Here is a 41987-nt window from a genome sequence, read left to right as displayed (position 1 = left end):
ACGCGCCTGCCCCGCCCCCAGCGCCCCCCGGGTGCTCGACATCTTCACCAGCGTCGCCCGCCACCACCTCATCGACCACGGACGCGTCGCCCAGACCTTCGAACCCACCCTCACACCCCTACAACACCAAGTCCTCGACCTGCTCGGCATCCCCGCCGACACCTACACCAACGCCACCACCGGAACCACGACCGGTGGGGGTCGATAACGCCCCCGAGAAGTGCGGAACGTCAGCTTCACGGGTTGCTGCGAGCGCAATCCGAGGCTGCCTTGCGGGCCCTGCTGATCTGGATTCCGTCGTCGATGTGAAGGGGGGGGCCGCAAGAGACGGGCTCGGCTCCATCAGCAGATGCTGACAAGGGCCCCTGTCGTCAGCGTATACTGATGCGATGGCTGACCGTCACAAGCATGCCGCGCTGGCCGGCATCGCCGGGCGCACCGCCACAATTGCGACGGCGGAGGCCGACCGGGAACGGGAGATCGCCCGGGCGTTGCACCACGGGGCGCCGTGGTCGGAGATCGCCGGTGCGCTTGGGGTGACCGCCCAGTCCGCGCACCGGCGGTTCCGGTGGCTGCGCTACGACCCGGTCACAAGGCGATCTTGGCAGGAACGCCCGCTGCCTCTTCGTTGAGCAGCCCCTCGGCCCAGGCGGCCTCGAACTCCGCCGGCGGGACATCGCCCAGAGCGCCGTGGAGCCGTTCGGTGTTGAACCAGTGCACCCAGCCCAAGGTGCCCAGCTCAACGGCGTCGAGGTCGCGCCACGGGCCCCTACGGTGGATCAGCTCGGCCTTGTAGAGGCCGTTGATCGTCTCGGCCAGCGCGTTGTCATAGGATTATCCGGCCAATCTGGGCCTGGGCTGAAGCAGGCTCAGGAGGTGCGGCGGGCTGAGTCAGTTGGCCTTGCGGCGAGGCTGGCGGGATTCGATTCGTCGGAGTCGTTCTTCGTGGTGGCGGACTCGGTCGGCGACGGCTTCGAGGGCGGTTCGGAGGTGGCCGATCTCGGCGCTGAGGCCGGTGAGGGTGCGCCGGTCGTGGGTGTGGCTGCGGTGTTCTTCGACGATCGCGTGGAGCTGTGGGTTGCGGTAGAGGGTGGTGCGGCTGATGCCTGCGTGGTCGGCGACGGCGGTGAAGGTGATGGCCTTGTCACGTCCGGCGAGTTCGGTGCAGGCGGCTTCGACGAGGTTGACGTTGTCGGTCATCCCGCGGTCTGTTCGATGAGGGAGTCGAGGCGGGCGAGGAGCTTGCGGTGACGGTCGGCTTCGTGGATCCAGCCCCGTGCTTCGGCGTCGACGACGAGGGCTTCGGTGTCGACACGTTGGGCCGAGAGCACGGCGATCGAGGCGGTGTCGGTCCGGAAGCTGGGGCAGTGTTCGCAGATGTTGGCGTAGGGGCAGGCACCTTGGGCGGGGGCGCGTAGGCAGTGGCCGCCGGCGAGGCGTGACTTGATCGCCGGGGCGTCACGCCACTCGTCGCTCCCGCTGCTGGTCGTGGCGGTGACGGGGATGAGTGGTCGGCCGTTGGGTGCGGGCATGGTTCCGATGCGGGTCTTGGCCAGGTCGAGGGCGCGCTCGAACTCGGCGCGGACGGTGCTGTCGAAGAGGTGCGCGTAGCGCAGGCTCATCTCGGCTGAGACGTGACCGAGTAGGGCCATCAACGCTTGGAGCGACACGCCGGCGTTGACCAACGCTGTGGCGTAGGTGTGACGCAGTTGATGGGGGGTGACGTGGCCGATCCCGGCTGCTTGAGCGCTGCGGGTCAACTCCTTGCGCACCGCGGACTGGGAGAGGCGGCGGCCGTGGTGGGTGAAGAGGAACTGGGTCGGCCGTCCCGAGCGAGGATGTCGGAGTGGCCGGCCCGGGGTGCGGGTGGCGGCGATGCGTTCAACCAGGGTGACGGTCTCGTCGTCGAGGGGGACCATGCGTTCGGTGTCGAGCTTGCCGAGCGGGACCTTCAACCACGATCCGTGCCCGGCGATCTCGTGGACGCGCTGACCCCGAGGGGTGTGGCGCAGTGGCTCCGGGCCCGCAACCGGCTCCTGGACCGGGAGCGCCCCATCGACGTCCTCGCCGCCGGAGAGGTCGAGAAGGTCCGCGGCGCGGCCGAGGCGTTCGTCGAGGGCGCCTACGTGTGAGCCGTGCCGACGACATCGCGGCGCACAGTTGTCGGCGTCTTCTGGCACCAGGGACCCACGCCACGCGACCTCGTGTCGTGCGCGCACCCCGCCGGCCGCTACTCGATGCGGAGGCCGCTGATGGCGCGGGCGATGACGAGCTGCTGGATCTGCTCGGTGCCCTCGAAGATGTCGAAGATCTTGGCGTCGCGATGCCAGCGCTCGACGGGGTACTCACGGGTGTAGCCGTAGCCGCCGAGGATCTGGATGGCCCGCTCGGTGACCCACACCGCGGTGCGACCGGCCTTGAGCTTCGACTGGCTGCCCTCGGCGTTGACGTACTTGCCGTTGCGTGAGAGCCAGGCGGCGCGGTGCACGAGCAGCCGGGAGGCGTCGATCTCGGTGATCATGTCGGCGAGCATGAACGCGATCGACTGGTGCATGATGATCGGCTTGCCGAACGCCTTGCGCTCCTGGGCGTACTCGAGCGAGTACTCATAGGCCGCCCGGGCGATGCCGATGGCCTGGGCCCCGACGGCGGGACGGGTGGCCTCGAAGGTGGCCATGGCCGGCTGCTTGCCGCTGCCCCCGGTCTTGGGCTTGGTGAGCGCCTCGCGGGCTCGCGCCAGCTTCTCGTCGAGCTTGTCCTTGCCGCCCAAGAGGCACGAGCCCGGGATGCGCACGTCGTCGAGGACGACTTCGGCGGTGTGCGACGCCTTGATGCCGTGCTTCTTGTACTTCTGGCCCTGGGAGAGGCCGGGCGTGGCGGGCGGGATGACGAAGCTGGCCTGGCCGCGACCCCGCAGCTCGGGGTCGACCGCGGCCACCACCACGTGGATGTCCGCGATGCCGCCGTTGGTGGCCCACGCCTTGGTGCCGTTGAGCACCCACTCGTCGCTGGCCTCGTCGTACACGGCGCGGGTGCGCAGCGACGAGACGTCGGAGCCGGCATCGGGCTCCGAGACGCAGAAGGCGCCGAGGGCGACCTTCTCGGGCGTGCCGTAGCACTGCGGAACCCACTCCCCCACCTGCTCGGGGGTGCCGTTGCCGGCGATCCCCGCGGCCGCCAGGCCGGAGCCGAAGATCGACAGGCCGATGCCTGCGTCACCCCAGAAGAGCTCCTCGATGGCCAGCGGCAGGGTCAGCCCGGTCGGGTCGCCCAGCATGGCCTGGGCCATGAAGTCGAAGCCGTACAGGCCGATCTTGGCCGCCTCCTCGACGATGGGCCACGGGAACTCCTCCCGCTCGTCCCACTCCTCGGCGGCGGGGCGGACGACGTTGGCGGCGAAGTCGTGCACCCACTTCTGCAGCTGGAGCTGATCCTCGTTGAGAGCAAGAGAGAAGTCGGACATGGGGTGACTCCCGGGGTCGGGTGCTGGTCGGCCGCTGGAGGTTACCGGCCGGTAACCAACGGTAGGCCCGTCGCTGACCGATGTGCCACTTCACGTGTCGGTCACGAGCGGGAAGAGATGACGAGCGGTCGAGTCAGCGACGACGCCAGGTGGCGCCGTCGGCGGTGTCGACGACGTCGACGCCCTCGGCCGCCAGCGCGTCGCGGATGCGGTCCGAGGTGCCGAAGTCCCGCGCGGCGCGGGCCGCGGCGCGCTCGGCCACGAGGGCGTCGATGCGGGGGTCGGACCCGGAGGCATCGGCATCGGGTGCCTCGGCTTCGGCCAGTCCGAACCCGAGGGCCCGATCGGCGTCGACCAGGAAGGCCCAGACCTCGGCCGGGCTGAGGTCGTCGGCCCGGACCACGTCCCACACCACGGCCAGGGCCCGGGGGGCGTTGAGATCGTCGGCCAGGAACCTCCAGAAGCGCCGCAGGTGGGGCTCGACTCGGGCCGGGTCGGCCGCGCCGTCGGCGTCGCGAGCCGCCACGGCGTGGCCGATGAGACGGCGCAGGGCGGTGCCGGCCGCATCCACCGCGTCGAAGGAGAAGTCCTGCTTCTGGCGGTAGTGGGCCTGGAGGAAGAAGTACCGGTAGGCCATCGGCTCGATGCCGAGCTCGACCAGCGAGTCGACGACGAGCACGTGACCGGCGGACTTGGAGACCTTCTCCCCGCCGAGGTCGAGGAACTCGTTGTGCAGCCAGATCGACACCCAGGGGTGGACACCGAGGGCGCACTCGCTCTGGGCCACCTCGTTGGTGTGGTGCACCCGGACGTGGTCGATGCCCCCGGTGTGGATGTCGAAGGTGGTGCCCAGGTATCGAGTGGCCATGGCCGAGCACTCGATGTGCCACCCGGGGAAGCCCCGACCCCACGGCGAGTCCCACTCCTGCTGGCGTCGCACGCCGGGCGGCGTGAGCTTCCACAGGGCGAAGTCGGCCGGGTGGCGCTTGGCTTCGATGGCGTCGACCCGCCCGGTGGCCTCCAGGTCGTCGAGGCGGAGACGGGCGAACTCCGCGTAGCGATCGAAGGTGGACGTGTCGAAGTAGACGCCGTCGTCGATCACGTAGGTGTGGCCCTGGGTCTCCAGGGTGCGGACCATGGCGATCTGGTCGTCGACGTGGTCGGCGGCCCGGGGGACGATGTGGGGCTCCAGGCAGCCGAGGCGGCGACGGTCGGTGGCCCACTGCTCGGTGTAGGTGGCGGCGATCTCGGTCGCGGTCCGCCCCGAGGTGGCCGCCGCCGTCTCCAGCTTGTCGTCACCCTCATCGGCGTCGGAGACGAGGTGGCCCACATCGGTGATGTTGGTGACGTACGTGACCTCGTAGCCCGCCGCCATCAGCACCCGGCGGAGCAGGTCCGGGTACAGCTGCGGACGCATGTTGCCCAGGGTCTGCGGGGCGTAGACGGTGGGTCCGCACGTGTAGATCCCCGCCCGGCCGGGCTCCAGGGGCTCGAAGGCCACGACGGCGCGGCGACGGGTGTCGTACAGCCGGATCTCCTCCAGCCCCGGTGTCGGTGTCCGCTCGGCCACGCCCCGATCATGGCCGATGTCTGGCCCCTCCCCCGCCGAACATCGACCCGATGCCGTCGACCCAGTCCTCGTCTCGCCGTGGCCGCCGGATTCGTCCCCGCCCCCGACGATGTCGTCGGGATCGACGGCGGCGGTCGGGGCAAGGGCCCGACAGAACGGCGCCAACCGGTTCGGAGGCGCTCGACGGGGGTCGGTACTCTCGGCCCATGACCGAGCCCGGAACGCCGTCGCCGCGCGCCGAGCGCACCGTCCCCGACAAGCCTGCGCTCGAAGGGCTCGAGGCCCGCTGGGTCGAGCGCTGGGAGACGAACGGCACCTACCGGTTCGCCGGCGACCGGACGCGCGCCGAGGTGTACTCGATCGACACGCCGCCGCCGACGGCGTCGGGATCGCTGCACGTCGGGCACATCTTCAGCTACACCCACACCGACACCATCGCCCGCTACCAGCGCATGCGGGGCAAGGACGTCTTCTACCCGATGGGATGGGACGACAACGGCCTGCCCACCGAGCGCCGGGTCGAGAACTACTACGGCGTCACCTGCGATCCGACGGTGCCCCACGACCCGGACTTCAGCCCGCCGGCCGACGTCGCCACCAAGCGCCAGGACTTCGTCCCGATCAGCCGCCGCAACTTCATCGACCTCTGCGAGGAGCTCACGGCCAGCGACGAGAAGGTCTTCGAGGACCTCTTCCGCCTCGTCGGGCTGTCGGTCGACTGGACCCTGCAGTACACGACGGTCAGCCAGCGCACCCAGCGCACGAGCCAGCGGGCGTTCCTCCGCAACCTGGCCCGGGGCGAGGCCTACTCGCAGGAGGCACCCAGCCTCTGGGACACGACCTACCAGACCGCGGTGGCCCAGGCCGAGCTCGAGGACCGCGTCCGCCCCGCCGCCTACCACGACATCGCGTTCCACCGCACCGACGGCGCCGGCGACCTCACCATCTCCACGACCCGGCCCGAGCTGCTGGTGTCCTGCGTCGGGCTCGTCGCCCACCCCGACGACGAGCGCTACCAGGGCCTCTTCGGCACCACGGCCACCACGCCGGTCTTCGGTGTCGAGGTGCCGATCCGGGCCCACCCCCTGGCCCAGCCGGACAAGGGCACCGGCATGGCGATGATCTGCACCTTCGGCGACACCACCGACGTCATCTGGTGGCGCGAGCTCGACCTCGACACCCGGCCCGTCATCGGCAAGGACGGTCGCTTCGCTTTCGATCCGCCGCCCTGGCTGACCACCGACCGCGCGCGCCACGCCTACGGGCGCATCGCCGGCAAGGGCGCGGGCGGCGCCCAGCAGGTGATGGTCGAGCTGCTGCGCGAGGGCGGCGAGCTGCTCGGCGAGCCGGAGAAGATCACCCACCCGGTGAAGTTCTACGAGCGGGGCGAGAAGCCGCTCGAGATCATCACCACCCGCCAGTGGTACATCCGCAACGGCGGCCGCTCGGCCGACCTGCGCGAGGCGCTCGTCGACCGAGGGCGTGAGCTCGACTGGCACCCCGAGTTCATGCGCCACCGCTACGAGAACTGGGTCGAGGGCCTCAACGGCGACTGGCTGGTCTCCCGCCAGCGCTTCTTCGGCGTGCCGGTCCCCCTCTGGTACCGCCTCGACGCCGAGGGCCGGCCCGACCACGACGATCCGATCGTCCCCGACGAGGCGGACCTGCCCGTCGACCCTCAATCCCACGTCCCGCCCGACTTCACCGACGACCAGCGTGGCCAGCCCGGCGGCTTCGTCGGCGACCCCGACGTGCTCGACACGTGGGCGACCTCGTCGCTCACGCCGTTGCTCGCCTGCGGCTGGGAGGAGGACCCCGACCTCTTCGCCCTGACCTACCCCATGGATCTGCGCCCCCAGGCCCACGACATCATCCGCACCTGGCTGTTCTCAACAGTGGTGCGCTCCCACTTCGAGACGAGCACGCCGCCATGGCGCAACACCGCCCTGTCAGGGTGGATCCTCGACCCTGACCGCAAGAAGATGTCCAAGTCCAAGGGCAACGTGGTCGTGCCCACCGAGCTGCTCCACCAGCACGGCTCCGACGCGGTGCGGTACTGGGCCGCCAGCGGCCGACCCGGCACCGACACCGCCTTCGACCCCGGCCAGATGAAGGTCGGCCGCCGTCTCGCCATCAAGATCCTGAACGCCAGCCGCTTCGCCATCAACCTCGGCCCCGCACCCGAGGGGGCGGCGCCCACCGAAGCCCTCGACCGCTCGGTGCTCGTCGCCCTGGCCGACCTCGTTCAGGAGGCCACCCGGGCCTTCGACGCCTACGACTACGCCCGGGCCCTCCAGCGGACCGAGACGTTCTTCTGGTCGTTCTGCGACGACTACCTGGAGCTGGTCAAGACCCGGGCCTACGGCGAGGACCCCGACGACACCGGGGCCGCGTCGGCCCGCGCCACCCTCGAGCTCGCCCTCTCCGCCCTGCTACGGCTCTTCGCCCCGTTCCTGCCGTATGCCAGCGAGGAGGTCTGGTCGTGGTGGCAGGACGGCTCGATCCACCGGGCTCCCTGGCCCGATGCCGATGCGCTCCGAGCGGAGGCCGGCGACGCTGACCCGGCGGTGCTCGCAGTGTGTGCGGACGTCTTGGGCGCGGTCCGCAGGGCCAAGTCCGACGCCAAGGTCTCCATGCGCGCCGAGGTCACGTCGGTCGCGGTGGACGACACCGACCGGCGCCTCGCCGCCCTCGCCGGCGCCGCGCAGGACGTCCGCGACGCCGGGCGCATCGCCGAGCTCACCTGGAGCGCGTCGACCAACGGCACCGAGAACGAGATCCGGGTCGCCCTGGCCGACGGCTGATCGGCACCCGAGCCTGAGCGGTGGTGACGATGGAGGTCGGATCTCGCTAGAGCTGGTGGAAGGGGTTGGCGCCGCTCTGGAGGCCGAGGACGATCACCAGCACGATGCCGATGACCACGCCGATCACCAGCGGACCGATGACCCACTTGGGATCCTCGGTCGGGTGGTCGCCGCCGTGGTCGTCAACGTGCACGTCATGGCCGTGGTCATCGTGGACCAGGTGGTCATCGGGCTCGTGACCGGGCTCCGGCACCGCCGGGGAGGTGTGGGTTGCGCCGTGGCGAGCCTCGTCGAGGTCGACGTTGCTCGCACCCACGTCGTCGATCGGCTCCTCGGCCTGGTCGGGGCGGGGGTGGGTTCTCTCGTCGGCCATCGACGCGAACGGTAGCGGCGGCCCATCTCCGCCGCACACCGGCGCGCCCCGAAGGCTCCATCGCCAGCCAACCGGCCGACCCGGCTGACCGGCGTCGCGTCACGCCGCAGGCGGGGCCGGGGGGAGGACCGTGCCGGTGGGCATCTCGATGCCGGCGGCGGCAAGCGCGGCCTGCAGCTCCCGGCGCAGGGCCCGCATCACCTTCCACTGCGAGCCCGGCAGCGTCTTGACGACGAGCCGGAGGGTGATGCCCATGGGGGAGAGGTCCTCCACCCCCCAGACCTCGGCCTCCTCGAGCACGTCGAGGGCCAGCTCGGGGCGCCCGGCGACCTCGTCGGCCACGTCCTTCAGGATCACCAGGGCCCGCTCGACGTCGGTGCCCTGGGCCACGACGATGTCGAGCAGGGCGCGCGCCCACTGCTGGGACTTGTTGCCGACCCGGAGGATCTCGCCGTTGGGCACGTGCCAGACCGTGCCGTTCACGTCGCGGAGCCGGGTGGTGCGCAGGTTGACGGCCTCGACGGTGCCGACGGCGTCGCCCAGATCGACGATGTCGCCCACGCCGTACTGGTCCTCGATGAGGATGAACGTGCCCGACAGGAAGTCACGGACGAGGCTCTGAGCCCCGAAGCCCAGGGCCACGCCGACCACGCCGGCGCCGGCGATGAGCGGGCCGAGGTTCAGGCCGATGACCTCGAGTGAGTAGGCGACGGCGAAGGCGTAGACGACCCCGGAGGAGATGCTCTTGAGCACCCCGCTGATCGTCTCGGCCCGCGCCGCCGAGCGCACGCTCGGGACCTGGGCGCTCACGAGGAGGTTGGGCGCCCGCTCTCGCGCCCGCTTGAGGTGCCCCGAGCCCACCGACCCGACGATGTGGTCGGAGAAGCGGCGGATGAGACGCCGCACGACCTTGGCGACGATCCACGCCACGAGCCAGATGACCAGGATGCGCAGCGGCTTGTCGAACGCCCAGCTGGCGACGTTGGCCCACGTCTCGCTGCCGGTCCACTCCTCGACGTTGCGGTAGGCGATGCCGTCGGAGGCATCGGTGGTGGAGGTGGTCGACCCCTCGGCTTGAGCGACGATGATCGGGGACGCGGGCATGACGGCCCACGACCCTAGGGGAGCGTGACGGCCGACCCCACGACGCCCGGGGCCCGGTGCGGCGTGGCCTCGGTCACGGGCCCGGGGTCCTCAGCGCGCCGCGGTGCGACGGTCGACGGCGCGGGCCAGGGCCTCCACCAGGCGGACCGCAGGGTGGTACCGGACGATGACGTCGACCACCCGTCCGACGGGATCGGGCGGCGTGGGGCGCAGCAGGATCGTCCGGGCCTCGGTCGCCCGCCGGAACGACACCGCGTCTCCGCCGACGTCGGGGTGGCGCACCCGCACGGCGTGGCGGAAGGCCTTCTCCACGAGCGTCGCCGGCGCGCTGACCGGAACCCCCAGCTCGCGCGCCGCAGCAGTCCGATCCACGACCCCGACGCTACTGCCGGCGGACGGCTCTGAACTGCCCACGTGCCCAGGATCGTTGCTCAGTCAATGGGATCGAGGCGATAAGTTGGGCGTCATGGCGATGATGCAGCCCGGGCTCCGGGCCCGCAAGAAGCAGGCGACGGCGACGGCCCTGCAGCAGTCGGCCATCGAGCTCTTCTTGGCTCGCGGGTACGACGAGACGACCGTCCAGGACATCACCGATGTCGCCGGCGTCTCGCAGCGGACGTTCTTCCGCTACTACGCCACCAAGGACGCCGTGCTCCTAACCGAGCACACCCGCCGGGAGGATGACCTGCGGGCCTTCCTGGCCACCCGCCCCGACGAGCCGATCGGGGCGACGGCCCGGGCCTTGATCGCCCACCTCGCGGAGGACATCAGCGAGCGTCAGGAGCTGGTGAAGGTCCAGACCCAGGTCTTCTTCAGCGTGCCGAGCCTGGCTGATCGCTTCGCCGGCCACCACGACCGCCTGGCGATGATCGTGGCCGAGCACCTCGCCGGACGACTCGGCGTGGCCCACGACGCCGATGCCCGGCCCCGCCTCGTGGCCAACCAGGTGATCCGCAGCTGGACCACGGCGATCCTGCTGTGGCTCACCGCCGGGATGACCGGCGACCTGCCGGCGATGGCCGAGGAGACGCTGACCATCGCTCGCCGCGATCCGGCCCTGGTCGACGCGGACTGAGCCTCGAGGTCGCGCCGGGCGAGATCGCCGCCCGTGGCGTATCCGCTCAGCCCTCGGCGGCGGTGGTGGCCGGGGCGTCACCCTCGCCCTCGGCCGGGACCGTCGTCTCACCCTCTGCCGGGGCGTCGCCCTCGCCCGGCGCGTCCCCCTCGGGCGGGACCGTCGTCTCACCCTCCGCGGGGGCCTCACCCTCGGGCGGCGGAGCCGGGGCCTCGCCCTCGGGCGGGGCATCGCTCACCTCGAGGAGGTCGATGACGAACACCAGGGCCTCGTCGGGAGCAATGCCCTGGTTGCCCTCGGGGCCGTAGGCCAGGTCGGAGGGAATGACCAGCATGCGGCGGCCGCCGACCTTCATGCCTGGGATGCCCTCGGTCCAGCCCTCGATGAGTTGACCCTCGGTGAGGGTGAAGTCCGCGGGCATCTCGCGATCCCACGAGGAGTCGAACTGCATGCCGGTCGAGCACGCGACGCCGACGTAGTGGACCGAGATGGCCTTGCCGAGCTCGGCCTCGGCCCCGTCGCCGGGGGTGATGTCCATCTGCTGGAGCTCGGTGGGCGTCTCGCCGACGGGCATCTCGACGTCGGGCTTGCCCTCGGCCTCGGGGATGTCGGTGGCCTCCTGGCACTCCTTGCCCTCGGCGCTCTCGATCGTGGTCGGGGCCGATTGCGTCGGCAGGTCGGAGTCCTCGGTGACGTCCGCGACGACGTTGCCGTCGTCGTCACCACCGCAGGCCGCGGTGAGCAGGAGCAGGGCGGCGGTCGCCGCCATGGCGGCGAGGCGGCGGCGCGTGGCGGGGCGGGGGCGTGGGGCGGGGCGGGGGGTCGGGAGTGCAGACATCGGGGCGGAACCCTACCGGCCGCGGTGCGGCGCCAAGGACGCGGCCGTGGGCACGCGGGTCGCAGCTCCCCCGTCCGAGGCCGGGCCGAGAGCGCAACCCCGGTTCCCGCCGAGGCGGCGACCGCGACGCGCGACGCAACGTGCAATCAGTGCCCCGAGGCCAAGCCGGCGGCGCTCTTCCACCCGATGATCGATGCCGGAACCGCCAGGGCCAGGGTCCCGAGGCGCCCGCGGCGATCGAGCTCGCGGCCGTACACGAGGGCGATGGCGGCATCGAGGGTGTCGGCCGCGGCGCCCACCTGCACCCAGCGCGCCGCGGCCGGCCCGTCGCCGTCGGAGAGGGCCATGAGCGTGCCGGCGCCCAACACCGCGTCGCGGATGCCGAAGGCCCGCAGCCACCAGACGTAGGGCACCGGGGGGTCCTGGCGGTTGCCGCTGCGCCGGGTGAGCAGGCGCGGGGCGACGAGCATGAGCAGTCCGAAGCCGACGCGGCCGACGGCCACGCCGCGGGCAGTGGTGCGGTCGTCCATGGCCGCATCCTGGCACGCCGTGTGACATTCGACCCAGGTTCCCAACCTGTTCATCTCATCGGGCCCAACACCGGCATGGCCGCCGTCGATGGTGTCCAGATCGAGCCGCAGATCACCTACGTGCTCGACACGTTGGCCTGCTCGATGACGACGCACCGCGAACCCGACGGCTGGTCTGCGCTGACCCTCTGGGCTTGGGTGACCGACTCCCGGAGGCGTTGCAGGTCCGCCATGGCGGTGTCGATCTGGTCGAGGCGCTGGGCCAGCAGGGCCTGGGTGCGGTCGCAACACGGCTCCCCGCGGGCCGCGATCTCCATGATCTCCGCGATGGCGTCGAGCGACAGGCCAAGGCTTCGTCCGCGCCGTATGAACTTGAAGGCCTCGACGTGCTCATCGGTGAAGAGCCGGTACCCGGAGACGGTGCGGTCGACCTCCGGCACCAAGCCCCTCGACTCGTACAGCCTGGCGGCGCGGGCGGTGACCCCCGCAGCTCGCGCCGCCTCTCCGATCGTGTAGCTGCTCATCAGCATGCTCCGCCTTGACCTTGACGTTGGGTCAACGTTCTACCGTCCGGGGACCCCAACGACTACCGAGGAGATACCAATGGCGTTCCAAAAGGGTGAGGTCTACCGCTGCACGATCGAGTCGTGCGGCTGCGAGGTCACGGTCACCAAGGGTGCCCCGTCAGATTGTCCGGGCACCGCCAACCCGACGTGTTGCTGCGGCGAGACGATGGAGACGGTGGCCACCTGACAATGGAGGTTCGCTCCGGACTCAGTGGCTGCTACGAGAAGCGGATGTCGAGGGTGCGCAGGTAGGTGTGGAGGCCGGCGTCCTGCACCGGCAGGAGGCGGGCCGGAGCGCCGCTCTCGTTGTGATGGGAGTGCCACCAGCCCGGCGGGGTGACGAACGCACCGCCGGGCTCCCAGTCGACCCGCCGGGCGTCGAGGATCTCGCCGTCGTCGGACAGGCGGGGTCCGACCCGCGTGTAGCAGCCGGGTTCGCAGTCGAGGATGAGGTCGAGGGCGACGGACTGGTGGCGGTGCGGCTTCTGCACGGCGTCGACCGGTAGCAGCCCGACCATGGCCCACAGCACGTGGGTGGCGGTGAGGGTCTGGTCCTGCTCCGCGTTGTTGAGCAGGACGCTCACCCGGTTGCGGCGCTCGGCGGCGGGGTCGGCGGCGACCCGGGCCAGCTCCTCGGTGCAGCGCGCTGCGGTGAACAGCGTCGGGCGCAGCCGGGGCTCCGTGGGGGCGACGCCGAGGTAGCGCAGCAGTGGCTCGTCGGTGACCCAGTAGAGGGTGGCATCGGCCGACGCCCGGTGGGTCGAGCGGCAGAGGCCGGGCAGGGCGATCACGTCGCCGGTGGCCCACGCGACCGATGTGGTGTCGTGGGTGTCGCCGCCGACGCTCGTGCAGTCGACGGTGGTGGTGCCCTCGCCGGCCAACACCACGTAGATCTCCGAGGTGGCGACGGGGGCGGTGGCCAGCTCGTCGCCGGCCCGTACGGTGACGAACGAGGCCAGCAGTGCCGGGCTGGTGGCCGGGCCGCCGTCGATGGCGAGCGGCGCACTCAGGTCCAGCGCGACGATGCCCGTGGGGACGTTGTGGTGGAGCGACGCGGGGAACTGCTCCACGGGGACGAGCGAGGTGGAGCGCCCGACGGGGTTGGCGGCCCGCGTGTACTCGTGGAACCGGGCGTCGCCCGTCCAGTCCTCGAGGGCCAGACCGACCGGGAGGCCGACGGAGGTCGGCGGATCGGTGAGCGTCATGTCCTCCATGATGCCGAGCCCGGCGCCGACCTGCTCCTCCCCCGCCGCCCGTGACCCGGATGTCAGGCGCCGAGGGCCCGTCCCAACAGGGTGCGGTGGCGGAGGATCCACGCCGCGCTCCTCGCCCGCCAGGCGATGGCCCACATGACGGGGAAGCCGGTGGCATCGACGGCGTCGGTCGACCCTGGTGTCACCGCGCCGCTGACCGCCTCGTGGGCGGCGTCGTGGATCGCGACCTCGGCGAGCTGGCTGACGAAGCGCTCACGGCGGACCCGGTCGAGCCCGTAGGCGTCGACCAGGCCCCGCAGCTGTCGCGCGCGAGTCGCCGCCGGTGCCAACCCGGCGAGCTCGGCCACGTCGTCGTCGTGGAGCTGCACGTTCAGCCACGCCGCCAGAGCAAGGTCCCAGGTGGCGTCGACGGGCCCGGCGGTGTCCCAGTCGATGAAGGCGACCGGCAGGCCGTCGCGGGCGAGGATGTTCCAAGGCCCCAGGTCGCCATGGCCAATCACGGGCCGATCGCCCGGGAGGTCCCGCGTGGGCGACGGTTGCCATCGAGGGGTCGGAGGCGGGACGAACGTGGCCGTGGCGACGTGGAGCCGGCACACCAGGTCGCCGATCGACGCCAGCGCCTCGTCGCTCCAGGGCCGCGGCTGGGGGCTCTCGCCCTCGATGTAGGCGAGCGTCTCCCGGCCCTCGGGATCGAAGCCGGTCCCGACGACCCTCGGCGACGCGGGGAAGCCGGCGTCCTCGAGGTGGCGCAGCAGGGCGATCACCGTCGGGCTCTGGGGACCGGGCGAGCGGAAGACCACGCCCCCGGCCTCGGTCACCTCGGTCCGGGACCCACCGGCGAGCGGGCGTTCGAACGGGCCCGGGCTGTCGGTCACGACACGACCATGGTGTCGACCACCACGGCCGGGTCGACCGACCCGATCACCGCTCAGCGAGCGCCGTCTCGAAGGCCCTCCACTCATCGTCGGTGAGACCGTCGATGGCCATGTCCTCATCGCTGGGTAGCGGCCGAGCCCGTCCGAGCGCCTCCTGCGGAGACAGCACGGTCAAGCCCTCCGGGTTCTCCGGACGCGAGACGGTGGACATGTCCACGAGTGTACGGGGCGTTTCATGCGGTGACCGTGGAGAGGACTTGACCGAGGCTCGATCGACGCTTCCTCATGTGCGTGAAGGGGGACCGTCGGGTGTCAGGGCACGACGACGGCGCGGCCGGTGAGGGTGCCGGCGTCGAGGGCGGCGTAGGCGTCGGCCACCCGGGCGAGGGGGAACTCGTCGATGTCGACGTACACCCGGCCCTCGGCGGCGAGGGCGATCACCCCACGGGCATCGGCGATCGACGAACCCTGCACGGCGGTGATCGTCGCCTCGCGGGGCAGGCCGCCGAACCACGGCCGGGGGTAGCTGCCCCCACCCGCGCCGACGAGGACGAACACGCCGCCCCGCCGCAGGGCGCGGAGACCGGCCTTGATCGTGGCGTCAGTGCCGACGATGTCGATCACTGCGTCGACGCCGTCAGCTCCGCGGCCGGCACAGGTGCGCAGCTGGCGGTGCAGACCGTCGGCGGCGCCGTCCAGGACGTGGTGGGCGCCGAACTCGAGAGCCAGCTCGCGTCGGCGGGGGTCGACGTCGACGGCCACGACCTCGGCGCCGGTGACGGCCCGGAGGATCTGCACCGCGAACGACCCGAGCCCGCCCACCCCGATCACCACCGCCGCAGATCCGAGGCCGAGCTCGACCGCCGCCCGGCGGACGGCGTGGAACGACGTGGCGCCGGCATCGGTGAGCGGCCCGGCCCGGCGCGGGTCGAAGGATCCCAGCGGCAGGAGGTTGCGGGGTCCATCGACGAGGACGTAGCGGGCCAGGCCACCGTCGCGGCCGTAACCCCGACCGGTGTCGCCGTGGGCGCAGGCGCTGTCGCGCCCGGCCCGGCAGTGGGCGCACGCACCGCACGACGACGGCGAGGTGAGAGCCACCGCGTCGCCGACAGCGACGCCCCCGACCCCGGTTCCGATTGCGGCGACGTGACCCGCGGTCTCGTGGCCGAGCGTGAACGGCACCCGCCAGCCCAGGGCCTCGCCGATCTCGCCGGGCATCTGCACCATCGTCAGGTCGGAGTGGCACAAGCCGCACCCGGCCACCTCGACGAGCACCTGGCCGGGTCCGACGTCGGGCACCGGGACCTCGACGAGCTCGGGCGGCCGCTGCCAGGCCACGACCCGGTACGCCGTCATCATCTCAGCCACGTGCATCGCCCCTGGCGGTCGCCGACGGTGCACCGCGGCCGCTGGCGGTCGCCGACGGCGCACCGCGGAGGGCCCGGGGCGCGCTCAGTTGGCGCCCGGTCACGTTCCGGGGCGCGGAGTGGTCGTGGGGCGACCACGTCGCGCCCCGGTTCGGTGGCAGTGCGAGCCGGGCGCGCTGACCACGCCTGTGTCGACCGCAGTGCCCCCGGCCACCGATGACCGCCGATCAGCTGAGGAACCCGAAGAACGAGGCGCGGCCCGGGGCGTAGCTGGCTTCCGGGTCGGCGCGGACCGCGGCGTCGAGGGCGACGGCGTCGTCGCCGACGAGGATCCGCCAGCGACCGTCGGCCACCCCGTCGAGGATCACGGTTGCGGCGCGGGCGGCGGTCATGGGCGCGGTGTCGCGGAACATGTCGCCGAAGCCCTCGACGAGGTCGCGCACCTCGTCGCCGCTCAGGGCCTCGACGTCGAGGCCGGCGCGACCCAGGAGCTCCTTGCTGCGCTCGAGCTGGTCGGGCTCCTCGCTCCCGTCGCCGCGGTGGATGCGGCGGCTGTTGTTCATGATGTCGGTGCCGATGTGGCCGGGCATCACCACGTGGACCGCCACGTGCGGGGCGTTGACCCGCAGGTCCTCGATGAGCGCCTCGGAGAAGCCCTTCACCGCGAACTTGGCCGTGCTGTAGGCGGTGTGCGGGATGCCGGGGCCGAGGGCGGCCCAGAACCCGTTGACGCTGCTGGTGTTGACCAGGGCCCCCTCTTCGGCCGCCACCAGCAGCGGGAGGAAGGCCCGGCTGGTGTTGTAGACGCCGCCCCAGCACACCGCGAAGGTGCGCTCCCACTCGGCCCGGTCGCCGGTCACGAAGCTGCCGCCGCCGCCGATGCCGGCGTTGTTGAACACCAGCTCGAGGTGGTCGGTGGCGTGCTCGGCGAGCACCTCGTCGCGGAAGCGCTCCATGGCCGCGGCGTCGGACACGTCGCCCCGATGGGTGCTGACGCGGACGCCGGCGGGCGCGCCGTCCAGCGCCCGTCGCTCGGTGTCGGCCAGCGTGTCGACGTGGACGTCGCACGTCGCGACCGAACAGCCTCGGGCGGCGAGCTGGACCACCAGCTCACGACCCATGCCGGTCCCGCCGCCGGTCACCACCGCGAGCTTCCCGTCGAACGATTCCATGCCTGGCTCCCTCGGTCGGCGGCGAACGTAGCACCGGTCCGACCGGGCCGAGCCCGCCTCAGGCTGACACTCGGACGAGGCGGGGGAGGCGCACGCGGGCCATGATCAGACCAACGAGGGCGACGAGCCCGGCCACGACGAACGCGGCCCGGTCGGTTCCGGCGAGATCGACGAAGAGGCCCAACACCGGTGCCCCGAGCCCCTGGGACAGGTCGAAGAACAGCGAGAAGGTGCCCACCGCGTGGCTTCGCTCGGCGGCCGGTGCGGTGTTGATGGCCAGGCCGAAGAGGGCGGGGAACAGCAGCGACATGCCGACCGAGAAGATCAGGGTGCCGGCGAAGATGGCGCCGGGGGCGTCGACCGCCGCGATCACGGCCATGCCGGCGGCGACCGAGAGCAGTGAGACCGTGGTGGTGCGCCCGGCGCCGAAGCGGTCGGGGATGCGGGCGCCGAAGATGCGGACGACCAGCACGGAGATGCCGTAGAGCAAGAAGTACGGGCCGGCGTCGTCGATGCCGAGGTCGTCGAGGTGCAGCGCCAGGAACGAGCTGAAGGCGGCGAAGCCGATGAGCCCGAGCAGCAGGATCGTGCCCGGCATCACCGCCGCGGGGTGCAGGATCCTGCGGCGGGGCCGATCACCGTCACCGTCACTCTCCGGTCCCTCGACGACGTCGCTCGGACGGCTCTCGGCCGGCGCCCGACCCAGGTGGGCCGGGATCAGCAGGGCGACCAGCGATCCGAAGGTGGCGAGGATCGTCGCCACCAGCCACACCCGTCCGGCCCCGCCGCTGCGGTAGAGCGTCTCGCCCAGGAACGGCCCGATGGCCAGGCCGCCGTAGATCGAGATGGAGAAGAACGAGGCGGCCTCACCCCGGCGGTCATCGGGGCTGAGGTCCTGCGCCGCGGTCGCCACGCCCACGAAGAACGCGGCCTCGCCCAGGCCGGTGACGAGCCGGAAGGCGACGAGCACCGGCAGCGAGGCCACCAGCCCGTAGCCGGCGATAGATGCGGCCGCGACGGCGCCGCCGACCACGGCGAGCGGCCGCCGGCCCAGCCGGTCACCGAGGCGCCCCACGGCCGGGCGGATCAACGCGGCCGACACCGCGAAGGCGCCGACGGCCACGCCGACCGCCACGCCGCCGCCGCCGAGGGTGTCCTCGACGTAGCGGGGCAGCACCGGCAGGAGCATCCCGAGAGCGGTGAAGTAGCCCAGCGCGGCCACCACGATGAGCCCGAAGGTGGGGGTGACCAGCCTCTCGGGGGCCCGCCCGTCGGCGGGTGAGGCGTCGAGGGTCACGGGGCTAGCCAACCACGCGACGCCCCGCACCCTTCCCGACGCCGGGTCGGGCGAGGCTGTCGCACCCCCTGCGTAAGGTGGCCTCCGATGCCCCCGATCAACCTGGTCACGGTGCGCTACGGCCCCGACGCCGCCCACGCCCTGCGCGACGCTGTCTCCGCCGCCAAGGCCGACGAGCCCCTCGCGCCGGTCACCGTGGTCGTGCCGTCCAACCACGTGGGTGTCACCGCGCGCCGGTTGCTGGGCTCGGGGCGGCTCGGGCCCGTCTGCGGCCGCGGCGTCGGCCTGGCCGGCGTGACGTTCCTGACCACCTACCGCTTGGCCGAGCTGCTGGGCTCCGCCGCCCTCGCCGGCCAGGGCCGCCGGCCGGTCTCCACCCCCGTGCTGGCCGCGGCGGTCCGCGGGGTGCTGGGGGCCGAACCGGGGCTCTTCGCCGAGGTCGCCGACCACCCTGCCACCGAGACCGCCCTGGTCGCCACCTACCGCGAGCTGCGCGACGTGCCCCCCGCCGCCCTCGGCGCAGTGGCCGCGACCGGGACCCGCGCCGCGGACGTCGTGCGCATCCACCGAGCGACGCGCGCCGTCCTCGCCCCCGATTGGTACGACGAGGAGGACCTCACCGCCGCCGCCGCCGCCCGGCTCCGCTCCGAGCCCCGGACCGGGGCCGAGCTGGGCGCGGTGGTGGTCCACCTCCCGCAGGTGGTCTCCCTGCACGCCGCGGAGCTGCTGCGCGCCGTCGGCGAGATCGTGCCGGTCACCGTCGTCGCCGGCCTCGCCGCCACCGGGGCGGCCGACGACGAGGTCCTCACCTCGCTGGCCCGGCTCGGGATCGACACCCCGGCACCGTCGCCCGCTCCGCCACCGGTGGCCGCCGACCGCACCCGCATCCTCAGCACGTCCGACGCTGATGACGAGGTGCGCGCCGCCGTGCGCGCCGTGGTCGACGCCGCCCGGGCCGGCACCCCCCTCGACCGCATCGCCATCCTGCACGCCGCGCCCGATCCCTACGCCCGGCTGCTGCACGAGCACCTGGCGGCCGCCGGCATCGGCCGCAACGGGGCGTCGCCGGTGGCCGTCTCGGCCCGGGTGGCGGGCCGGGCGCTCACCGGTCTGCTTGACCTGCCCGAGCAGGGCTGGTCGCGCCACGCGGTGCTGGCCTGGCTCAACGGTGCCCCCGTGCTCCACGACGGTCGGCGGCCGCCCCTGGCGGCGTGGGAGACCCTCTCGCGCGACGCGGGTGTCGTCCGGGGACGGGAGCACTGGGACCAGCGCTTGGCCGCCCTGGCCGATGGCCTCGACGCCGAGGCGGTGGCCGTCGTCGCCGACGACGGGCCGCAGTGGCGGGTCGAGCGCTCGCGGCGGGCCGCGACCCGGGCACGCGACCTCCGCACGTTCGTGCTCGAGCTGGTCGGCGACCTCGACCGGGCCGCGTCGCGACCCCGCACCTGGGCCGAGCACAGCCGCTGGCTCCGGCGGGTTCTCCACCGCGCGGTCGGCTCCGCCGCCCACCGCACCCGCTGGCCCGACGACGGGGCCGAGCGCCGGGCGGCCGAGCGGGTCGAGCTGGCCATCGACCGGCTGGGGGCGCTGGGCGCGGTCGAGGCCGGCACGGTTCCGCTCGACGTCGTGGCCCGCACGTTGGCCGTCGAGCTGGAGTCCGACCTCGGCCGGGTCGGCCGCTTCGGCGACGGCGTGCTGGTCAGCACCCTGGCCATGGGCGCGGGCCTCGACCTCGACCTGGTGGTGGTGGTCGGCCTGGCCGAGGGTCTGGTGCCCTCGGCCCCCCGCGACGACTCCCTCCTGCCCGACCGTGAGCGCCGGGCCGCCGGCGGCCTGCTCCCGCTACGGCGCGACCTCGTCGGCCGCCAGCACCGCGAGCTGGTCGCGGCCCTGGCCTCGGGCCGCAGCCAGGTGCTCTCGTACCCCCGGGGCGACCTGCGCCGCAGCAACGAGCGGGTGCCGTCGCGCTGGCTGCTCGACGTCGCCTCCACCCTCGCCGGCGAGCGCTGGTGGGCGCCGGAGCTGGCCGCCGCTCGGGCCCCGTGGCTCACCCACGTGCAGTCGTTCGACCACGGCCTCCGCCACCTGTCGGTGCCGGCGACCCCGCAGGAACACCGGTTGCGGACCTTGCTGGCAACGGGCACCGGCTCCCGGTCGTTCGCGCCCGTCCGCGCCCTGGGCGACCCGGTGCTCATCGCCGGAGCCGAGCTGGTCGAGGGCCGGTCGTCACCGCGCCTCACCCGGTTCGACGGCAACCTCGCGGGCCTGGCGCTGTCGTCGCCGGCCGACCCCGAGACGGCCCGCACCGCGTCGGCCACCGGGCTGGAGCGATGGGCCCGCTGCCCGTTCGACTACTTCCTGAGCAGCGTCCTGGGCGTCCGCGAGCTGGAGAACCCCGAGGACGCCCTGACGATCTCACCGCTCGACCGGGGCAGCCTCATCCACGACGTGCTGGAGCGCTTCGTGCTCGAGGTCCTGGCCCGACCCGAACCGCAGCGCCCGGGCCCGCACGACCGCTGGACGGCGGCCGATCGGGCCCGGCTGCGCGACCTCGGCCTCACCGCTTGCGCCGGCTACGAGGCCCAGGGCCGCACCGGGCGCACCCTGTTCTGGAACCGGGACCGGGCCCGCATCCTCGCCGACCTCGATGCCACCCTGACCTTCGACGAGGAGGTGCGCGACGTCGAGGGGAGCCGGCACCTGGCCGCCGAGCTCGCCTTCGGCGCCGACCGCGACGCCGTCGACCCCGTGGCCCTACCCCTACCCGATGGCCGCCACGTGCAGTTCAAGGGCAAGGCCGACCGCGTCGACCGCACCGGCGCCGGCGGGCTGCTGGTCGCCGACTACAAGACCGGCAGCGATCGCGACTTCGTCAGCCTGTCCGAGGAGAACCCCGACCAGGGCGGCACCCGCCTCCAACTTGCCGTCTACGGCGCCGCGGCGCGCGCCGCGGTGGGGGAGCCCGACGCCCGCGTCCGGGCCGAGTACTGGTTCACCTCCCGCAAGGCGGGCTTCACCCGCCGCGGCTACGAGCTGACCGCCGCCGTCACCGAGCGCATCTCCGAGACCCTCGGGCTCATCGTCGAGGGCATCGAACGCGGCACCTTCCCGGCCCACCCCACCGAGCAGACCGGTGCGCCGTTCAACCCGTGCTGGAGCTGCGATCCGGACTTCCTGGGCGTGGCCGACCTCCGGCGGACCTGGGCGGAGATGGCCGACGACCCCGCCCTGGCCGGCTACCTCACCCTCATCGACCCCGAGCGAAGGATCAACCCCGACGTGACGGCCGGGCCGGAGCGGCGGGTCACGGACGAGGGGCAGTCTGGGGTCGACACCGGGGCCGACGCCGAGGTGGTCGCCGGTGGCTGACGCCCCCCTAGCCCCCGAGCAGCCACCGCCGCCACCGGCCCCACCCGCCGAGCCACCGCCGCCCCCGGACCAGGCCGCCCGCGATTCGATCGGGACGGTCCTCGACCAGACCCTCTTCGTCGAGGCCGGCGCCGGCTCGGGCAAGACCACGGCCCTGGTCGATCGGGTGCGGGCCCTCGTCACCGAGCCGGCCGACCCGACGCTCGGTCCCGACCCGGTCCCCCTGGCGTCGGTCGCCGCCATCACCTTCACGGAGAAGGCAGGGGCCGAGCTGCGCGAGCGGCTGCGCCGCACCCTCGAGCAGACCGTGGCGGCCGAGGGCGACACGGATCGGGCCGCGGCCTGCCGCGCCGCGCTGGACGACCTCGACGGGGCCGCCATCGGCACCCTGCACTCCTTTGCCCAGCGCATCCTCTCCGAGCACCCGGTCGAGGCCGGCCTGCCCCCGCGGGTCGAGGTGCTCGACGAGGTGACCTCGGGCGTCGAGTTCGAGCGCCGCTGGGCTCGCTTCAGCGACGAGCTGTTCGAGGACCCCGCCTACGAGCGCACCCTCCTCCTCCTGTTCGCGTCGGGCACCCGCGACACCACGCCCCACGCCCTGGCCCGCACGTTCAACAGCAACTGGGACCTCGTCGAGGAGCGCGTCGACCCCGACCACCCTGCGCCTCCGAGCGTGCACGACCTGGCCGCCGCCGCCTTCGACGCGGTCGACGAGGCGTGCCGGCACCGCAGCGCCTGCGGCGACCCCACCGACCGCCTGTGCCTATGGCTCGACGACGTATCCGAGTGGGCCGCTGCCGTCCGCGACATCGACGACGAGGTCGCCCTCCTCGAGGCCATCACCGGTGAGCGTCGCAAGGTCGGGGGCGGCACGCTCGGATTCCGTCCCGGCGGCGCCGGGGTGATGAAGGCGTGGGGCTCGAAGGACGCCAAGGCCGCCGCCGCGGAGGCGCTGCGCGAGGCGGGCGACGCCCTCGACGCGGTGGCCGGCGCGGTCGCCACTGCGTGCGCCCACCACCTGGCCTCGGCCATCCGGCGGTACACGCTCACCTCCGCCCAGGAGCGCCGCCGCGCCGGCGCTCTCGAGTTCCACGACCTGCTCGTGCTGGCCCGCGCCGTGCTGCGCCACCCCACCCACGGCGCCCGCGTCCGGTCCTCCCTCCACGACCGCTACCAGCGCCTGCTGCTCGACGAGTTCCAGGACACCGACCCGATCCAGATCGAGCTGGCCGTGCGCATCGCGGCGGCCGACCCCACCTCCGAGGCGGCCCGCTCCGACCCCTGGGACCAGGTCGAGGTCGCGCCGGGCCGGCTCTTCGTGGTGGGCGACCCGAAGCAATCGATCTACCGGTTCCGGCGGGCCGACATCGCTGTGTTCATGGCCGCCTCCCGCCGCTTCTCGGCCGACGGTCCACCGGTCACCCTCAGCACCAACTTCCGCACCGTCGACGGCGTGATCGACTGGGTCAACACCACCTTCGCCTGCCTGCTGGCCGAAGCGCCGGTCAACGACCTGCTGGTCGACTCCCAGCCGGCCTACGCCCCGCTCACCGCCGTGCGCCGCGACCCCCCGTCGGGGCCCCCGGTCGCGGTGCTCGGTCGGGACGTCCACGAGCCCGGCACCCGGGCCGCCACGGTGCGCGAGGCCGAGGCCGCAGACGTGGTGGCCACGATCCAACGAGCCGTCGCCGAGCCCTGGCCGGTGGCCGACGGGGCCGACGGCTGGCGCGACGCCACCCTGGGCGACGTCACCATCCTGGTGCCGGCGCGCACCTCGTTGCCGTACCTGGAGGACGCCCTCACCGAGGCCGGCATCGCCTACCGGGCCGAGGCCAGCTCGCTCGTCTACGCCACTCGGGCGGTGCGCGACCTGCTGATGGTGGTGCGGGCGGTGGCCGACCCCACCGACGAGCTGCGGGTGGTCTCGGCCCTGCGCTCGCCCCTGTTCGGGTGCGGCGACGACGACCTGTACCGGTTCCGGGTCGAGAGCGGCGGCCGTTGGAGCTACCTGGCCCCCCAGCCCGAGACCGTCCCCGCCGACGACCCAGTCGCGGCGGGGTTGGCGGCCCTGGCCGAGTGGCACCACCAGCGGGTGTGGATCAGCCCCCCGGCCCTGATCGAGACCATCGCCCGCGACCGCCGGGCCCTCGAGCTGGCGTTCGCCGAAGGCCGGCCCCGCGACGTCTGGCGCCGCATCCGGTTCGTCATCGACCAGGCCCGGGCCTGGTCCGACGCCACCGGCGGCGACCTGCGCGACTACCTCGACTGGGTCGGCCACCAGACCGTCGAGGGGGCACGGGTCGCCGAGGCCGTCCTCCCCGAGACTGACGACGACGCGGTGCGGATCATGACCATCCACGCGGCCAAGGGCCTCGAGTTCCCGATCACCATCGTATCCGGCCTCTCGAGCCGGCCCGGCCACGGTCCCCGCGTCGGCGACGCCCGGTTCCCGCCCGAGGGTGGGGTGGCCTACTACCTGGGCAAGAACGCCGAGACCCCGGAGTTCGCGGCGTCGCGACCGGTTGACGAGCAGATGGCCTTCGACGAGCGGGTCCGCCTGCTCTACGTGGCCACCACCCGGGCCCGCGACCACCTCGTGGTTTCGCTGCACCGGGTGGCCCGCCGGAGCGCGCAGGCGTCGCCCGCCACCCGCACCAACGCCGAGCTGCTGGTCGACGGCATGGGTGAGGCGGTGCTCGACGCCCTCCCCGACGCCGCCGACCATGACCTGGCGCCGGGACCTGCGGCCCGCGCCACGCCGGTGGCGCCGCCCGAGCCCTACGAGGTCTGGGCCGCGGCGCACGTCGCCGCCCTCACCGCGGCCCGGCGACCCACCACCGTCGCCGCCACCGCCCTCACCGACGAGGGCCGCCCCGACGTCGAGGCACCCGACGACGCCGGCGCCGGCCCGGACGACCCCGAAGCGGGCCCGGCCCCCGAGCCCACCCCCGGTGACCAGCTCGCCCTCGACCTCGGCGGACCCCGACGCTCGCGCGACCTCGACATGGCGCCCGACGGCGAGGACGCTGGGCTGCGCAAGCGACCCGGCGACCTCGACCGACCGCCGTGGCTCAAGGGCCGCTACGGCACCGCAGTGGGACGGGCGGTCCACGGCGTGCTCCAGACCGTCGACCTCGACGCCGCGGCCGACGACCCCGCCCTCGACCATGCGGTCGCGGCCCAGTGCCAGGCCGAGGCCGTCCCTGACCGGGCCGACACCGTGCGCGACCTCGTGGGCCAGGCCCTGGCCTCGCCGTCGGTGGTCGCGGCCGCGGCCGCACCGCACTGGCGGGAGATCTATGCCGGCACCCCGGTCGGCGGGCCCGACGGCCGCCTCCTCGAGGGCTACGTCGACCTCCTCTACCGCTCGCCCGACGGCCTGGTGGTCGTCGACTACAAGACCGCGGCCACCGCCGAGCCGGCCGAGCTCGACCGCCGGGTCGCCGGCTACCGGCGCCAGGGCGCGGCCTACGCCCTCACCGTCGGCCGGGCGACGGGCGAGGCGGTGGTGCGGGTCACGTTCTGCTTCCTCACCCCCGACGGCGTCGTCGAGCGCCACCTCGATGACCTGCCCACCGCGACCGCTGAGGTGGAGGCCGCCGTCGTCGCCGGCCACACCGTCGAGGTCGGCTGAGCCCAGCCGGAAGAACCTTGAGGTCGAGCCGCATCCCGATCGAAGCGATCTCCCGGCGGAGCCGCGATGGCCCCTTCCGGCGCTCCGGTCAGGGAGAGCCACCCTGTGCTCTACAACTCGTATACTTGAACGTATGACGACGCCGGTTCCCACCCGCTTCAGCGATGACGAGCTCCAGTTGATCGACGAGCTCGTCGCCGAAGGCATCGGCGAGAGTCGCTCCGCAGTGATCCGGCGCGCCGTGGGCCACCTCGCCGACGCGGTCGGCCGGGCACGGGTCGGCGCGGCCATCGCGGACTCGTATCGGCAGCGCCCGCAGACCACCGAGGACGACGAGCTGGCCATGGCGAGTGCCATCGCGCTCACCGAAGCCGAGCCGTGGTAGCGCAAAGCGAGCTGTGGTTGATGGAGACCCCGAACCAGAAGCGTCGTCCCGTCCTCGTCGTCTCCCGCGACGAGGTCATCCCTGTGGTCAACAACGTCGTGGTCGCGCCGGTGACGAGCACGATCCGCGACATCGGAACCTGCATCACCGTCGGGGCAGATGAGGGAATCGACCATGACAGCGTCGCCACCTTCGACAACCTCGCCGCCGTGCCCAAGGCCGTGTTGACGCGACGGCTCGGCGAGCTCGGCCTCGGTGGTCGCCGGCGCATTTGCCACGCGCTTGAGGCACTCGCCAACTGCTGACTCACCGCCATCCAGCCGGCGGGTAGTGGGCAGGTGGTCAGCTGACGTTCAGGTACGAGCGGAGCGCCTCTCGGATGACGTCGGACGCGGGTGTTGTCGGTCGCCGCACGCGTGTCGAGCGCCCGTCGCACCAGGTAGGCCTTCCGTAAGGTGGCGGTGTGGCGTGGCCGACGCTGATCACCGAGCGCCTCGTGCTCCGCCCGCTGACGTTCGGGGACCTCGACGATCTCGCCGCGCTTCACGCGCAGGAGTCCTTCTGGTGGTACCCGTTCGGTCGCGGCTGGTCGAGGCGCGAGACCCAGTCGTTCTTGGAGCGCACGATCGAGCGGTATCGGGCGCCAGGCATCGCCGTGTCGGCGGTCGTCGTCGCCGAGACGGGGGAGCTCGCGGGCTGGGCGGGCTTGTCGATCCCAACGTTCCTTCCCGAGGTCCTCCCGGCCGTCGAGGTCGGTTGGCGACTCGGTGAGCAGTATCGAGGTCGCGGGTTCGCAACGGAGGCTGGGGCGGCGTGGCTGCGCCATGGGTTCGAGGACCTTGGTCTCGAATCGATCGTGAGCATCTGCGAGCCGGAGAACGTCGCCTCGGGCGCCGTGATGCGGCGCCTCGGGTTCATGCTCGAACGGGAGACCACGCACCCCACCCGTCGCGTCGGCCTCCACGTCATGTCGCTGACGCGGGCCCGATGGCGCACAAGTTGACCGGTCGACGCTGCGCTCAGCCGGCGGGGCCGAGCAACCCGCCGCAGTTGCTGCCCCATCGACGATCTAGCCATACTTATGGTCATGTCGCCCTCCAACCACCTATCACTCGCCGACGTGAAGAGCCGGCTCTCCGAGGTGATCGAGGCTCTGGAACGCGAGCACGGACGTGTCGTGGTGACCAAGCACGGCCGCCCTGCGGCCGTCATGCTCAGCATCGAGGACCTGGAATCGCTCGAAGAGACCCTCGAGATCATGAGCAACCCTCCGCTGTTGAAGGCCATCCGTGAGGGCGAGCACGACGTGGAAGCCGGGCGCACCGACCAGTTGTCGCGAGAGGAAGCTCGGGCCCGAGTCGCGCGGCAGTGACACCTGTTCCGTACGAGATCACGTGGGCGTCTTGCGCGCTCCGGTCCCTCGATCGGCTGCCGGAGAAGATCGCCACGGCGTGTGTCGAGTTCGTCTACGGGAGCCTGGCCGAGAGCCCGCACCGAGTCGGCCGAGCGCTCCGCTTCGACCTCGAGGGGAACAACAGCGCGAGGCGTGGTGATTTCCGAGTGATCTACGTGATCGACGATGACCGTCACGACGTGACGGTCCTGGCGATCGACCACCGAAGCGATGTCTACCGGCCCCGATGAAGGCCGTCCATCAAGCGACTCCGGGTCGAGAGGGTCGCACCGGAGGCAACGCCGTCCCGTCGCGACGGGCTCGTGCGTGAGCACATCGCACGTCTCGGTCTGGGAGCAGACCGGCCACTGAGTGGCGGATGTCATCTCGATGGTGTTTCACCGTCCTTCTCGCCAGTGGGAGGTCCCGCGTAGCTCAACCGCGGAGCCAGCGTGGGGGGTGCGGAACGTCCGGCCCCGGCCGACAGCCCTAGCCACGTCTCGGTCTGGGAGAAGGCGGCGTAGCCGGCGGTATCGGGCAGGCTGTCGTGAGGAGGCTTGGACCCGCGATGCCGTCGAGACCGCCCTGGGAAACGAGCGAACGCGAGACGTTCCGCGTCACCTTCGACGAGGACGTGGAGGCCTACGACCGAACACGCCCGGTCGCCCCGAGGTACGTCTTCGACGATCTCGTCGAGCTCGCGGGCTTGCATCCAGGCTCGTCGGTCGTCGAGGTCGGCCCGGGAACTGGCCAGGCCACGCGCCCGTTGGCGGAGCGGCGCCTACAGATCGTGGCCCTGGAGCTCGGCCCCCATCTCGCGGCGCGAGCGCGGCGGAACCTTGCCGCCTTCACGGAGGTCGAGGTGGTGACGACCTCCTACGAGGCGTGGGATCCTGACTCCGCACGGTTCGACGCGGTCTTCGCCTCCAACTCGTTCCATTGGGTCGACCCTGCCATCCGGTTCCACAAGTCGGCCACCGTGCTCAGACCCTGCGGGCACCTGATCGTGCTGGCGACACCATGGGTCATCCCCGACGACGCGGACCGCTTCTGGTGGGATGTCCAGGACGACTACGTCGCGGTGGGCGGCGGGTGGGTCGACCCGGCGACCAAGCACCCCGACCGCACCGGGGACCTCGGATCGGAGGTGCGCGCCTCGGGACTGTTCGAGGCGCCAACGATCCGGCGATACCTCTTCGAGATCACCTTCACCGCCGACGATTACGCCCTCAACCTCTCGACCCAGTCGGGCATCAAGGAGCTCCCACCCGCCGCTCAGGCCGAACTGATCAGCAGGATCAGACGACGCATTCTGGAAGGAGGAGGCACCGTGGCGGCCCACCTGCTTGCCGCGCTGACGGTGGCGAGACTCCGTTCCTAGACGTCCAGCCCTGTGCGATCATCCGCTGCATGGCTGATCTGTGGCGGCGAGTTGCGTCCCATTCCAACCGGGATGATCGCGGGCTCGTGACGGTGTACCTGGACTCTGCGTCGGCGGTGGCTGCCCTGCTCGGGGATCACGCGGTTGCGAAGGCGTGGACGGAGCCGAGCGCGCTTCCCGAGATGCGCGTGGCGGGTCTCGCCGGGCACCTTGCTCGCTCGGTGTTGCTCACCGAGGCCGTGTTCGACGCGCCGATCGAGGAGGGTCATGCGTTGACCACCGCTGAGTACTACTTGGCCGGCGGCGACCTCTCCGATCTTGGTTCCCACTCCAACCTACGGGTCCGCGAAAGCGGCGAGGACACAGCGGCGGGCGGGCCGGGTGCCCTCGCCTTGACCGTCAGGGACGCGCTCGGACGCCTCAGCGCTCGGCTGCCCGGCGAGTCGCTTGCTGTGGCTCACACATGGTTCGGCCGTTGCACCACGCGGCGGACCGTGCTGGAGGCGCGCGTACTCGAGATGGTCGTGCACGCAGACGATCTGGCCGTCAGCGTTGGCATCTCGCGACTTGAGCTCCCATCGGCAGCGGTCGACCTGACCATCCAACTCTTGCTGGAGGTCGCACGGGGGCGGCACCCTCCGATGGCGGTCGTCCGGGCCTTTGCACGGCGAGAGAGGGACGCGGCCGACGCCCTCCGTGTCTTCTAGTCATGGGAGGTCGTGAGGGCTCGCCACTGGTCAAGGCTCGCGTGGGTCCCCAACCAAGGAGATGCAGCGCGATCAGTTGCGTGCGACGGCCTTGCGGGCCTGATCGGCCACACGGTCGATCTCGGCGGAGAACGGCACGTCGTCACGAGCGGACATATCGACGTCGATGCCGTCCCCGCCCGCACCCGGCGCGACACCGCGGCCGTGGTGCTCGACGGCGACGGCGACGTTCCGCCCTCTCATGTCCGAGACGTGGGCGATCTGCCCGACGGTAGGACGCATATATCCATCTTCGGCTCCGGCGGATATACTCGGCTGTCATGAGCAAGCGACTGGTCGACATCAACGACGAGCTTCTCGATGAGGCGGCGACGGTCCTCGGCGCCGCCACCATGAAGGAGACTGTGAACCGCTCCCTCGAGGCTGTCGTTCTCGCGGCGCGGCGTCGACGGCACGCCGACCGGCTCGAAGCGATGCGTGACCTCGACCTCGCGAAGCCGAAGGTGATGTCGGGCGCGTGGCGCTGAGCGCGACCTACCTCGCGGACAAGAGCGCGCTGGCCCGGTTCCCGGTCGCTGCAGTAGCGGCGCGGCTACGACCGCTGCTCGAAGACGGTGACCTCGCGACGTGTGCAATCGTCGATCTCGAGGTGCTCTACAGCAGCCGCAGCCTCGTCGACTACGAGGCGATTCTCGAGGAGCGGCTCAGCCTCGATGCCGCCCCCGTCACGCCCGAGGTGATGACGACGGCCATCGACCTCCAACACGAGCTCGCACGAAAGGGACAACATCGAGTCCCCATCCCTGACTTGATGATCTCGGCGGCGGCACGGGAGGCGGGTCTCATCGTCTTGCACTACGACTCGGACTTCGAGCGGATCGCCGCCGCAGGCGGCGCGCGGCACGAGTGGGTTGTTCCCCAGGGATCTGTCTGACGAGCAGGAACCTGCGGTCCTGCGCAGCCGGGTCGCCTGGTGCCGGTCGCGCCGCCAGGCACGATGTATGCTGATCTGCATGCAAAGCACGAGCGTCCGGATTGACGCCGCCACCCACCACGAGCTGAAGCAACTGGCCGCGGAGCTGCACACCACGGTCGGCAACACCGTGTCCCTCGCGGTACGGGCGCTTCGGCAGGACCGCGTCGGCGCGGAGCTGCAGACGCCGCTGCGCGACGACGAGGCTTCCTGGCTCGATGCCGAGCTCGGGTGATGTCATCGACCTCGAACTCGGGGCCCCCGAGGGACGCGAAGCGGGCTTCTGTCACCCCGCCGTCTTGGTGACGGCTCAGCGAATCCTCGACGCTGGACCCAGTGTCGTCCACGTCGTGCCGCTCACGACCAGGGTCCGGCCGTTCCACTCGGAGATCGTCATCGAACCCGATCCGGCCAACGGTCTCACCGATCTCTCGGCCGCCCAGTGCCAACACCTGCGTGCGGTGTCGCCGACCAGGATCGTCGCCAACCGCGGCAACGTCGGCCCTGCCGTGCTTGGGCAGCTGCGTGAGACGATCGCTGTGATCCTCGACCTGCCCTGACCGAGGTCGGTGACAGCCCCTCCGTGGCGCAGAAGTCCACATAGCTCGATCGCACAGCTCTGGCCGCGCCCTCCAGCCGAGTGCTCCGCGGCCGCCGCCCGGCGCTCCCGGGACTCGGCCACCTCGGGACCGACCTTCGCGGCCAGGACGGTGAGGGGGCCAGGTGGTGCACGACGCCCTCCCTACCACGGCCTCCCGCTGGCCATCGCCCTTGACAAGCGGGCGGCCGAAGGGGGATGGTTCAGGGGTGACAGCGCCGACCACCCTCCTCCTCCTCATGTAGACGGGTGCCCCCATATCGGCACTCGTCGCTGCTCCTGAGCCCCCGGGCCGGGAGCTTTCTTCGTTTTCCGGCCCCGTACCCTCCGCTGCCCCCGACCACCGCCCCAAGCCGCAGACTGCGAGCACGACCATGGCCCCCGAGCCCGTGACCCCCAAGCCCATGCCCTTCGACCGGTACCAGCCGACCGTCCCGGTCGAGCTCCCGGATCGCACCTGGCCGGACCGGCGCCTCACCGCCGCCCCCCGCTGGTGCGCGGTCGACCTGCGCGACGGCAACCAGGCCCTGATCGACCCCATGGACCCGGTCCGGAAGCGCAAGATGTTCGAGACCCTGGTGGCCATGGGCTACAAGGAGATCGAGGTCGGGTTTCCCTCCGCGAGCCAGCCCGACTTCGACTTCGTGCGCCAGCTCATCGACGAGGACCTCATCCCCGACGACGTGCACATCCAGGTCCTCACCCAGTGTCGCGACGACCTCATCGAGCGCACCTACGAGGCCATCGCCGGCGCCGGGCAGGCCATCGTGCACTTCTACAACTCGACCTCGACGCTGCAGCGCCAGGTCGTGTTCGGCCTCGACAAGGCGGGCATCACCGAGATCGCGGTCAACGCCGCACGCCTGTGCCGCAAGCTCGAAGAGACGGTGCCCGGAACCGCGGTGCGCTACGAGTACTCCCCCGAGAGCTTCACCGGCACCGAGCTCGACTACGCGGTCGAGATCTGCGACGCGGTGGCCGAGGTCATCGCGCCCACGCCGGAGCGGCCGCTGGTCATGAACCTGCCGGCGACGGTCGAGATGTTCACGCCCAACCTCTACGCCGATGCCATCGAGTGGTTCCTGCGCACGGTGCGCAACCGCGAGGCGATCCTGCTGTCGCTGCACCCCCACAACGACCGGGGCACCGCGGTCGCCGCCGCCGAGCTGGGCGTGCTGGCCGGCGCCGACCGGGTCGAGGGCTGCCTGTTCGGCAACGGCGAGCGCACCGGCAACGTCGACCTGGTGACCCTGGCGCTCAACCTCTTCAGCCAGGGCATCGACCCGGAGGTCGACCTCTCCGACATCGACGCCGTGCGCCGGGTCGCCGAGTACTGCAACCGCCTCCCCGTCCACGAGCGCCACCCCTACGCCGGTGACCTCGTCTACACCGCCTTCTCCGGGTCGCACCAAGACGCCATCAAGAAGGGCTTCGCCGCCCTCTACGCCACCTCCGAGGCCGCCGGCCGGGGACGGGACTACGAGCGCTGGGAGGTGCCGTACCTGCCGATCGACCCGGCCCACGTGGGGCGCACCTATGAGGCGGTCATCCGGGTCAACAGCCAGTCCGGCAAGGGCGGCGTGGCCTACATCATGGAGATCGAGCATGGCTTCGCCCTGCCCCGGCGCCTCCAGATCGAGTTCTCCAAGACGATCCAGACCATCGTCGAGGACACCGGCACCGAGATCGGCCCCGGCGCCATGTGGGACGCCTTCACCACCACCTACCTGCCAGCCGAGGCGCCGTTCGCCTTCCGGTCGAGCGAGCTGACCTCGAGCTCCGACGGGTCGAGCACCATCACCGCCCAGCTCATCGTCGAGGGCGAGCCCACGACCGTCACCGGCACCGGCAACGGCCCCGTCGCCGCCTTCGTCGCCGCGCTGGCCGACGGGCTCGGCGTCGCCGTCGAGGTCGTCGACTACCACGAGCACTCCCTCGGCGCCGGCGCGGATGCCACCGCCGTGGCCTACGTCGAGACCAAGGACGGCGACGGCACCGTGCGCTGGGGCGTCGGCACCGACCCCAACATCATCACCGCCTCGCTCAAAGCCGTCCTCGGCGCCGCCGCCCGCGCCCGGGTCGGCGGCTGAGCGTTCGGGTCCGGTCGAAGCGGGCCCGTGCCGTTCTCATCCGAGGTCAACCGACCACCGGCATGCGAGGCGAACCAAGGTCAGGTCGATGCTCCCCCGGCGATCTCGTCTCGGAGCGATTCCAGGTACGGCAAAGCCCGAAGGTCCTTGTCCCGCCCTGCAGCCCGCTTGGAGTCGATGACCCCGTCGAGGGACGCGACGCGGATCGACAGGCCAGCCGCGATCTCGACCACGCCGGCATCGGCGTCCCAGGCATCGAAGTCCTGACGCGGGCCCGTGGGCGCGAACGTCAGGTCGAGGTCGCCGTGGTCGGTGCAGAGGTTGAGCATCAAGGGCATCGCGTCCAGAAAGCCGGCGTCGATCGTCGTCGCGACCGGTCCGGCGGCAGTGCGCAGCTGGGCGCCGAGGCTCGTGAGCGCCCGGGCCAGCCGATCGAGGTTGGCAGGGTCACGGCGGGGAACCACATCGATGTCACTCGTCGGCAACGGCGAGCCGTGCAGGACGGCGGCGAACCCTCCGACGACGACGAAGCTCACGCCCTCGTCGTTGAGCGCCCGACAGATCGATCGCGGATCGAAGGTCACCGGACGTCGGACGCGTCACGGTGGGCGAGGATCGCGGACCACACCTCGACCGTGGACACCAGGCGCTCGACTCGCTCGGCGGGGGTCAGGGCCAACAGCTCGCGGATCGCTGCTCGATCGACGCCGCGCTCGTCCTCCAGGGGCCCCAGGGTGCTCATTGGCGCACCGTCTCCTCGTCATGGGTGGTGTTCACCGTTGTGGTCGTCACCGGCCTCCGATGCGCGCCGCCGCCTCCGCCGCCGGAGAGGCCGTGCCGTCTGGTTCGCTCGCTGCGCTCGCTGCCCTCGCTCACGAGGTCAGCCTACGACCGCCGGTCACCAGCGGGAGCTCAGCCCGAGGGGATCATGCCGTAGGCCCGCTCGGGGTGGAGGCGCAGGACGAGGCGGCGGTCGGCGACCATGGCGGCGCGGTAGTCATCCCAGTCCTGATGCTCACCTTGGAGCTGGCGGTAGAGCTCGACGAGCTCGTCGACCGTCGCATCGCCGGGGGCACCCGCCACGGGGGTCAGCTCGGCCCGGCCGTCCACCACGACATAGGACCAGAAGTCGTCTGCGGTCACGTGCAGCGACACGCGCTCGTCACGGGCCGCGTTGGCGTACTTGGCCCGGCCGTCGGTGATCGAGACGCGGACGATGCCGTCGTCGCCGAGGCCGTAGCCGATGTTCGAGAGCTGCGGCCGCCCGTCGCCCTTCAGCGTGACGAGCACGCCCCAGTGTCGGGTCCGGATGTAGTCGAGGGCAGCGGTGAGATCCATGCCGGGACCAACCGCTGTCCGCCCGCACCCCTTCCCTTCTCGGCGCGCCGAGAACGCGGCCGGGTCGGTTCGGGGGCCCGTCGTCGGGTAGCGGGCGCCGGCACCCGACGACGAGGAGACCCATGACCCGCTACGGCCTGAAGCTGATGTCCGAGCTGCGCAGCCCGCGGGAGCTGGTGGACCACGCCGTGGCGGCCGAGGCCCACGGCCTCGAGTTCGTCGCCATCTCCGACCACATCCACCCCTGGCTCCCCGAGCACGACCACAGCCCGTTCGCCTGGAGCGTCCTCGGTGCGGTCGCCCACGCCACCCACGACATCGACATCGCAACCGGGCTGACCTGCCCGATCGGGCGCTATCACCCGGCGATCATCGCCCACGCGGCGGCGACGGTCGCCTCGATGACCGACCGCCAGGTGACCCTGGCCGTCGGCGCCGGTGAACGGCTGAACGAGCACATCACCGGGGCCCTGTTTCCCGCCGTCGACCGGCGCCACGAGATGCTGGAGGAGGCCATCGCCATCCTGCGGGCACTGTGGACCGGTGAGTGGGTGACGCAGCGGGGTCCGCACTTCACCGTCGAGGACGCCCGCATCTACGACCTGCCGGAGCGGCCCATCGACCTCGTCGTCGGCGTCAGCGGCCCCGCCTCGCTCGATCTGGCCCAACGGACCGGGGCCGACGGGATCATGGCCGTCGACCCCGAGTCCGACCTGGTCGACGGTTGGGCCGAGCGCGACGGATCGCGCGACGCCACGTGGACCGAGGTCCCCTTCGCCTGGGCGCCGTCGGTCGACGAGGGCCTGCGCCTGGCCCACGAGCGGCTCCGCTTCGCCATCCCGGGGTGGAAGGTGATGTCCGAGCTGCCCAACCCGGTGAACTTCGGCGCCGCCTGCGCGAGCATCCGGCCCGAGGACGTGGCCGACGCGATCCCCCACGGCCCCGACCCCGAGCCCTACGTCGAGGCGGTGCGAGAGTTCGTCGCCGCCGGCTTCACCAACATCAGCATCATCCCCGCCGGCGACGACGTCGAGGGCACGCTGCGCTTCTGGGCCGACGAGGTGAAGCCCGCCCTTGGTTGAGCTGCGACTGGCGCAGCCCGGGCACCGGCGATCCCTGGACCGACGTGCTCCTTGGTCGCGGACATGGATCCAAGGCTCGGCCCCGCCGGTAGGTTCGGCCCATGGACATCGGCCGCTACGGCATCTGGACCTTCCAGCTCGACTTCGTGCCCTCCGGGCAGAGCGTGGACCATCTCGATGAGCTGGACGAGCTCGGGTTCGGGGCGGTGTGGGTGCCCGAGGCGGTCGGGCGCGAGGCGTTCACCAACGCCGCCCTGCTGCTCCGGGGCGGCACCGACATCGTCGTGGCCACCGGCATCGCCTCGATCTACGCCCGCGACCCGATGGCCGCGGCGGCCGCCCAGCGCACGGTGACCGAGGCCTACCCCGACCGCTTCCTGCTCGGCCTGGGCGTGAGCCACCAGCCCATGGTCGAGGGGCTGCGCGGCCACGACTACTCCAAGCCCTACTCCACCATGAAGGCCTACCTCGAGGGCATGGACCAGGGCCTGTTCATGGCCGCCGCACCGTCGACCGAGCCCCAGCGGGTGCTCGCCGCGCTGGGCCCGAAGATGCTCGAGCTCGCACGCGACCGCGCCGCGGGCGCCCACCCCTACTTCGTGCCCCCCGAGCACACGGCCATTGCCCGCGCCGCCCTCGGCGACGGGAAGCTGCTGGCCGTCGAGCAGGCCGTCGTGTTCGAGACCGACCCGGCCGCGGCGCGCGACATCGCCCGCAGCCACACCAAGATCTACACCGGGCTCCCGAACTACGCCAACAACCTGAAGCGCCTCGACCCCACGCTGACCGACGACGACTTCGCCCACGCCGGCAGCGACCGCCTCGTCGACCGCATCGTCGCCTGGGGCGACATGGAGACGATCCTCGCCCGGGTGCGGGCCCACCACGACGCCGGCGCCGATCACGTGTGCATCCAGGTCATCGACGGCGGCACCGACGTGCCCGACCAGGCCTGGCGGGACCTGTCGGCCGCCCTCGGGCTGGCCGGCTGAGGGACGGTCCGATGTCGCTTTGGGACGACCCGGAGGCGACCGACGACGCAGGGCTCCACGCTGACGAACAGGGTGGTCTTGACCGGGCGCCGGTCTGCCCGGCGTGCGGGGTCACCGCCCTGCCCGGCGAGCTGGCCCACGTCGTCGACACGACCTTCGTCTGCGACAACGCCGAGTGCGACTCCTACGGCGAGGTCATCGCCTGACCCCGGGGAGCCCCGCCGCCACCGAACTTCGTACGGATGTGTGCCCCGGCGGACAACTCCCGTACCGAGCTGGCGGCGGTGTGCGGATCACCCCATCCCGAACAGCGGACGACAGGCGTCGATGCCCGCCAGCGTGATGTCGCCCCGACGGCACGGTTCCCACTCGGCCCGCTCGAGGACGAACCGCTGCTCGACGCGACGCTGCCCCTCGATGGCGTGGATGACCGTGCCGTTGGGCCCGTAGCCGAGGCGCCGGTTCAGTTCGCCCGTCCATGCCCCCCATGGTGGCCGCCGTCACGGCAGCCGGCACCGAGCTTTCCGTCGCCGGTACGGTCAGGGGGCCAACGCGAGGGAGGGCCTGGTGGAATCGATCAAGATCGAGGTGCGCACCGGCGACCGGGTGGTCACGGACCTGACCGACGAGGTGGCGCGCTTCTGCCACGGACGAGGTGACGGGCTGGTCCACGTCTTCGCCCCCCACGCCACCGCAGGGCTGGCGCTGATCGAGACCGGCGCCGGCAGCGACGACGACCTGGCCACCGTCCTCGGCGACATCCTCCCCCGCGACGACCGCTACCGACACCGCCACGGCTCACCCGGCCACGGCGCCGACCACGTCCTGCCGGCGTTGCTCAGCCCGTCGGTCAGCCTCCCGGTCCTCGACGGACGACCGGCGCTGGGCACCTGGCAGAGCGTTGTGCTGGTGGACACCAACGCCGACAACCCGGAGCGCACGGTTCGGGTCAGCTTCCTCACCGGCTGACGCCGAGGCGGCCCGACCCGGCAGAGCCGTCCGACTCGACGGCGCTGTTCGACCCGACGGCGCCGTTCGACCCGGCGGCGCCGCTCTGAGCCACGGTTGAGCCATCCGTGGCGCATCGGTGGCTGAGCTCAGAACGAGTGCGGGCCGCTGGGTGGGTCGGACCGGTCCCGGGGAGCGGTCAGGCCCTGTCTGTCAGGGTGGGGTGAGACGCGCGGCCAGTGACGGGTCAGACGTTGCGGCGGTAGCGGCCGCCGACGTCGAAGAGGGCGTGGGTGATCTCGCCGAGCGAGCAGCTGCTCACCACGTCCATCAGCACGGTGAAGAGGTTGTCGCCGGCGAGGGCGGCGTCCCGGAGCCGCCCGAGCGCGGCCTCGCGCTCCGATGCGTGGCGGTCCCCGAAGTCGGCCAGGCGAGCCAGCTGGCTCTGCTTCTCGGCGTCGGTGGAGCGCTGCAGCGCGACGATGACCTCGTCGTCACCGTCGGCCGCGGCCGGCGGCAGGAACGTGTTGACGCCGATGAGCGGCAGGGTGCCGTCGTGCTTGCGGGTCTCATAGAGCATCGACTCGTCCTGGATGCGGCCCCGCTGGTAGCCGGTCTCCATGGCCCCCAGCACCCCGCCGCGCTCGGTGAGGCGGTCGAACTCCTCGAGCACCGCGGCCTCGACCAGGTCGGTGAGCTCGTCGACGATGAACGAGCCCTGGTTGGGGTTCTCGTTCATGGCCAGGCCCCACTCCTCACCGATGACGAGCTGGATGGCAAGGGCCCGGCGCACCGACTCGGCGGTCGGGGTCGTGACCGCCTCGTCAAAGGCGTTGGTGTGGAGGCTGTTGCAGTTGTCGTAGACGGCGATGAGCGCCTGGAGCGTGGTGCGGATGTCGTTGAAGGCCATCTCCTGGGCGTGGAGCGAGCGGCCCGAGGTCTGCACGTGGTACTTCAGCTTCTGGCTCCGCTCGTCGGCTCCGTAGCGGTCGCGCATGGCAATGGCCCAGACACGGCGGGCCACCCGCCCCAGCACCGTGTACTCCGGGTCCATGCCGTTGGAGAAGAAGAACGACAGGTTGGGGGCGAAGTCGTCGACATCCATGCCGCGGGCCAGGTAGGCCTCGACGTAGGTGAGCCCGTTGGCGAGGGTGAAGGCCAGCTGGCTGATCGGGTTGGCGCCGGCCTCGGCGATGTGGTAGCCGGAGATCGAGACGCTGTAGAAGTTCCGCACCTGCTCGGCGACGAACCACTCCTGGACATCCGCCATCATCCCGAGGGCGAACTCGGTGGAGAAGATGCAGGTGTTCTGGCCCTGGTCCTCCTTCAAGATGTCGGCCTGCACGGTTCCCCGGACGTTGGCCAGCACCCACGCCCGGATCTCGGCCGCCTCCTCGTCGGTGGGCGCCCGCCCGGTCTCGGACGTCACCTTGGCGAGGCGCTGGTCGATGGCCGCGTTGAGGAACATGGCGAGGATCGTCGGGGCGGGGCCGTTGATGGTCATCGACACCGACGTGGTCGGGTCGCACAGGTCGATGCCGTCGAAGAGCACTGCCATGTCGTCGACGGTCGCGATCGACACCCCCGAGTTGCCGACCTTGCCGTAGATGTCGGGCCGCGGGTCGGGGTCGAACCCGTACAGCGTGACCGAGTCGAACGCGGTCGACAGGCGGGTGACGGGCTGGCCCTCGGCCAGGAGGTGGAACCGGGCGTTGGTGCGAAAGGCATCGCCCTCGCCGGCGAACATGCGCGCCGGGCGCTCGCCGTCGCGCTTGAACGGGAACACCCCGGCGGTGAACGGGTAGCGGCCGGGGAGGTTCTCCTCCCTCAAGAAGCGCACCAGCTCGCCGTGATCGGTGAACCGGGGCAGGGCGACGCGGGGGATCTTCGACCCCGAGAGCGACTCCTTGGTGAGCACAGTGGTCAGGTCTCGGCCGCGGATCGTGACCGTGTGCTCGTCACCGGAGTAGGCGGCGACGGTGGCCGGCCAGGCCTCCAGGAGGGCGCGGGTCTCGGGGTCGAGGTGTTCGTCGGCCCGGGCCTCGATCTCGGCCAGACCCGCAGCACCCTCGTCGCCGCCGGCTTCGGCCACCAGGGCCCGCACGGCCTGGATCTGTTGGCGTTGGCGCGCCGCGGCGGCCTGCTCGGCGGTGCGGGTGTGGTGGTGGCGGACCGCCTCGGCGACGTCGGCGAGGTAGCGGACCCGGGCGGGAGGGACGATGGCGGTGTCGGCCGAGGACACCTTGGCCTCGACCGGGGCGAGGGTGCCCCCGCCCATCGGGGCGCTCAGGCCGTGCTCAGCCAAGCGGCGCCCGAGCTCCTGGTAGAGGGCGGTGACGCCGTCGTCGTTGAAGCGGCTGGCCACGGTGCCGTAGACGGCCATGTCCTCGGGGCTCGATCCGAACGCCTCGGAGGTGCGCACCATCTGGCGGCGCACGTCGCGCAGGGCATCTTCGCCGCCGCGCCGGTCGAACTTGTTGATGGCGACGACATCCGCGAAGTCGAGCATGTCGATCTTCTCGAGCTGGCTGGCGGCGCCGAACTCGGGGGTCATCACGTAGAGCGAGGCGTCGGTGTGGTCGACGATGGCGGCGTCGCCCTGACCGATGCCGGGGGTCTCGACGATGACGATGTCGGCGCCCCATGCCTTGGCGGCGGCGATGATGTCATCGAGGGCCTCGGGCACCACCGCGCCGGCGGTCCGGGTCGCCACGCTGCGGAAGTAGATGGTGGCGGGGTCGATGGAGTTCATGCGAATGCGGTCGCCGAGCAGGGCACCTCCGCTCTTGCGCCGGGTGGGATCGATGGCGACCACGGCGATGCGGAGCTTGTCCTCGTGGTCGAGCCGGAAGCGCCGCACCAGCTCGTCGGTGAGCGACGACTTGCCCGACCCGCCGGTGCCGGTGATGCCGAGCACGGGCACGGTGCGGGCTGCGGCTGCGGCGCGCACCTCGGCCCGCTGGTTCTCGGGCAGGGTGCCGGCCTCGAGGGCGGTGATGACCCGGGCCAGGGGGGCGCCGTCGCCGGCGAGGAGAGGGTCCAGGCTCTCGGGGAGGGTCGCGGCCAGGTCGATGTCCGTGGCCTGCACCATGGCGCTGATCATGGCCGGCAGGCCCATCAACTGGCCGTCGTGGGGCGAGAAGATGCGGGTGATGCCGTAGGCGTGGAGCTCGTCGATCTCGGAGCCGATGATGGTGCCGCCGCCTCCGCCGAAGACCTTGACGTGACCGGCGCCGCGCTCGCGCAGCAGGTCGAGGAGGTAGGTGAAGTACTCGACGTGGCCGCCCTGATAGGAGCTGACCGCGACGCCCTGGACGTCCTCTTGCACCGCGGCGGTGACGATCTCGTCGACCGAGCGGTTGTGGCCCAGGTGGATCACCTCGGCGCCCTGGCTCTGGAGGATCCGCCGCATGATGTTGATCGAGGCGTCGTGGCCGTCGAACAGGCTGGCGGCAGTGACGAACCGCACCGGGTGCGTCGGGCAGTACAGGTCGGACGGGGTCAAGGGGAGCTCCAGGCCGGGGGTGGTCCCGAGATTACTTTGACGTCCAACAACCTGTCGAGTGCCCTATTTCCGGCCGCCGCCACCCTCACCACCGAAATTGCGTACCTGAGTCGCGCCGGGCGCGACTCAGGTACGCAGTTTCAGAGGAGGTGGTGGGTGAGGTCGCGGAGGACGACGCCCCCTCCTCCGTGGGCGACGTCCTGGTAGGTGAACTCGAGGACCGTCCAGCCGAGCCGGGTGAGGTGGCGTCGGCGCTCGCGGTCCCACTGGTGGGCCCGGGCGCCGAAGTGGTGCTCGAGGCTGTCGCACTCCATGGCGACCAGCTGATGAGGCCAGGCCAGGTCGAGGTAGCAGAGGAAATCGCCGTCGCGGACCATGTGCTGCAGCACCGGCCGGGGCAGAGCAGAGTTCTCGATCAGCCGCAGTGCCATCCGCTCGAAGCCGCTGTCGGGGATGCGGTCGCCGATCCCCCGCTCGGCCAAGAGCGAGCGAAGCGCCACCGTGCCGTCTCGGCCCCGGCGAGCCACCTCGAGGTGGCGGGCACTGACCCGGCTCAGGACGGATCGGTCGCGGCGGGCGGCCGAGTCGAGGGCCTGGCCGGCACGAAACTCGTGGACGACGGCGGGCAGGTCGACGAGTGTCCGCACCAGGGTCGTGCACGGGATCCCGTCGACCTCACCGGAATCGACGGGACGAAGGTCGGTCGACTCGTGCACGACAAGCCCGGCTCGGTGCCGCCGCGACCAACGAGGTACGACGAGCTCGATCCGGCCGGGCCGGATGCCGTCGAGGCCGTGGAGCGCCGCTGCCGCGCGGTGCGACGCCAGTGCCCCGGACACCGACAGCACCGCTGCCGCCAGCGCCTCCCGCCACGAGGCCGGGGCGCCGGCGACCCGGTAGACGCCAGGGCCCACCCGCTCGACCCACCCGGCCTTCTCCCACCGGCGCAGTCGCGAGGGATCGACGCCTCGGCTTGCGGCCTGGGCGTGGGTGAAGACCCCGTGGTGGGCTGCGGCCAGGGACAACAGCTCGGCTGACATCTCGCTCCCGGGCGTCGGGTGCCTGGGGAGGGGAAGCGTCGGGCCGAGGGTGCCCCGCCTCTACCCCGCCGAACCTCGGATCGGACCCTGGTGAAATTGCGTACCTGAGTCGCGCTCGGCGCGACTCAGGTACGCAATTTCGGGGGGTGTCGGGCGGGGGTGAGTCAGAGTCGGAGGCGGGCGAGGAGGGCGAAGAGCTGGTCCGACTCGGACCGGTCGAGGTCGAGGGCCTCGAACACCTCGGCGTTGAGGCGGGCGGCGGCATCGGCGGCCACGCTCCGCCCGTCGTCGGTGAGCACGGCGA

The 41987-nt window shown here is 72.0% G+C and carries 45 protein-coding genes and 2 pseudogenes; 24 read left to right on the top strand and 23 right to left on the bottom strand.

The features are described 5' to 3' along the window. A partial coding sequence (locus VNL12_RS13995) for a hypothetical protein (protein WP_325595557.1) occupies positions 1–208 on the top strand: 208 nt, incomplete at its 5' end. A 181-nt stretch (positions 209–389) separates the two neighbouring features. Next, positions 390–632, top strand: a complete 243-nt coding sequence (locus tag VNL12_RS13990; RefSeq protein ID WP_325595556.1) for a hypothetical protein — start codon at positions 390–392, stop codon at positions 630–632. On the opposite strand, the pseudogene VNL12_RS13985 reads toward VNL12_RS13990, so the two are convergent. The 3 genes and pseudogenes from VNL12_RS13985 to VNL12_RS13975 all read right to left on the bottom strand — a co-directional run. After that, positions 589–834: pseudogene (locus VNL12_RS13985) on the bottom strand (integrase core domain-containing protein); the annotation flags it as partial. The gene VNL12_RS13990 and the pseudogene VNL12_RS13985 overlap by 44 nt on opposite strands. Before the next feature lie 57 nt (positions 835–891). Next, complete coding sequence (locus VNL12_RS13980; RefSeq protein ID WP_325595555.1) at positions 892–1200, bottom strand: hypothetical protein; 309 nt, start codon at positions 1198–1200, stop codon at positions 892–894. Beyond that, positions 1197–1955 (bottom strand): tyrosine-type recombinase/integrase, encoded by a 759-nt coding sequence (locus VNL12_RS13975; protein WP_325595554.1) that lies wholly within the window; start codon positions 1953–1955, stop codon positions 1197–1199. Before VNL12_RS13975 ends, VNL12_RS13980 begins: the two co-directional genes overlap by 4 nt. A 9-nt stretch (positions 1956–1964) precedes the next feature. Here VNL12_RS13975 and VNL12_RS13970 point away from each other — a divergent pair, with 9 nt between their 5' ends. Beyond that, complete coding sequence (locus VNL12_RS13970) at positions 1965–2132, top strand: hypothetical protein (protein WP_325595553.1); 168 nt, start codon at positions 1965–1967, stop codon at positions 2130–2132. Positions 2133–2230: 98 nt separating this feature from the next. Here VNL12_RS13970 and VNL12_RS13965 read toward each other — a convergent pair whose 3' ends face one another. Continuing rightward, complete coding sequence (locus tag VNL12_RS13965; protein ID WP_325595552.1) at positions 2231–3463, bottom strand: acyl-CoA dehydrogenase family protein; 1233 nt, start codon at positions 3461–3463, stop codon at positions 2231–2233. Between the two features lie 133 nt (positions 3464–3596). Next, on the bottom strand, positions 3597–5033 hold the full coding sequence (gene cysS / locus VNL12_RS13960) for a cysteine--tRNA ligase (RefSeq protein WP_325595551.1): 1437 nt from the start codon (positions 5031–5033) through the stop codon (positions 3597–3599). Positions 5034–5239: 206 nt separating this feature from the next. Between cysS and valS the strand changes: the two genes are divergently transcribed. Beyond that, positions 5240–7837 carry a valine--tRNA ligase gene (valS, locus tag VNL12_RS13955; protein WP_325595550.1) on the top strand — a complete coding sequence of 866 codons (2598 nt, stop codon included), beginning with the start codon at positions 5240–5242 and terminating at the stop codon, positions 7835–7837. A 46-nt stretch (positions 7838–7883) separates the two neighbouring features. On the opposite strand, the gene VNL12_RS13950 is transcribed toward valS, so the two are convergent. The 3 genes from VNL12_RS13950 to VNL12_RS13940 all read right to left on the bottom strand — a co-directional run bounded on the left by VNL12_RS13950 (position 7884) and on the right by VNL12_RS13940 (position 9686). Then, a complete protein-coding gene (locus VNL12_RS13950) occupies positions 7884–8210 on the bottom strand; it encodes a hypothetical protein (RefSeq protein ID WP_325595549.1) in 327 nt (108 codons plus the stop codon). Between the two features lie 99 nt (positions 8211–8309). Continuing rightward, positions 8310–9314, bottom strand: coding sequence for a mechanosensitive ion channel family protein (locus VNL12_RS13945; protein WP_325595548.1), 1005 nt, complete (start codon positions 9312–9314; stop codon positions 8310–8312). 90 nt (positions 9315–9404) lie between these two features. Then, positions 9405–9686, bottom strand: coding sequence for a hypothetical protein (locus VNL12_RS13940; RefSeq protein WP_325595547.1), 282 nt, complete (start codon positions 9684–9686; stop codon positions 9405–9407). A 94-nt stretch (positions 9687–9780) separates the two neighbouring features. Here VNL12_RS13940 and VNL12_RS13935 point away from each other — a divergent pair, with 94 nt between their 5' ends. Then, the gene (locus tag VNL12_RS13935; protein ID WP_325595546.1) at positions 9781–10389 is read left to right on the top strand and encodes a TetR family transcriptional regulator; all 609 of its coding nucleotides are present in this window, start codon (positions 9781–9783) and stop codon (positions 10387–10389) included. A gap of 235 nt (positions 10390–10624) precedes the next feature. Here VNL12_RS13935 and VNL12_RS20965 read toward each other — a convergent pair. The 3 genes and pseudogenes from VNL12_RS20965 to VNL12_RS13920 form a co-directional block, all read right to left on the bottom strand. Beyond that, a pseudogene (locus VNL12_RS20965) lies at positions 10625–10963 on the bottom strand (FKBP-type peptidyl-prolyl cis-trans isomerase); the annotation flags it as partial. 410 nt (positions 10964–11373) lie between these two features. Then, complete coding sequence (locus VNL12_RS13925; RefSeq protein ID WP_325595544.1) at positions 11374–11757, bottom strand: hypothetical protein; 384 nt, start codon at positions 11755–11757, stop codon at positions 11374–11376. 116 nt (positions 11758–11873) lie between these two features. Next, positions 11874–12281 carry a MerR family transcriptional regulator gene (locus tag VNL12_RS13920; RefSeq protein ID WP_325595543.1) on the bottom strand — a complete coding sequence of 136 codons (408 nt, stop codon included), beginning with the start codon at positions 12279–12281 and terminating at the stop codon, positions 11874–11876. 79 nt (positions 12282–12360) lie between these two features. On the opposite strand from VNL12_RS13920, the gene VNL12_RS13915 reads away from it, so the two are divergent. After that, a complete protein-coding gene (locus VNL12_RS13915) occupies positions 12361–12510 on the top strand; it encodes a hypothetical protein (RefSeq protein ID WP_325595542.1) in 150 nt (49 codons plus the stop codon). A 31-nt stretch (positions 12511–12541) separates the two neighbouring features. Here VNL12_RS13915 and VNL12_RS13910 read toward each other — a convergent pair whose 3' ends face one another. The 6 genes from VNL12_RS13910 to VNL12_RS13885 all read right to left on the bottom strand — a co-directional run bounded on the left by VNL12_RS13910 (position 12542) and on the right by VNL12_RS13885 (position 18248). Then, a complete protein-coding gene (locus VNL12_RS13910) occupies positions 12542–13528 on the bottom strand; it encodes a hypothetical protein (protein ID WP_325595541.1) in 987 nt (328 codons plus the stop codon). A gap of 62 nt (positions 13529–13590) precedes the next feature. After that, positions 13591–14412 (bottom strand): aminoglycoside phosphotransferase family protein, encoded by an 822-nt coding sequence (locus VNL12_RS13905; protein ID WP_325595540.1) that lies wholly within the window; start codon positions 14410–14412, stop codon positions 13591–13593. 46 nt (positions 14413–14458) lie between these two features. After that, positions 14459–14623 (bottom strand): hypothetical protein, encoded by a 165-nt coding sequence (locus VNL12_RS13900; RefSeq protein WP_325595539.1) that lies wholly within the window; start codon positions 14621–14623, stop codon positions 14459–14461. Between the two features lie 101 nt (positions 14624–14724). Further along, positions 14725–15771 (bottom strand): alcohol dehydrogenase catalytic domain-containing protein, encoded by a 1047-nt coding sequence (locus VNL12_RS13895; protein WP_325595558.1) that lies wholly within the window; start codon positions 15769–15771, stop codon positions 14725–14727. 235 nt (positions 15772–16006) lie between these two features. After that, on the bottom strand, positions 16007–16951 hold the full coding sequence (locus VNL12_RS13890) for an SDR family NAD(P)-dependent oxidoreductase (protein ID WP_325595538.1): 945 nt from the start codon (positions 16949–16951) through the stop codon (positions 16007–16009). 58 nt (positions 16952–17009) lie between these two features. Next, a complete protein-coding gene (locus VNL12_RS13885; protein ID WP_325595537.1) occupies positions 17010–18248 on the bottom strand; it encodes an MFS transporter in 1239 nt (412 codons plus the stop codon). Between the two features lie 87 nt (positions 18249–18335). On the opposite strand from VNL12_RS13885, the gene VNL12_RS13880 reads away from it, so the two are divergent. The 9 genes from VNL12_RS13880 to VNL12_RS13840 all read left to right on the top strand — a co-directional run bounded on the left by VNL12_RS13880 (position 18336) and on the right by VNL12_RS13840 (position 29117). Continuing rightward, the gene (locus VNL12_RS13880; RefSeq protein WP_325595536.1) at positions 18336–21617 is read left to right on the top strand and encodes a PD-(D/E)XK nuclease family protein; all 3282 of its coding nucleotides are present in this window, start codon (positions 18336–18338) and stop codon (positions 21615–21617) included. After that, the gene (locus VNL12_RS13875) at positions 21610–25251 is read left to right on the top strand and encodes a UvrD-helicase domain-containing protein (protein ID WP_325595535.1); all 3642 of its coding nucleotides are present in this window, start codon (positions 21610–21612) and stop codon (positions 25249–25251) included. The genes VNL12_RS13880 and VNL12_RS13875 overlap by 8 nt, the downstream gene beginning before the upstream one ends. A gap of 133 nt (positions 25252–25384) precedes the next feature. Continuing rightward, on the top strand, positions 25385–25636 hold the full coding sequence (locus VNL12_RS13870) for a ribbon-helix-helix domain-containing protein (RefSeq protein WP_325595534.1): 252 nt from the start codon (positions 25385–25387) through the stop codon (positions 25634–25636). A gap of 20 nt (positions 25637–25656) precedes the next feature. Further along, the gene (locus VNL12_RS13865) at positions 25657–25941 is read left to right on the top strand and encodes a type II toxin-antitoxin system PemK/MazF family toxin (RefSeq protein ID WP_325595533.1); all 285 of its coding nucleotides are present in this window, start codon (positions 25657–25659) and stop codon (positions 25939–25941) included. Between the two features lie 158 nt (positions 25942–26099). Next, complete coding sequence (locus VNL12_RS13860) at positions 26100–26639, top strand: GNAT family N-acetyltransferase (protein WP_325595532.1); 540 nt, start codon at positions 26100–26102, stop codon at positions 26637–26639. Between the two features lie 84 nt (positions 26640–26723). Further along, positions 26724–27008, top strand: coding sequence for a type II toxin-antitoxin system Phd/YefM family antitoxin (locus tag VNL12_RS13855; RefSeq protein ID WP_325595531.1), 285 nt, complete (start codon positions 26724–26726; stop codon positions 27006–27008). Next, complete coding sequence (locus VNL12_RS13850; RefSeq protein ID WP_325595530.1) at positions 27005–27280, top strand: type II toxin-antitoxin system RelE/ParE family toxin; 276 nt, start codon at positions 27005–27007, stop codon at positions 27278–27280. The genes VNL12_RS13855 and VNL12_RS13850 overlap by 4 nt, the downstream gene beginning before the upstream one ends. A 317-nt stretch (positions 27281–27597) precedes the next feature. Further along, positions 27598–28410: a class I SAM-dependent methyltransferase gene (locus VNL12_RS13845; protein ID WP_325595529.1), complete on the top strand. Its 813-nt coding sequence runs from the start codon at positions 27598–27600 to the stop codon at positions 28408–28410. 86 nt (positions 28411–28496) lie between these two features. Beyond that, positions 28497–29117 (top strand): maleylpyruvate isomerase N-terminal domain-containing protein, encoded by a 621-nt coding sequence (locus VNL12_RS13840; protein ID WP_325595528.1) that lies wholly within the window; start codon positions 28497–28499, stop codon positions 29115–29117. Between the two features lie 72 nt (positions 29118–29189). Here the strand turns inward: VNL12_RS13840 and VNL12_RS13835 are convergent, their stop codons facing one another. Continuing rightward, positions 29190–29399, bottom strand: coding sequence for a hypothetical protein (locus tag VNL12_RS13835; RefSeq protein ID WP_325595527.1), 210 nt, complete (start codon positions 29397–29399; stop codon positions 29190–29192). 38 nt (positions 29400–29437) lie between these two features. On the opposite strand from VNL12_RS13835, the gene VNL12_RS13830 reads away from it, so the two are divergent. From VNL12_RS13830 to leuA, 5 genes are all read left to right on the top strand, one after another. Further along, entirely contained in the window at positions 29438–29644 is a 207-nt protein-coding gene (locus tag VNL12_RS13830) for a type II toxin-antitoxin system VapB family antitoxin (RefSeq protein ID WP_325595526.1), read from the top strand. Next, on the top strand, positions 29635–30051 hold the full coding sequence (locus VNL12_RS13825) for a PIN domain nuclease (RefSeq protein ID WP_325595525.1): 417 nt from the start codon (positions 29635–29637) through the stop codon (positions 30049–30051). Before VNL12_RS13830 ends, VNL12_RS13825 begins: the two co-directional genes overlap by 10 nt. 67 nt (positions 30052–30118) lie before the next feature. After that, positions 30119–30325, top strand: a complete 207-nt coding sequence (locus VNL12_RS13820) for a hypothetical protein (protein ID WP_325595524.1) — start codon at positions 30119–30121, stop codon at positions 30323–30325. Then, complete coding sequence (locus tag VNL12_RS13815) at positions 30309–30650, top strand: type II toxin-antitoxin system PemK/MazF family toxin (RefSeq protein ID WP_325595523.1); 342 nt, start codon at positions 30309–30311, stop codon at positions 30648–30650. The genes VNL12_RS13820 and VNL12_RS13815 overlap by 17 nt, the downstream gene beginning before the upstream one ends. Positions 30651–31062: 412 nt before the next feature. After that, the gene (gene leuA, locus VNL12_RS13810) at positions 31063–32778 is read left to right on the top strand and encodes a 2-isopropylmalate synthase (protein WP_414654897.1); all 1716 of its coding nucleotides are present in this window, start codon (positions 31063–31065) and stop codon (positions 32776–32778) included. An 80-nt stretch (positions 32779–32858) separates the two neighbouring features. Here the strand turns inward: leuA and VNL12_RS13805 are convergent, their stop codons facing one another. From VNL12_RS13805 to VNL12_RS13795, 3 genes are all read right to left on the bottom strand, one after another. Further along, positions 32859–33314, bottom strand: coding sequence for a hypothetical protein (locus VNL12_RS13805; protein ID WP_325595521.1), 456 nt, complete (start codon positions 33312–33314; stop codon positions 32859–32861). Positions 33315–33358: 44 nt separating this feature from the next. Further along, positions 33359–33520: a hypothetical protein gene (locus VNL12_RS13800; protein ID WP_325595520.1), complete on the bottom strand. Its 162-nt coding sequence runs from the start codon at positions 33518–33520 to the stop codon at positions 33359–33361. Between the two features lie 170 nt (positions 33521–33690). Beyond that, positions 33691–34116, bottom strand: coding sequence for a PPOX class F420-dependent oxidoreductase (locus VNL12_RS13795; protein WP_325595519.1), 426 nt, complete (start codon positions 34114–34116; stop codon positions 33691–33693). A gap of 122 nt (positions 34117–34238) precedes the next feature. Between VNL12_RS13795 and VNL12_RS13790 the strand changes: the two genes are divergently transcribed. The 4 genes from VNL12_RS13790 to VNL12_RS13775 all read left to right on the top strand — a co-directional run bounded on the left by VNL12_RS13790 (position 34239) and on the right by VNL12_RS13775 (position 37159). Then, positions 34239–35198 carry a TIGR03557 family F420-dependent LLM class oxidoreductase gene (locus tag VNL12_RS13790; RefSeq protein ID WP_325595518.1) on the top strand — a complete coding sequence of 320 codons (960 nt, stop codon included), beginning with the start codon at positions 34239–34241 and terminating at the stop codon, positions 35196–35198. Between the two features lie 101 nt (positions 35199–35299). Then, a complete protein-coding gene (locus VNL12_RS13785; protein ID WP_325595517.1) occupies positions 35300–36190 on the top strand; it encodes an LLM class F420-dependent oxidoreductase in 891 nt (296 codons plus the stop codon). Positions 36191–36201: 11 nt separating this feature from the next. Next, complete coding sequence (locus VNL12_RS13780) at positions 36202–36396, top strand: hypothetical protein (RefSeq protein WP_325595516.1); 195 nt, start codon at positions 36202–36204, stop codon at positions 36394–36396. Between the two features lie 361 nt (positions 36397–36757). Further along, positions 36758–37159, top strand: coding sequence for a YjbQ family protein (locus VNL12_RS13775; protein ID WP_325595515.1), 402 nt, complete (start codon positions 36758–36760; stop codon positions 37157–37159). Between the two features lie 226 nt (positions 37160–37385). Here the strand turns inward: VNL12_RS13775 and icmF are convergent, their stop codons facing one another. Together icmF and VNL12_RS13765 are read right to left on the bottom strand one after the other, a co-directional pair. Beyond that, on the bottom strand, positions 37386–40643 hold the full coding sequence (gene icmF, locus VNL12_RS13770; RefSeq protein ID WP_325595514.1) for a fused isobutyryl-CoA mutase/GTPase IcmF: 3258 nt from the start codon (positions 40641–40643) through the stop codon (positions 37386–37388). A gap of 140 nt (positions 40644–40783) precedes the next feature. Continuing rightward, positions 40784–41683, bottom strand: coding sequence for a type IV toxin-antitoxin system AbiEi family antitoxin domain-containing protein (locus VNL12_RS13765; protein WP_325595513.1), 900 nt, complete (start codon positions 41681–41683; stop codon positions 40784–40786). Positions 41684–41987 lie beyond the last annotated feature (304 nt).

The organism is Iamia sp., from assembly GCF_035575815.1.
Classification (GTDB): Bacteria; Actinomycetota; Acidimicrobiia; order Acidimicrobiales; family Iamiaceae; genus Iamia.
The sequence above is the reverse complement of the archived record's forward strand: the minus strand, read 5'-3'. Positions and strand labels throughout refer to the sequence as shown.

Coding starts and splice junctions, on each gene's coding strand:
- VNL12_RS13990 (WP_325595556.1), top strand. CDS start 390: ATGGCTGACCGTCACAAGCATGCCGCGCTGGCCGGCATCGCCGGGCGC.
- VNL12_RS13980 (WP_325595555.1), bottom strand. CDS start 1,200: ATGACCGACAACGTCAACCTCGTCGAAGCCGCCTGCACCGAACTCGCC.
- VNL12_RS13965 (WP_325595552.1), bottom strand. CDS start 3,463: ATGTCCGACTTCTCTCTTGCTCTCAACGAGGATCAGCTCCAGCTGCAG.
- valS (WP_325595550.1), top strand. CDS start 5,240: ATGACCGAGCCCGGAACGCCGTCGCCGCGCGCCGAGCGCACCGTCCCC.
- VNL12_RS13950 (WP_325595549.1), bottom strand. CDS start 8,210: ATGGCCGACGAGAGAACCCACCCCCGCCCCGACCAGGCCGAGGAGCCG.
- VNL12_RS13945 (WP_325595548.1), bottom strand. CDS start 9,314: ATGCCCGCGTCCCCGATCATCGTCGCTCAAGCCGAGGGGTCGACCACC.
- VNL12_RS13935 (WP_325595546.1), top strand. CDS start 9,781: ATGGCGATGATGCAGCCCGGGCTCCGGGCCCGCAAGAAGCAGGCGACG.
- VNL12_RS13925 (WP_325595544.1), bottom strand. CDS start 11,757: ATGGACGACCGCACCACTGCCCGCGGCGTGGCCGTCGGCCGCGTCGGC.
- VNL12_RS13920 (WP_325595543.1), bottom strand. CDS start 12,281: ATGAGCAGCTACACGATCGGAGAGGCGGCGCGAGCTGCGGGGGTCACC.
- VNL12_RS13915 (WP_325595542.1), top strand. CDS start 12,361: ATGGCGTTCCAAAAGGGTGAGGTCTACCGCTGCACGATCGAGTCGTGC.
- VNL12_RS13910 (WP_325595541.1), bottom strand. CDS start 13,528: ATGACGCTCACCGATCCGCCGACCTCCGTCGGCCTCCCGGTCGGTCTG.
- VNL12_RS13900 (WP_325595539.1), bottom strand. CDS start 14,623: ATGTCCACCGTCTCGCGTCCGGAGAACCCGGAGGGCTTGACCGTGCTG.
- VNL12_RS13895 (WP_325595558.1), bottom strand. CDS start 15,771: ATGATGACGGCGTACCGGGTCGTGGCCTGGCAGCGGCCGCCCGAGCTC.
- VNL12_RS13890 (WP_325595538.1), bottom strand. CDS start 16,951: ATGGAATCGTTCGACGGGAAGCTCGCGGTGGTGACCGGCGGCGGGACC.
- VNL12_RS13880 (WP_325595536.1), top strand. CDS start 18,336: ATGCCCCCGATCAACCTGGTCACGGTGCGCTACGGCCCCGACGCCGCC.
- VNL12_RS13870 (WP_325595534.1), top strand. CDS start 25,385: ATGACGACGCCGGTTCCCACCCGCTTCAGCGATGACGAGCTCCAGTTG.
- VNL12_RS13865 (WP_325595533.1), top strand. CDS start 25,657: ATGGAGACCCCGAACCAGAAGCGTCGTCCCGTCCTCGTCGTCTCCCGC.
- VNL12_RS13855 (WP_325595531.1), top strand. CDS start 26,724: ATGTCGCCCTCCAACCACCTATCACTCGCCGACGTGAAGAGCCGGCTC.
- VNL12_RS13845 (WP_325595529.1), top strand. CDS start 27,598: ATGCCGTCGAGACCGCCCTGGGAAACGAGCGAACGCGAGACGTTCCGC.
- VNL12_RS13835 (WP_325595527.1), bottom strand. CDS start 29,399: ATGCGTCCTACCGTCGGGCAGATCGCCCACGTCTCGGACATGAGAGGG.
- VNL12_RS13830 (WP_325595526.1), top strand. CDS start 29,438: ATGAGCAAGCGACTGGTCGACATCAACGACGAGCTTCTCGATGAGGCG.
- VNL12_RS13820 (WP_325595524.1), top strand. CDS start 30,119: ATGCTGATCTGCATGCAAAGCACGAGCGTCCGGATTGACGCCGCCACC.
- VNL12_RS13815 (WP_325595523.1), top strand. CDS start 30,309: ATGCCGAGCTCGGGTGATGTCATCGACCTCGAACTCGGGGCCCCCGAG.
- leuA (WP_414654897.1), top strand. CDS start 31,063: ATGGCCCCCGAGCCCGTGACCCCCAAGCCCATGCCCTTCGACCGGTAC.
- VNL12_RS13800 (WP_325595520.1), bottom strand. CDS start 33,520: ATGAGCACCCTGGGGCCCCTGGAGGACGAGCGCGGCGTCGATCGAGCA.
- VNL12_RS13795 (WP_325595519.1), bottom strand. CDS start 34,116: ATGGATCTCACCGCTGCCCTCGACTACATCCGGACCCGACACTGGGGC.
- VNL12_RS13790 (WP_325595518.1), top strand. CDS start 34,239: ATGACCCGCTACGGCCTGAAGCTGATGTCCGAGCTGCGCAGCCCGCGG.
- VNL12_RS13785 (WP_325595517.1), top strand. CDS start 35,300: ATGGACATCGGCCGCTACGGCATCTGGACCTTCCAGCTCGACTTCGTG.
- VNL12_RS13780 (WP_325595516.1), top strand. CDS start 36,202: ATGTCGCTTTGGGACGACCCGGAGGCGACCGACGACGCAGGGCTCCAC.
- VNL12_RS13765 (WP_325595513.1), bottom strand. CDS start 41,683: ATGTCAGCCGAGCTGTTGTCCCTGGCCGCAGCCCACCACGGGGTCTTC.